At 46.1% G+C, this 40,381-nt stretch carries 30 protein-coding genes; 19 read left to right on the forward strand and 11 right to left on the reverse strand.

Features of this window, described 5'->3' with window-relative positions; translation table 11 throughout:
* Positions 1-244 precede the first annotated feature (244 nt).
* Positions 245-1,093, reverse strand: coding sequence for an AraC family transcriptional regulator (locus ED312_RS21530; protein WP_123218090.1), 849 nt, complete (start codon positions 1,091-1,093; stop codon positions 245-247).
* Positions 1,094-1,511: 418 nt separating this feature from the next.
* Here ED312_RS21530 and ED312_RS21535 point away from each other — a divergent pair, with 418 nt between their 5' ends.
* The 12 genes from ED312_RS21535 (at position 1,512) to ED312_RS21590 (ending at position 15,377) form a co-directional block, all read left to right on the forward strand.
* Positions 1,512-3,131, forward strand: a complete 1,620-nt coding sequence (locus ED312_RS21535; protein ID WP_123218091.1) for a UxaA family hydrolase — start codon at positions 1,512-1,514, stop codon at positions 3,129-3,131.
* Positions 3,132-3,230: 99 nt separating this feature from the next.
* Positions 3,231-3,986 (forward strand): SDR family NAD(P)-dependent oxidoreductase, encoded by a 756-nt coding sequence (locus ED312_RS21540; protein ID WP_123218092.1) that lies wholly within the window; start codon positions 3,231-3,233, stop codon positions 3,984-3,986.
* Positions 3,987-4,043: 57 nt separating this feature from the next.
* The gene (locus tag ED312_RS21545) at positions 4,044-4,904 is read left to right on the forward strand and encodes a fumarylacetoacetate hydrolase family protein (protein WP_123218093.1); all 861 of its coding nucleotides are present in this window, start codon (positions 4,044-4,046) and stop codon (positions 4,902-4,904) included.
* Positions 4,905-4,992: 88 nt separating this feature from the next.
* Complete coding sequence (locus ED312_RS21550; RefSeq protein ID WP_123218094.1) at positions 4,993-5,817, forward strand: amidohydrolase family protein; 825 nt, start codon at positions 4,993-4,995, stop codon at positions 5,815-5,817.
* A 32-nt stretch (positions 5,818-5,849) separates the two neighbouring features.
* The gene (locus tag ED312_RS21555) at positions 5,850-7,262 is read left to right on the forward strand and encodes an alpha-L-fucosidase (RefSeq protein ID WP_123218095.1); all 1,413 of its coding nucleotides are present in this window, start codon (positions 5,850-5,852) and stop codon (positions 7,260-7,262) included.
* 15 nt (positions 7,263-7,277) lie between these two features.
* Entirely contained in the window at positions 7,278-9,671 is a 2,394-nt protein-coding gene (locus tag ED312_RS21560) for a glycoside hydrolase family 95 protein (RefSeq protein ID WP_123218096.1), read from the forward strand.
* Positions 9,672-9,820: 149 nt separating this feature from the next.
* Complete coding sequence (locus ED312_RS21565) at positions 9,821-10,603, forward strand: L-fucose dehydrogenase (RefSeq protein ID WP_123218097.1); 783 nt, start codon at positions 9,821-9,823, stop codon at positions 10,601-10,603.
* A 62-nt stretch (positions 10,604-10,665) separates the two neighbouring features.
* On the forward strand, positions 10,666-11,970 hold the full coding sequence (gene fucP / locus ED312_RS21570) for an L-fucose:H+ symporter permease (RefSeq protein ID WP_123218098.1): 1,305 nt from the start codon (positions 10,666-10,668) through the stop codon (positions 11,968-11,970).
* Between the two features lie 286 nt (positions 11,971-12,256).
* Positions 12,257-12,598 carry an L-rhamnose mutarotase gene (locus tag ED312_RS21575; protein WP_123218099.1) on the forward strand — a complete coding sequence of 114 codons (342 nt, stop codon included), beginning with the start codon at positions 12,257-12,259 and terminating at the stop codon, positions 12,596-12,598.
* Positions 12,598-13,326: a (Fe-S)-binding protein gene (locus tag ED312_RS21580; RefSeq protein ID WP_123218100.1), complete on the forward strand. Its 729-nt coding sequence runs from the start codon at positions 12,598-12,600 to the stop codon at positions 13,324-13,326. Before ED312_RS21575 ends, ED312_RS21580 begins: the two co-directional genes overlap by 1 nt.
* A gap of 68 nt (positions 13,327-13,394) precedes the next feature.
* Positions 13,395-14,777 (forward strand): lactate utilization protein B, encoded by a 1,383-nt coding sequence (locus tag ED312_RS21585; RefSeq protein ID WP_123218101.1) that lies wholly within the window; start codon positions 13,395-13,397, stop codon positions 14,775-14,777.
* Positions 14,778-14,798: 21 nt separating this feature from the next.
* Complete coding sequence (locus tag ED312_RS21590) at positions 14,799-15,377, forward strand: LutC/YkgG family protein (RefSeq protein ID WP_123218102.1); 579 nt, start codon at positions 14,799-14,801, stop codon at positions 15,375-15,377.
* 85 nt (positions 15,378-15,462) lie between these two features.
* On the opposite strand, the gene ED312_RS21595 is transcribed toward ED312_RS21590, so the two are convergent.
* Positions 15,463-16,572 carry a TlpA disulfide reductase family protein gene (locus ED312_RS21595; RefSeq protein WP_123218103.1) on the reverse strand — a complete coding sequence of 370 codons (1,110 nt, stop codon included), beginning with the start codon at positions 16,570-16,572 and terminating at the stop codon, positions 15,463-15,465.
* Between the two features lie 127 nt (positions 16,573-16,699).
* Between ED312_RS21595 and ED312_RS21600 the strand changes: the two genes are divergently transcribed.
* The 4 genes from ED312_RS21600 to ED312_RS21615 all read left to right on the forward strand — a co-directional run bounded on the left by ED312_RS21600 (position 16,700) and on the right by ED312_RS21615 (position 22,203).
* Positions 16,700-17,665: a LysR family transcriptional regulator gene (locus tag ED312_RS21600; protein ID WP_317125699.1), complete on the forward strand. Its 966-nt coding sequence runs from the start codon at positions 16,700-16,702 to the stop codon at positions 17,663-17,665.
* Positions 17,666-17,757: 92 nt separating this feature from the next.
* Complete coding sequence (locus ED312_RS21605) at positions 17,758-18,726, forward strand: YeiH family protein (protein ID WP_123218116.1); 969 nt, start codon at positions 17,758-17,760, stop codon at positions 18,724-18,726.
* 261 nt (positions 18,727-18,987) lie between these two features.
* Positions 18,988-21,048, forward strand: coding sequence for a cellulase family glycosylhydrolase (locus ED312_RS21610; protein WP_123218104.1), 2,061 nt, complete (start codon positions 18,988-18,990; stop codon positions 21,046-21,048).
* A 303-nt stretch (positions 21,049-21,351) separates the two neighbouring features.
* Positions 21,352-22,203: an alpha/beta hydrolase gene (locus ED312_RS21615; RefSeq protein ID WP_123218105.1), complete on the forward strand. Its 852-nt coding sequence runs from the start codon at positions 21,352-21,354 to the stop codon at positions 22,201-22,203.
* A gap of 18 nt (positions 22,204-22,221) precedes the next feature.
* Here the strand turns inward: ED312_RS21615 and ED312_RS21620 are convergent, their stop codons facing one another.
* Positions 22,222-25,089: a helix-turn-helix and ligand-binding sensor domain-containing protein gene (locus tag ED312_RS21620; protein WP_170164591.1), complete on the reverse strand. Its 2,868-nt coding sequence runs from the start codon at positions 25,087-25,089 to the stop codon at positions 22,222-22,224.
* Positions 25,090-25,439: 350 nt separating this feature from the next.
* On the opposite strand from ED312_RS21620, the gene ED312_RS21625 reads away from it, so the two are divergent.
* From ED312_RS21625 to ED312_RS21635, 3 genes are all read left to right on the forward strand, one after another.
* Entirely contained in the window at positions 25,440-28,538 is a 3,099-nt protein-coding gene (locus ED312_RS21625) for a SusC/RagA family TonB-linked outer membrane protein (protein ID WP_123218107.1), read from the forward strand.
* A gap of 12 nt (positions 28,539-28,550) precedes the next feature.
* Positions 28,551-30,062 (forward strand): RagB/SusD family nutrient uptake outer membrane protein, encoded by a 1,512-nt coding sequence (locus ED312_RS21630; protein ID WP_123218108.1) that lies wholly within the window; start codon positions 28,551-28,553, stop codon positions 30,060-30,062.
* 108 nt (positions 30,063-30,170) lie between these two features.
* On the forward strand, positions 30,171-31,580 hold the full coding sequence (locus tag ED312_RS21635) for a glycoside hydrolase family 30 protein (protein ID WP_123218109.1): 1,410 nt from the start codon (positions 30,171-30,173) through the stop codon (positions 31,578-31,580).
* 146 nt (positions 31,581-31,726) lie between these two features.
* Here ED312_RS21635 and ED312_RS21640 read toward each other — a convergent pair whose 3' ends face one another.
* The 8 genes from ED312_RS21640 to ED312_RS21675 all read right to left on the reverse strand — a co-directional run bounded on the left by ED312_RS21640 (position 31,727) and on the right by ED312_RS21675 (position 40,166).
* Positions 31,727-31,969, reverse strand: coding sequence for a hypothetical protein (locus ED312_RS21640; RefSeq protein ID WP_123218110.1), 243 nt, complete (start codon positions 31,967-31,969; stop codon positions 31,727-31,729).
* A gap of 206 nt (positions 31,970-32,175) precedes the next feature.
* A complete protein-coding gene (locus ED312_RS21645; RefSeq protein WP_123218111.1) occupies positions 32,176-33,171 on the reverse strand; it encodes an aldo/keto reductase in 996 nt (331 codons plus the stop codon).
* An 88-nt stretch (positions 33,172-33,259) separates the two neighbouring features.
* Positions 33,260-33,646 (reverse strand): c-type cytochrome, encoded by a 387-nt coding sequence (locus tag ED312_RS21650; RefSeq protein WP_206363301.1) that lies wholly within the window; start codon positions 33,644-33,646, stop codon positions 33,260-33,262.
* 109 nt (positions 33,647-33,755) lie between these two features.
* Complete coding sequence (locus ED312_RS21655; RefSeq protein WP_123218112.1) at positions 33,756-35,072, reverse strand: PQQ-dependent sugar dehydrogenase; 1,317 nt, start codon at positions 35,070-35,072, stop codon at positions 33,756-33,758.
* A gap of 70 nt (positions 35,073-35,142) precedes the next feature.
* Complete coding sequence (locus ED312_RS21660; RefSeq protein WP_123218118.1) at positions 35,143-36,012, reverse strand: helix-turn-helix domain-containing protein; 870 nt, start codon at positions 36,010-36,012, stop codon at positions 35,143-35,145.
* Between the two features lie 258 nt (positions 36,013-36,270).
* Positions 36,271-37,365 carry a Gfo/Idh/MocA family protein gene (locus ED312_RS21665; RefSeq protein WP_123218113.1) on the reverse strand — a complete coding sequence of 365 codons (1,095 nt, stop codon included), beginning with the start codon at positions 37,363-37,365 and terminating at the stop codon, positions 36,271-36,273.
* Between the two features lie 154 nt (positions 37,366-37,519).
* Complete coding sequence (locus ED312_RS21670; protein ID WP_240643169.1) at positions 37,520-39,685, reverse strand: xanthine dehydrogenase family protein molybdopterin-binding subunit; 2,166 nt, start codon at positions 39,683-39,685, stop codon at positions 37,520-37,522.
* 19 nt (positions 39,686-39,704) lie between these two features.
* Complete coding sequence (locus ED312_RS21675; RefSeq protein WP_123218114.1) at positions 39,705-40,166, reverse strand: (2Fe-2S)-binding protein; 462 nt, start codon at positions 40,164-40,166, stop codon at positions 39,705-39,707.
* Positions 40,167-40,381 lie beyond the last annotated feature (215 nt).

A 40,381-nucleotide genomic window follows, 5' to 3' on the forward strand; every position in this document is an offset into this window, starting at 1 on the left:
AGGTCCCCTATGGGGGCTAGCCAAAGCCACCTTCTTAGAAGGTGTGATTTTTACTTACCGGATTTACGGATATTGCCTGAATAATTTAATAACCATCTACTAAGATCGATTTCCCAGTCCGCCTGGCGGACGGGATTGCTCATAAGGACCTATGGATTCGTAGTCCGTAATAATGGTTATCTTAAGGAGGTTTCTGCATTCTCATGCCCGGAGAGACTTTCGGTCAGTAGTTATTTTTTTGAACTTACCCTCCTCGATATTCGGAAGGTGCCACTCCCTTACTACGCTTAAAAATCCGGTGGAAATAAGAAAGGCTGTTAAAACCGGAAGCATAACATATGTCGGAAATAGACCGGGAGATATTTTTCTCCAATAATGTCTTACAGGCGAAGCTTACCCGGAGGTCGTTGAGAAATTCCACGAAGGATTTTCCGGTTTTCATCTTGAAATACCGGCAAAAAGCGGTTTTGTTCATTCCTGCATAAGAAGAAATTTCCGTAAGGGACAGTTCTTCCTGGAAGTGAAGCATGATATACTGGAGTACTTTATTAAGTTTTTTGTCACCCGAATTGAACTGATCGATCCAGGCGGGAGTAGCCAGTTGTATCTTCTTTTTTTGCTGCAGATAGTACAATATTCGCAAAAAGTGAAGCGTGTTTTCCTGTATATTACCGCTTGTGGTCTTTTGAAAGATTTTATACACCTTTTTCCCCGGAGAGGAAAAAGACAGTCCTGTAACCGATTCTTTTATCAGGGAGGTGATGTAGCCGAATTCAATGGAATTTTCATAAAATCCCCGGATGAACTTGTCCCCGAAATGCACTACGTAAGCTTCGGAAATTCCTTCGTCCCCGGAAGCAGGACCAACCGTTGATGTTTCGAACATATGCGGCAGATGCGATCCGATCAGAAATATATTTCCCGGCTGATAGGGCCCGATATAATCCCCCGTATAAACCGTGCCCCTGCCTTTCGAAATATATACCAGTTCGTATTCCGGGTGATAATGCCACAGTTTCAGGAACTCTCTTTCCCGGTGGAGTGAAACTTTGAAATTTGTTTCCAGGTTTTTATGCAGGAAATGTAAATCCATCTGTGATTTTTTGGCAAGACTGTATTAATGCAAATATTGTACAATTAAGAGCAAATATATAAGAACTTTTCGTTGCAAAAACCATTTACTTTTGAAATTCCCGGAATATTGTTGTTCCGGAGGGGATAAAAGGAGATAGAAAAAAATTATGGTCAGGTTAAAGCCGGGATTCTGCAATGACATGCAAACCAGTAGTTAAACCGGGGAGGCTTTAGTCTTTATGTATTTTAGCGAGGAAGGCATGACCTGTTTTAAAAACAACTATTTCCGCAGGTATGTATTTGTGATTAAACAGATTCTTTGACTAAATGGCATTTTACTCCGGGATCCGGTTTTGACTTTTTATGGACCGGGACAATAAATAGAGAAATTCTTTGAAGCACAGAACAGGTTTTGTAAATACTATTATTATATATCATTGGAACGATTTTTTAAAATACACCCTAAGGACAACGTAGTTGTGGCCCTTACAGATCTGAACAAAAATGACAAGGTAACCGTAGACGGTAAAGAACTGGAACTGGCAGCAGATGTCCCTGTGAAGCACAAATTTACACTGGTGCCGATGAAAGAAGGAGACACTGTATATATGTACGGCGTTCCTGTGGGGAAGGTGGTTGTTTCACTTTCTGCCGGAAGTATGCTTACTACGGAGAATACCCGGCATGTGGCGGCGCCTTATCAGATAGGCAGACAGGAGTATAAATATGAGCAGCCTGCCGTAGATAAGTTTGCCACCCGTACTTTTCAGGGATTTCACAGGAAAGACGGCCAGGTGGGTACCGGAAATTACTGGCTCTTTGTGCCATTGGTTTTTTGCCAGAACCGGAACCTGAAGGTCTTACAAGAGGCTTTGGAAACCGGATTGGGATTCCGCAAGGAAAATCCATACAAACTCCTGGTACGGGAGCTTGCGGGGAAGTTCAGGGGGACAGACAGGGAGGCGGAAAACATCATAGAAACACCCAAAATATTCCCGAATATAGACGGTATTAAATTCCTTGTCCATGAAGGGGGATGTGGAGGTACAAGACAAGATGCACAGTTATTGGTCAACCTGCTCGCAGGTTATATCCGGCATCCTAATGTGGCCGGGGCCACGGTATTAAGCCTGGGGTGCCAGCATGCCCAGATGTCCATGCTCGAAGAAGCCTTGGGACGGGGAGGAGAAGAGTTGGGTAAGCCATTGCTCTTTTTCGAACAGCAAAAATACCCGTCAGAGCACGTTATGTTAGAAGAAATCATTCAGGCGACCTTTGATGGCCTGAAAGAAGCAAATAAGAATTCCAGGCAACCCGCGTCACTGAGTAAACTTACCCTGGGACTGGAATGCGGTGGTTCTGACGGTTTTTCCGGTATTTCCGCCAATCCTTTGATAGGAGTAGTGACAGACCGCATTAATGCTTTGAAAGGAAAAAGTATCCTCTCCGAATTTCCGGAGTTGTGCGGGGTAGAGCAGGATCTCATAGACCGCTGTGTACGAAGGGAGGCCGCGGAAAAGTTTGTCCGCCTGATGGAAAATTATGAAGCGAGGGCCCATGAAGTGGGATCCGGCTTTGATATGAACCCTTCGCCGGGGAATATCCGGGACGGACTGATAACGGATGCCATAAAATCGGCCGGGGCGGCGACAAAAGGAGGGAGAAGCCCTGTAGCCGATGTGCTGGATTACGGCGAATATACTACAAAAGAAGGACTCAGCCTTCTATGCACACCGGGTAACGATGTGGAATCCACAACCGGACTTGCCGGTTCGGGAGCAAATATTATCCTTTTTTCCACCGGGCTCGGGACTCCTACCGGGAATCCGATATGTCCCGTGGTGAAAATTTCCTCCAACTCTATGCTTCCCCGGAAAATGAAAGATATTATTGACTTTGATGCGGGAAGGCTTTTTTCCGGAGGGTTGTCGCAGGAAGTACTGGCGGATGAATTGATAGAACTTATCATTGCCGTAGCAAGCGGGGAAAAACAAACCTGTGCCCAGAAGTTGCAACAAGACGATTTTATTCCATGGAAAAGAGGAATATCTTTGTAAACAGCCCTCCGGGTACACCGGGGGCGTTTTAGATCAAATATTAAAAAACGGCAGACTGCCCTGTAGTTTACCGAGGTATAAAAATAAAATAAGTATAAAATGTCAAAAAATGTAATCATCACCGGTGGGGGTTCTGGTATCGGGGCCGCGATCAGTCGCATATTTCTGGATAAAGGGCATATCGTTTTTATGCTCGAGAGGAACGTGGAAAGTACAAGGGAAGCCTTTTCAGAATACACAGAAGACAAATTGCACATCTTTCCCTGTGATGTCAGTGATCAGGCTAGGGTGGTACAAATTATCGATGATATAGCCGCTTCCGCTACCATTGATGTCCTCATAAATAATGCGGGAATATCCCATATAGGTACGGTGGAAACCACTTCCGAAGAAGATATGGACAAGCTTTTTGCAGTCAATGTAAAAGGGGTATATAATTGTATTCATGCCGCAATACCCCATATGAAAAAAAGTGGAGGAGGGGCCATCCTCAATATGGCATCCATAGCATCTCATGTGGGAATTGCCGATCGTTTTGCTTATTCCATGACCAAAGGGGCCGTACTGGCTATGACCTATTCGGTGGCCAAAGATTATGTGGCCGACGGTATCCGATGTAACAGTATTTCCCCGGCGAGAGTGCATACGCCGTTTGTAGATGGTTTTCTGGCTAAGAATTATCCCGGGCAGGAAAAGGAAATGTACGACAAACTGTCGAAGACCCAACCGATCGGGCGAATGGCCAGACCGGACGAAGTAGCGAAACTGGCCTATTTCCTTTGTTCGGACGATGCCGCTTTCACGACAGGGACCGATTATCCCCTGGACGGCGGGTTCATTAAGTTGAACAGTTAAAAAACTGTGCAATACGGGGAAATAAGTTAATCAAATAAATTTATAAATACACAACGAATGAAACTATTCAGATTTGGCCCTGAAGGCGAAGAAAAACCAGGAGTAGAATTGCCGGATGGCAAGCAACTGGATGTAACCGCTTTCGGAGAAGATTATAATGAAGATTTTTTTGAAGGAAATGGTATCGGACGCCTGAAAGCCTGGCTAAAGGAAAATCAGGAGAAATGTCACGAAGTACCGGCCGGATTCCGTTTCGGCCCGGCGGTGAAGCGGCCTTCCAAACTGATATGTATTGGTCTGAATTATGCAAAACACGCAGCGGAGAGCGGCATGGATGTCCCGAAAGAACCTGTGGTGTTTTTTAAGGCGACTTCCTCTATTGTAGGCCCTAATGACCCTGTCGTGATTCCACGGGGCTCTGAAAAGACCGATTGGGAAGTGGAACTGGCAGTAGTAATCGGTAAAAAAGCCTCTTATGTAACCAAAGAAGAGGCCATGGACCATGTAGCAGGCTATGTGCTGCACAACGATTATAGCGAACGTGCCTATCAGCTGGAACGTGGCGGACAATGGGTCAAAGGAAAAAGCTGCGATACTTTTGCTCCCCTGGGGCCATACCTGGTAACTACAGATGAAAAACTTGACCCGCATAACCTGAACCTGTGGCTGAAGGTCAACGGAGAAATGCTGCAAAATTCCAATACTTCCGATTTTATTTTTGACATCCCTACGGTAATAAGTTACCTGAGCGAGTTTATGACACTGCTCCCCGGCGATGTGATTTCCACGGGGACTCCGGCCGGAGTGGGGCTCGGATTTCAACCGCCACGTTATTTAAAACCGGGCGATGTGGTAGAACTGGGTATAGAGGGTCTGGGATCTTCGAAACAGGAAGCTGTGGCCTACAAGGTGCAATAATATAGTGGAGAACTAAAGGAAGACCGGGAGTTTTCCCGGTTTTCCGTCTAAGAGATAAAACCGGCTCTTAAACAGAAAAACACGTCGTATGAATATAGATGCCCATCAACATTTCTGGCAATACGATCCTGAAAAAGATGCATGGATAGATGAGACTATGCAGACCATAAGACGGGATTTTATGCCTTCGGACCTGCAAACCGTTCTGGAAAATAACGGAATGGATGGCTGTGTAGCCGTACAGGCAAGCCAGTCAGAAGAAGAGACACTCTTCCTGCTGGAATGTGCAAGGCAAAACCCGTTTATAAAAGCCGTGGTGGGCTGGGCAGACCTGCAGGCCGAAAATATAAAAGAGGTGCTTGCCCGGTTTTCCGAAGATCCCGGTTTCCGGGGAGTACGGCACGTTGTTCAGGGAGAACCGGACGATTTTATGTTCCGTCCCGCTTTCCGCAGGGGAATTGCCGAGCTGGAACCACAGGGCCTTACCTACGATATTCTTGTGTATGCCCGTCAGTTACCGGCCGCCATAGACCTTGTACGTGAATTTCCCGCACAGCGTTTTGTACTGGACCATATAGCCAAGCCCGTAATTTCTGCAGGTCCGGATAAAGAATGGACCGAAAACATGCGTCTTCTTGCTCAATGTGACAACGTGTACTGTAAACTATCCGGTATGGTCACCGAAACAAGAAACTGGAAGTGGCAACAGGATGATTTTACACCTTTTCTGGAAATCGTTACGGAAACTTTCGGAACGGACAGGCTCATGTACGGATCGGATTGGCCGGTATGCCTGCTTGCTGCGGAATATGAGAAAGTGCTGAAGATTGTACGTGATTTTTACAGCGAAAGCGAACTACCAAAGGTCATGGGGCAAAATGCCATACGGTTTTATGGTATTCCTGAAGAATAAAACACTGTTAACACAACTAAAACCCAATACTTATGAAAACCTTACAATTCGCAGTATTAACCGCTTTACTGGTTACAAGCTGCAAGCAAAAACCGAAAGCAGAAGAGAAGAAAGCCGAACCAAAGGAAACGGTAAATTATCTGGAAGAACCGAAAGAAGCTTTTGACGAACGCATGGCCTGGTGGCGTGATGCCAGGTTCGGGATGTTTATACATTGGGGAGCATATGCCGTACCGGCAGGCAGATACGAAGGAAAGGAAGTCAATGGTATTGGGGAATGGATCATGCATAATGTCAAAATCCCCATAGATATATATGAAGGCTATGCAAAGGAATTTAATCCTACAGCTTTTAATGCGGAAGAATGGGTGACCCGGATGAAAAACGCGGGTATGAAATATATGGTGATCACCTCCAAGCATCATGACGGATTTTGTCTGTGGGATTCCGGGGTTACAGATTACGATATTATTGATTTTTCACCCTACGATAAAGATATCCTTAAAGCACTTTCCGATGCCTGTAAAGCACAGGGGGTGAAATTCGGTTTGTACCATTCTATTATGGACTGGCATCATCCCGATGCTCAGGCCGATACATATGCGGGAGGGGAACCTTCTGAGAATAATGAGGAACGTTTCGCGGATTATCTGGAGAGCTACCTGAAACCGCAGTTGAAAGAGCTGGTCGGGAATTACGACCCGGCGATCCTTTGGTTTGACGGGGAATGGGAAAAAGAATTTACCCACGAACAGGGGCAGGAACTTTATCAGTACGTACGCGAACTTAAACCCGGTATTATCATTAATAATCGTGTGGATAAAGGAAGAAAAGGAATGCAGGGGATGAACAAGGACGATAGTGATTATGCAGGCGATTTCGGCACTCCCGAACAGGAAATTCTTGATGGTATTTCCGACCTGGACTGGGAATCGTGTATGACCATGAACGATACCTGGGGATATAAAACCGACGACCGGAACTGGAAGTCTTCCGCGGAACTGGTCCGTAACCTCGTGGATGCAGCGGCCAAAGGTGGGAATTACCTACTGAATATAGGACCGGATGCCAGCGGGAACATCCCGGAAGCAAGTATGAAAAGACTTGAAGATATCGGGGAATGGATGAAAGTTAACGGAGAAGCCGTGTATGGTACGGAAAGCCCCAAGTCCGGATATAAAGAAGGCGATAATATACGTTTCACCAGGAAAAAGGGTACGCCTTTTTATTACGCCGTTACTTTTGAAAAACCCGGAAAAACTTTTCAAGTGGAAAAACTGAAACCGGAAGAAGGTTCGGAAGTGGTTCTGCTCGGTTATGAACAACCTTTGGAATGGAACTATAGTGAAGAATCGGGGTTAACAATCTCAGTTCCGGAGGAAGCGTTACGGGCAACCGGGAATACACTGGCCTGGACATTCAAAATAAAAATGGTAACGGATTAACTCCCTGTTTTACACATGAAAAAAAATAAGTACATAAAAGTATGGGTATATACTATTTTGGGTATTGCTCTTCTTTCCTGTAACCGGAAAGCGGATACAAAAGACATTGCAGACGCAAAAGTGCAAAAGACGGGTGAATTCTGGTACCGCCAGCCTGCAAAAGAATGGATGGAAGCCCTCCCTGTGGGAAACGGACGTTTCGGGGCTATGGTTTTCGGCGATCCGTCACACGAAAGAATTCAGTTAAATGAAGATTCTATGTGGCCGGGTGGCCCTGACCTTGGGGACTCGAAAGGTACCGTTGAAGATCTGGAGTATCTCCGTGAACTTTTAAAAGAAGGGAAAACTCACGAAGCGGATAAGGAGATCGTAGAGCGTTTTTCTTATAAAACAATTACCAAATCACACCAAACAATGGGCGATTTGTATATAGATTTCGAAGGAGATAAAAACATAAAGGATTACAGGCGTTCCCTGAACCTGGACAATGCCGTGGTTTCGGTGGAATACACGGCAGACGGAAATACCTATACGGAAAAAGTATTTGCTTCCGCTGTGGACGATGTACTGGTTATAGAACTTACGACCACGGCAGAAAAAGGAATGGACCTTAGCCTGAAACTGGATCGTCCCGAAGATCACGGACATCCTACCGTATCCGTTTCTGCTTTGCCATCCGGAGAACTCAGTATGAAAGGAACCGTAACACAATACGGGGGTGCAGTGGGTTCCGAACCGCATTCTATGGATTACGGCGTTGATTTTGAAACAAGGCTGCGGGTAAAACATGAATCAGGTACTGTAGAAGCAGATAAAGGGGTATTGCGCCTGGCAAATGTAAAAAGGGCTACCTTGCTCCTTGCCGGGGCCACGTCCTTTTACCATGACAATTACGAAGAACAAAATACCAAGACACTTGATGCGGTTCGGAACAAGACTTTTGAAGAACTGCTGGAATCACATATAGCCGATTACAGGAAATTTTACGACCGCGTGACCCTGGACCTGGGAGGGAAGGAATTGGATTCTTTGCCTACGGACGAAAGGCTGGCCAGGATCAAAGAAGGTAACGATGATCCCGGCCTTATGGCAAAACTGTTCCAGTACGGGCGATACCTACTTATTTCTTCTTCCCGTCCGGGGACCAATCCGGCTAACCTGCAAGGTATATGGAATGAGCACATCGAGGCCCCGTGGAATGCGGACTATCATCTCAACATAAACCTCCAGATGAATTATTGGCCTGCCGAGGTCACTAATTTAAGCGAACTGCACCAACCGTTATTTGATTTTGGCGACAGGTTGATCGAGCGTGGTAAAATTACCGCTAAAGAACAGTACGGCATAAACAGGGGAGCAGTAGTACATCATACGACGGATTTATGGGCACCTGCATGGATGCGTGCGGAAAAACCGTACTGGGGCTCCTGGATACACGGGGGAGGATGGCTTGCACAGCATTATTGGGAACATTACCAGTTTACAGGAGACACCGCTTTTCTGCGCAACCGGGCTTACCCGGCCTTAAAGGCCTTTGCAGGATTTTACCTGGACTGGCTGGTGCAGGATAAAAACGGTAAATGGATATCGGTGCCGGAAACCTCCCCGGAAAACTCTTATATAGCAGAAGACGGAAAAGCTGCTGCCGTATCTGCCGGATCGGCGATGGGGCACCAGATCATCGCGGAAGTCCTGGAAAATACACTTAGTGCGGCAAAAGATCTGGGGATAGAAAATGAATTTACCGAAGAAGTAAAGCAAAAGAGAAAGGACCTGTTTCCGGGCGTTGTTGTAGGGGAGGACGGGAGGATACTGGAATGGAACCATCCGTATGAAGAAGCGGAAAAAGGACACAGGCATATGTCACACCTCTATGCATTGCACCCGGGAAGCAAGATCACTTCTGCCGATAAAGAGGCGTTTGAAGCAGCGAAAAAGACCATCGGATATCGCCTGGAACACGGCGGAGCGGGGACCGGCTGGAGCAGGGCGTGGATGATCAATTTTAATGCCCGCCTGTTCGATAAGGTTTCGGCAGAAGAAAACATCAGGAAATTTTTACAGATATCCATAGCGGATAACATGTTCGATATGCATCCGCCCTTTCAGATAGACGGTAATTTCGGGTATACCGCCGGTGTTGCCGAGTTGCTGATGCAGTCGCACGAAGGTTTTATCCGTCTGTTACCTGCTCTTCCGGCAAACTGGCCTGACGGCAAAGTAGAAGGACTTGTGGCGCGGGGGAACATTATTGTGGATATAATTTGGGAAGACGGTAAACTTACGGCCTTGGCCCTGTATTCTGAACAGGCCAGGACATGTAAACTATGGTATGACGGAACCGAGAAAGAGGTACAACTTCCGGAAGGGGAAAAAGTATGGTTTGGGCCGGATCTGAAAAAGGAGTAAGTAATAGCCGTTACTTTCCGAAATCCGTTTCGGATAACGGAATAAAACAATATAAAACACAAATGTTAAATCGTTAATATTAGGGCACAGAAATTTTTTTTAAGCTAATTTTAGCCCTTAAATTGTGCCGGAAACAGGAAAATGAAGGTATGAACTTACATTTAGAGCAAAAAGTGATTATAGTAACCGGGGGAGCCAAAGGCATCGGTTACGGAATATGTGAAGTATTGGCAGAAGAAGGGGCATTCCCGGTAATTGTGGGGAGAAATGAAGAGGACAATACCAGAGCAGTAAACTCCATTAACGAAAAAGGAGGAAAAGCCTATTCCCTCATAGGGGAATTGACGGAACCACAGGCATGTAAAGATGCCATCGAGAATGTACTGGAAAAATTCGGAAGGATAGACGGCCTTGTCAATAATGCGGGAGTCAATGATGGGGTTAGTCTGGAAAACGGTTCGTATGAAAGTTTTATAGCATCTATCAACAAAAACCTTACCCATTATTATCTCATGGCTCACTATGCATTGCCGGAGTTGAAAAAAACAAAAGGAGCTATTGTAAATATAGGTTCAAAAACCTCCCTCACAGGACAGGGCGGTACTTCGGGTTATGCCGCAGCCAACGGGGGACGGAATGCACTTACCAGGGAATGGGCGGTGGAATTGCTTCCTTATGGTATAAGGGTCAATGCCGTGATTGTATCCGAATGTTATACGCCGTTATATGAAAAATGGATAAAGACATTCCCGGACCCGGAGGGGAAACTAAGTGCCATTACAGAGAAAATCCCCCTGGAAAACCGTATGACCACGGCTGAGGAAATAGCCAATGCCGTAGCATTTTTGTTATCGGAGAAATCCAGTCATACCACCGGACAGCTCGTATTCGTAGACGGAGGATACGTGCACCTGGACAGGGCTTTAACCTGAGAAACGATCAACCCATAGCTATACCCAGAATCAATCAGTTTTAATTTAAAATCCATACTATAGTGAAGAAAGACACATTACCCCCTGTGGTTTCCAGGAAAAACCTTATTCCGTTTATTTTAGTTACTTCCTTATTTGCCCTCTGGGGTTTTGCCAATGCAGTTACGGACCCTATGGTACAGGCATTTAAAAAGGTCCTGGAACTCAGTAATTCCCAGGCGGCATGGGTACAGATGGCATTTTACGGCGGTTATTTTTGTATGGCGCTGCCCGCGGCGCTGTTTGTGAGAAAGTATTCTTATAAGACCGGAGTGCTTATAGGGCTTGCCCTGTATGCCGGAGGGGCCTTACTGTTCTACCCGGCAGCAATTACGGAAAAATTCTGGTTCTTTTGTCTCGGCCTGTATATTCTCACTTTCGGCCTGGCATTCCTGGAAACAACGGCAAACCCTTACATCCTTGCCATGGGCGACGCCAGGACTGCAACGCAAAGGCTGAACCTGGCCCAGGCATTCAATCCCCTCGGCCTGGTATTGGGGCTACTGGTAGCCCAGCAATTTGTATTGCGAAAACTGCAATCGGTAGATGTGGAGGATTTCGGCGCGCTTGACGAAGCTACTAAAATAATGATACGTACTTCCGATCTTATGGTGATACGGGACCCTTACGTGGGGCTCGGGCTGGTGATTATTGCGGTGTTTGTACTTATCATAGTGAGCAAAATGCCACAGGTGAGGGACGAAGGCGGCATTCCGGGACTTGCAGAGACGTTCTCCGGGCTTTTCAAAAATAAGAAATATACCTTAGGAGTACTTGCCCAGGTGCTCTATGTAGGCGCGCAGATCATGTGCTGGACATATATTTACCAATATGCCGAGGCTATTGGTGTAAGCAGTGACGATGCCGCCTATTACCAGTTCATAGCCTTTATCCTCTTCCTGATAGGCAGGGCCATAGGTACCTATATGCTACGGTTTATGAGTTCCGGAAAACTGCTGATGCTGTTCGCTTTTCTGGGGATTGCTTTTTCTCTGGGTACGATCTGGATAGAAGGTATTTCAGGCCTTTACTGCATCGTGGGGATTTCTTTTGCCATGTCTCTCATGTTCCCTACAATCTATGGTATCGCACTGGAAGGCCTTAGCGAAGAAGAGTCTAAAATAGGGGCTGCCGGCCTGGTAATGGCCATTGTAGGAGGAGCTTTAATGCCCCAGTTACAGGCACTTATTATAGATATAGGAGGTGCCGGTGTAGCAGATGTTACCATAGCCGGGGTACCCGAAGTGAATTTTTCATTCATATTACCCCTCCTGTGTTTTGTCTATATCAGTGGTTATGGTAAATGGGTGCATAATAAAGTGTATTAAGTCCCCGGTTTAATAAAGTTGAGGACGGACAAATAAATGACGATTGTAACGTACCTTTTTACGGTTGAATCCCGGGGGGAGTGTGAAAAATTGACAGACAGAAGACCATAGGATAAGGTATAAAATCCCTGGAGTATCAGGGAGAGAGTGCCGGTAAAAATAGAAAAGAAGAATCTGGCCTGTATGTTTACGGGTAGATGTACCGATAGTGCGGTAACAGGTAACGACCGGATATCGTGAGTATAGAAACTGAAATATAAATCATGATGAACCCCGAACTGTAAAAATGAAACGGTATTGTTTAGCTTTAGATTTGAAAGAGGATGAAGGCCTTATAGCGGAATATGAAGCCCATCACGAGAAAGTTTGGCCGGAAGTGCTGAAAAATATATGTGAAAGCGGTGTGATAGATATGGAAATATACCGTATAGAAAACCGGCTGTTCATGATCATGGAGACGGATGATGATTTCAGTTTCAAACAGAAAGAATACCTGGATGCTTCCAGTGAAAAGGTTCAGCAATGGGAAAAGCTCATGTGGAATTATCAGCAGGGGCTTCCCGGGAGCAGGCCGGGGGAAAAATGGCGTTTGATGGACAAAATATTCGATTTTAAAACAGCATTATAATGACCGTAGGACTATTTGTACCGTGTTATATAGACCAGTTATACCCGAAAGTGGGGAAGGATACCCTGGAAATCCTGGAAAAGACCGGCTGCAATGTCGTTTTTTTACAGGACCCTCTTTGTTGCGGGCAGCCTATGGCCAATAGCGGGTATGAAAAAATGACCAGCGGTTTCGAAAAGCCTTTCCTAAAGGCACTTCCCGAAGTAGATTACCTGGTAACCCCTTCAGCCAGTTGTTCTTATCACCTGTCGCACCACCTGTTAAAACCCCTGGTAAGTGCAGAGGAACTGGCGAAAGTGAAGGAGCTTACCGAATTTCTTCACGATGTAGCGGGAATAGATAAGCTGAAAGCATCGTTCCCGCATAAAGTAGGCTTACACCTGTCGTGCCATGGGCTAAGAGGATTAGACCTGGGGACGCCTTCGGAACTGAAAGTGCCCTATTATTCCAAGATAGAAAAAGTACTTTCCGCCGTGGAAGGGCTGGACCTTGTAGTTCCGCCCAAGGCCGACGAATGCTGTGGGTTCGGGGGAAGTTTTGCCGTATTCGAATCTGCGGTTTCCGTAAAAATGGGAAGTGATAAAATGTGCGGAATGGCGGAAGCAGAAGTGGAATATGTCGCAGCGACCGATATGTCCTGTCTCATGCACCTGGAAGGGGTTTTCCGTGCGGGAGACAGCCCTATGCGGGTTATGCACATAGCCGAACTGCTCAATTCGGAGGAATAAAGACAAACCCGGATCATACGGTTTCCGGAAAACGGGAACTGCAGGGCCAACCGATTAAATGACGAATTATGAAAGGAACACATGCAAACCTGAGCAAAGATTTTATTACTGGGTCCGATAAAACGGATTGGCATAATAATGCCCTGTGGTTTTTGCGTGCCAAACGGGATATTCAACGGGATACTATTGAAGACTGGGAGAAATTGCGTTCTACGGCTGCGGCCATTAAAGACCATACTTTGTCCCGGTTGCCGGAATACCTTCAGACCTTCGAGGAAAATGCAGTGAAGAACGGTATGCAGGTACACTGGGCCTGGGATGATAAGGAACTTCGCGAAATAACAGCAAAAATACTTAAAGATAATAACGCCAGATCGGTAGTAAAGAGCAAGTCGATGCTCACAGAAGAGTGCGGGCTCAACCCTTATCTGGAACAAGAAGGTTTTGAAGTAGTAGATACGGACCTGGGAGAGAGGATAGTGCAACTTCGTAAAGAACACCCCAGTCATATCGTGGTCCCCGCCATCCATCTGAAAAAAGAGGAGGTGAGTGATACCTTTCACGAAAAAATGAATACGGAGAAAGGTAATGCAAGTCCGGATTACCTGGCTTCTGTGGCACGTGAGGCACTACGGAAAGATTTTATGAAAGCCGATGCAGCTATTACAGGGGTTAATTTCGGGGTTGCTGAAGCGGGGGCGGTAGTTGTCTGCACCAACGAAGGCAATGCGGATATGGGGGTACACAGCAAAAAAACGGTGATACATTGTATGGGGATGGAAAAACTGGTCCCCGGATATGACGAACTGGCCGTTTTTACTCGTCTGCTTGCCCGTTCCGCAACAGGACAGCCGGTTACCGTGTTTACTTCACATTACAGGAAACCACGTCCGGAAACTACGGAGCATATAATTATTGTTAATAACAAACGCACCGATATCTTTGCCGATCCGGAATTCCGGCAGGCCATGCGGTGTATCCGCTGCGGGGCCTGTATGAATACCTGTCCGGTATACAGGCGCTCAGGGGGACATTCTTATCACCATACCGTTCCCGGACCCATTGGTAGTGTACTCGCTCCTTTCTACGGAAAAGAAAAGAACAAGGACCTGCCCTTTGCATCAACACTTTGCGGGTCCTGTAATAATGTGTGCCCCGTTAAAATAGATCTGGCAGGGCTTCTATACCGATGGCGGCAGAAACTCACGGACGAAACCTCTTCGGACATGTCCAAAAAAATAGGAATGGAAGTAGGAAGCAAGATACTGAAGAGCCGGAAAAAATATGATCTGGCCGGAAGTGTTTTCCGCTGGGTACCGAAAGGACTTTTACAATCGGGCCTTAATCCCTGGAATGTGCATTTGCCGGATGGCAGGAAAGGGAGAGTGTTCCCGGAAGTTCCCAAAGAGAGTTTCCGGCAGTGGTACAAGAAAAATCAGGAGGATTCGTAAAACCGGGTAATGTGAAATCAGATGGACAGTAAAGAACGAATATTAAGCAGTTTGAAGAATGTTGTGGGGGAGCCGCTTCCCAGACCGGAAATAAACCTTCAATATAAAACAGAAGCACTTACAGAAATATTTATAGGCGTAGCAGAAGCTTCGGGTACGGAAGTATTTCTCGCTACCGGCGATACCGTGGCAGAAACCATAGAAACCTGGAGTAAGGGAGGCAATATACAATCTTCTGTTCCCGCATTGCAGAAAAAATACCCTCTGGTGTTCGACGAGCAGGTCCCTTTTGAAAAAGATAAGATGCCCGGAATATTTGTCACTGAAGCGTCATTTGGCGTTGCGGAGAATGCCGCTTTGTGGCTAACGGATCATGAACTCAGTTCCCGGTTGCTGGCCTTTATACCGGAAAGGATAATAGTTCTCCTCAAAGCCGATACCCTGGTACCTACCATGCACGAGGCCTATGAGAATATAGGGGCCGAACCTCCTTTTGGTTTCGGTCTTTTTATGGCAGGGGCTTCGAAAACAGCGGATATAGAACAGACGCTCGTAAAGGGTGCACAGGGAGCTAAAGAACTGGCTGTTATACTGTATTGACCGCAATAGGGTATTATTATAAAAATCAAAGGCTGTCCGGTAAAGACAGCCTGTAATTTTTTAGTTCTTTTAATAGGATCTGGATCTACATCTCGAAAAGCTCGGCCAGTTTGGTGTCCAGGGCTTCTCCACGAAGGTCTTTAGCTATTATTTTTCCTTCTTCATCCAGTATAAAGGTTGCAGGTATGGCTTTTACATTATAAAGCTGTGCAATGGGGTCCTGCCAGAATTTAAGATTGGAAACATGGTGCCATGGAAGCTGGTCCTCGGCGATGGCCTTTTCCCAGTCTTCTTTCTTTCTGTCTAGGGAAACCCCGATGATACTCAGGCCCTGGTCCTTGTATTTTTCATAGAGTTTAACCACGTGAGGGTTTTCAGCCCTGCAGGGCTTGCACCAGGCCGCCCAGAAATCGATAATGGTAATTTTCCCCTGGGCATCTTTAAGCGCAAGCATCTCTCCTTCGGGAGTCGGTGCGGAAAATTCAGGAGCTACGGAACCTATTGAGACTTTGGTGAGGCTTTCTATCTGGGTAGCTACCTTTTGTGCAACCGCGGTTTTTTGTATGTCTTCAGACAGGGAAGAAAGTAATTCCTTGATCTCTTCGGGAGTCTGAGAACGGGACATCAGCATCTTTTCCAGTACAAGTGCAGAGATGTAGGAATTGGAATGTTCTTCAACGAATTTTACTTCGTATTCTTTTGCTTCCTCCTGTATATCAGCATAGGTATCCTGAAGGGTTGCAATGGTCACGGTATCCCTTTCCTGGGAGGCTTTCATCATTTGCTGGCGGAGAGCATTGATTCTTTCACCTATACCGCGCGTGCCGGAAATAAACTCATAGAAATCATCGTTAGACGGAGACCCTCCCATTTTTGAAAAGTTAATACTGTCTTTGTACGCTTCTATTTCAATATCTCCGTTTTCTACGATAACAGGAATGTTTCCTACCTGGTCTATAAGAATAAAATGTATCTCCGGAGTATCTGCTTTTCCGGAAAAGGTAAATTCCCCGCTTTGTACTTTTGTGGAATCCACATCCACCGGCTGATTGTTTTCATCTGCTTTTTTCATGAACACCTGTTTGCCGTCTTCCACACCGTCTATTTTAACGGTAATCGTGTAGCTGTCCTTGTTCTGTTTTCCACAGGAAGCAACAATAAGCGCCATAAAAAATAATACGCCGATCTTTTTCATTAATCTGTAATTTTAAAAGGTTTATGTGCAAAGTTAAACTTTCCGGTCACAAAACGGTGATGTTTAGGATAAAATTAAGTAAACAGCGGGAAGATTAGTAATTAAAACGGAAGGGATACTTTTGCTTATGACAGTATATTCACGGGCCCGGACCGAAAAGCTCAGGGAAACGGATTTTAATTTATACTTTTACATTATGCTCGATTTTCGCTTAAAAGTTTTTCATGCGGTCGCCAAAAGACTCAATTTTACCCGGGCTGCCGGTGAACTGTACATTTCGCAACCGGCGGTTACAAAACACATAAAGGCATTGGAAAGGGAATACGGCATTCAGTTGTTCGACCGGAACGGTACCAGGATACAACTGACCTATGCGGGGGAATTGCTGTTACGGAGCACAGAGCAGATCTTTGAAATCTACCGTAAGCTGGAGACCGACCTGCACGCTTTGTCCGGGAAACATGCCGGTAAATTGCGTATCGGTGCCAGCACTACTATAGCCAATTATATCCTGCCGCGGGTATTGCCGGGGTTCCGGTCGGCATATCCGGATGTGGATATCGAACTTCTCACGGGCAATACGGAACAGGTTGAAAAATTTTTGAGGAATAAAGAAGCAGACCTGGGAATAACAGAAGGCTTTTCCAAACTTCCCGTATTGAAATACATCCCTTTTATCAAAGATGAAATTGTACTGGCAGGTTCTGCGGGTCATCCGGTTACCGGCAAAGGGACAATCGACCTGGAAGAGCTGAAAGAATTGCCATTGCTGCTGCGTGAGCCGGGATCGGGAACCCTCGAGGTCATAGCCCATGCCCTCGGGGAAGCCCGGGTAAAAATTTCCGATCTCAACCTGGTGATGCAGCTGAGCAGTAGCGAAAGCATCAAGGAATACCTGCTGCATTCCGATTGCCTCGCATTTCTCTCCGTATATATTATTCTACATGAACTGCGGAACAATACCTGTAGTATCATCGATGTAAAAGGATTGGAAATAGAACGGTACTTTTACTTTGTCCGGCTGCAGGGACAAACCGATGTCCTTTCCGGTCTTTTTATGGATTTTGCCTTACGTTATAACTACAGGTTATAGAAGATAGCCATTAGTGATTTCCGGAACTTCTGTATTATGAGCAATTTTGCAGGGTAAAATTATTCGTTATGTACAGGAAATCAAGAAATGGGATGGCTTACTTTGGTGACCATGCAAAGAAGGTTTTGGACAGGAACGTGAGCCTTCGTGAAATTATTTTCATTACGTTGGTTATACTTTGTCTGTCTTCCGTAATCTCTCCTCTTGTTGCTCTTCTCCTTGGGATCATGACAGCCTGGTTTACGGGACATCCGTATATGCATTTGAACAGCAAAGCCTCCCATTTTTTATTACAGGTATCCGTTGTGGGGCTCGGTTTTGGGATGCAGGCAAACAGTGCTTTAAAAGCGGGGAAAGAAGGGCTACTGCTTACCATATTATCTATTTCCGGAACACTGGTGCTCGGTTTTGTATTATGCCGGTTACTGAAAATCGAAAGGAAAACAGCATATCTCGTGGCGATAGGTACTGCCATATGCGGGGGAAGTGCTATAGCAGCCGTAGCCCCGGTAATACAGGCTGGGGAAAAACAAATATCCGTGGCACTCGGGGTGGTGTTTATTCTGAATTCCGTGGCCTTGTTCGCTTTTCCGGCCATGGGGCATTTGCTGGGGTTGTCACAGGATTCATTTGGTCTCTGGAGTGCCGTTGCCATTCACGATACCAGTTCTGTGGTAGGTGCGGCTGCGAAATACGGAGCCCCGGCACTTGAAGTGGCCACTACCGTAAAACTGGCCAGGGCCTTATGGATAGTTCCGGTCGCCCTGCTTTCGTCCGTAGCCTTCGGGACGGGTAAAAGAAAAATCCGGATACCTTATTTTATAGGATTGTTTGTACTGGCCATGCTGCTGAACACTTACATCCCGTTTGTACAACATATAAGTCCCTATATCGTAAATATTTCCAGATCCGTGCTGACCCTTACCTTATTTCTGGTCGGATGCGGACTTAGCAGAAAAGTAGTGGGTACCGTAGGTGTTAAACTGTTTGTTATGGGATGCATACTCTGGCTTGTCATTTCGGCCTGTGCCCTTTTCGGCATTACTTCGTTTGGAAATTAGCCCGACAGGTTTCATAACGGGTTTATACCTGCCTTAGGTAGAAAGATCAAGAGACGGAAGGGACCGGGGAGTATGACGTATGAATGACGTAGTGAAAACTACGGAGAGAAGTAAACAAGACGTGCATGGAAGTATGTTAATAATAAAGCATTGATTGTATTTTTGGTAGAATAAATACTTTAAAAATGATGTATCGGTATTAAAATGGTCTTTTTGATGCGATATTTCGTTTTAATTATTAACCTCGTAAAATAATATGTTATGTTCCCGATTTTATCTCTCCGAATATGCAGACCCGTATTTAAACTGCTGTTTTTTGTAGTGTGCCTGGCCTGGAATATGCCTTTAACACACGCACAATCCTGCTGGCTTGAAGTAAACGGCAAACAGATTGTCAATACAACTACCGGGCAGAACGTGATATTACGTTCTGTAGGCCTGGGAAACTGGGCTTTACAGGAAGGTTATATGCTACACCCGCAAAATTGCCAGGGTTGTCCGCCCGGGCCACAATGGCAGATGAAAAAGATATATTACGACGAAGGTCAGACCCCCGGGCAGGTAGAGGACTTTTACCGGCAATGGCGGGATAATTTCATAACCAAAGCCGATATAGATTACATTGCATCCCTGGGCTTTAACAGTGTACGTCTTCCCATGCATTACGAACTGTTTCTCAGTTCCGCACAGCGAGCTATCCGGAACAATGTGATAAATAATATCAATTTTGGTCACGATATATACAAGGATTCCCTCCGGTCGTGGTACGACAATAATCAGCTTTTTAACGATCCGGGGCTGGAAGGGTTCCGTATGATAGACAACCTCCTGAGCTGGTGCAAGGACAACGGGATGTACATTATACTCGATTTGCATGCTGCTCCCGGCGGACAGGGAGCGGACAAGAATATCGCAGATATATTTCATGACAATAATCTTTGGTTATATCCCGTATTTCAGGATGTAACAGACCGTCTCTGGGACCGGATATCGCAACGGTATCTTAACGAACCGGCCATTGCTTTTTACGATCTTATCAATGAGCCTAACCAGGTTCCCGGTGGAGGGCAGGCCATACATGCGTTGCTGCAGCGCCTTATCACTACGGTGCGGAATAATGGTGACAACCATATGATTATGGTAGAAGGGAACGGCTGGGGAAATAACTACGATTACCTGGAACCTTTTACGTTTTCTCCCAACTGGGGATTGGTATACAATGCCCACAGGTATTGGATAGATGAGGCAGACGACTGGGTGGCCGATCCTAATCCTAATCAGATCAACCGTATGGCAAACCTGGTAAACTTCAGGAATACCCACAATGTCCCGGTATGGGTGGGGGAGACAGGAGAGAATAATAACCAGTGGTTACGGCAGAATATAGAAAAACTCGATGCGGAAGGAATAGGCTGGTGCCACTGGACGTATAAACGATTTGACGTTGCCGAAAACGCGGCTCTTATGCGGATAGGGGGGAATTATCCGACTGACGGGGCATCGGTTATGGCCGGTGTGCTGGAAAGTATAAAGTTCGAAAACTGTATTCCCAATACCAATACCATTGCTGCCGTGACACAGGACCTGCCCGCTCCGGGCACAAGTATCTGCGGTCCCGGGAATTCCCCGGAACTACCTGTCGGACAAGTCGTATGGTTAAGGGGCAATAACGGCAAATATGTGAGTTCGGAGAACGGCCAGTCCGCCATGATGTGCAACCGCGATTCGGCCGGGGATTGGGAAGTATTTACCCTGGTAGGGACTGCCGATGGTAAAGTAGCCCTTAGGGGGAGCAATAACCAGTATGTGAGCTCGGAGAACGGGGAATCGCCTATGTTATGCAATCGCACGTCCATAGGGGGATGGGAGGCTTTCGAATGGCTCCCCCAACCGGACGGTACTGTAGCCTTACGCGGTTTTAACGGGATGTATGTGAGTTCGGAGAATGGTGAAGATCCGATGTTATGCAACCGCCCTTCGGTTGGCGCGTGGGAAAAGTTTGAATTCGGCCTTGTCTCATCCGGTACGGAAGGCATGGGAATACTTATCGAGGCCAATCCTGAAAATACCCGTGAGTTGCTGCTGAAAGTTTACCCCAATCCGGTGGCGGACGGAAGCCTGTTTATCGGTATGGAAAAAGAGCACGAAGATATTACCGCAAGCCTCTTCACCATAGAAGGCCGGCAGGTAATGACCCGGAAACTCCGCGGGGACACTTCAGATATGAAATTGCAGTTGCCGGGTACAGTCCGGAAAGGGATATACATACTAAAACTGAATACTGCCAGCGGAAATTTTTCCAGAAAAATAATGGTACAGTGATCAAGTGACAGGATACACTCTATAAAAAGGGGACATCGGAATGGTTACGAAGGATAATTTCCCCGTCATAATGATCTTCTTCACTCGATTACGTAAAGAAGGTCCGACAGGTTGTTAGAAGATGCTTCGGGCAACCATTCGGAGATATCCCGGATGATATCCGAAAGCCATTCCGAAAATTTACAGGTAAGTTTGTCTTGAAATGCTCTCTTTTTATACCTTCGTTTGCAGGAGATGGATTATATTAGCCATTGTTCGCGGGCCATTCCGGGAACAGTGAAACCAGATCAAAATAATAAAATTATGAAAAATATCCTGCCGGGTCGTTTGTTCCTGAATACCTGTTTTATCTTACTGTCCGTTTTGGCCGGATTTTCGGCGATTGGCCAGACAACATATAAGACGGAACCCGACGTACATTATTATCAGGATTCCCCCATAGCTGAAGATGCCTATGTCCGGGAGATGTGCAAACTGGATGTGTATTATCCTGAAAACGAGAAGAATTTCCCAACGGTGATATGGTTTCATGGTGGCGGGCTTACAGGGGGAAGCAAAGAGATCCCGGAAGACCTGAAAAATAATGGTTTTGCTGTTATCGGTGCTGGATACAGGCTCTCGCCTAAAGTAAAGTCCGTACAATGTATCGAAGATGCCGCTGCTGCAATTGCCTGGGTTTTTAAACATATAGAAACATATGGAGGTGATCCGGGCCTTATTTTTGTTTCCGGGCATTCCGCCGGGGGATATCTGGCCATGATGACCGCCCTGGATAAACAGTATCTGGAGGTTCATGGCGTAAATGCCGACAGTATTGCGGGGATTATCCCTTTCAGCGGGCATGCCATTACACATTTCAATATCCGTAAGGAAAACGGTATTAAAGATGTGCAGGCCGTAGTAGACCGTTTTGCCCCGTTATGGCATGTACGTCCCGAGGCCCCTCCCATGCTCCTGATCACCGGGGACCGGGAAATGGAAATGCTGGGAAGATATGAAGAGAATGCCTATCTGCTTCGGATGATGAAACTTGCGGGGCATAAGGAAACAGAACTTTATGAACTGGAAGGCTACGGACATAATATGGTAAAACCCGCCCTGCCTTTGCTGATCCGCGAAGTATCCGAACGAACGGCCGAAATAAAAAGGGAATAGGAAAACATATGTCCCCGGTTATAAGCTGTTGAGGAATTCCTGGAAGTTATATTCATGTTGAATTCCCAGTTTTTTCCGTATCCTGTATCTTGCGGTTTCCACGCCCCGGACAGAAATGTTCAGTAATGGTGATATTTCCTTGTTGGTAAGGTCCATTTTTATAAATGCACAGAGCCTTAATTCCCTTTTGGTCAGTTTCGGGTGAAGTTCCTTTAGTTTTTCAAAGAAATTATGATGCACCTTTTCAAAGTTCACATCAAATACTTCCATGTATTCTTCCCCTATTTTATGCTGGTGTATCTTTTGAAATATTTCCAGTAATTTTTGTCTGGAAACCTGAGTCTTGACGAGGCCCTTCAATTCCTTGAGATCTTCCTGTATCTCGTTGAAAATGTCCTTTTTGTTTACCAGTTGCATGGTGTAATTGGCGAGTTCCTTGCTCTTTTCCAGAATATCTTCTTCCAGGATACTTTTGGCCTGTTGTATTTTCTCCTTGTCCTGGGTAAGTTTCAGTCTTTCTATTTCCAGTTCCAGCAGCTTTTTCGATTTCCGGGCGGCATTACGTGCTTTTTGTCTTTCGTGTTTTATTTTTTGCTGAATGAGCACATAGGCCAGCCATAAAAGACCGATGGCGATAAGGATATAAAATATACGTGCCGCTCTGGTCTGATACCATTTGGGAGTTATCGTAAAAGGGTATGAAGCGATGCTGCCCGAGTTTCCCGCGCTGTCCCTGCTCCTGACCTTAAAAATGTACTCTCCCGGTTGTAAATGGGTATATTCTTTAAAAGCGACGGGGTTCCAAACGGACCATTCGCTGTCTATGTTTTCGAGAATATAACTATACTGTATGTCTCCCGAGTTACCGAGTTCTGGTGAAGCATATTCAAAGCGCAGTAAATCTATTTCCGTGGGAAGTTCCATGCCATCCCTGTAACCCGTAACCGGTAATGCTTTTTGCTCTTTTGCCCGGTATTGGGATACCCGGGTTAGCAGGGTGGGTACCGTCTCTTTGGAGTCCTGTCCGAGGCGATAGAGATAGAGCCCGGTGGTAGAACCTATAAGTACTTTTCGTCCGTCCAGGGGAAGAATACTCTCCATTCCCCGGTTGAGACTGCCTTTTAGGTTTAAAAACAGTTCGTTATTTAATGAAGGATCTTCGTCCTTATAATTAAAATAGGCTACTTCATCATCCTGTACCACCCATGCCGTATCATTTGTTTGCAGGATCTTACGTGTGTTCAGCGAAGGGTTGAGTATATTGTTCAATGGGGCGTAAGGCTCAAATATCCCTTTCCGGCGGTTGAAAGTATATATCCCTGTGTTCGTGGTAAAAACAATCTGAGAATCCCAGTGGAAAAGGTTGATATTGAAGGGAGAATCAAAACCGTTCTGATCCGTATAATGATCTATGGCATGGACACGGGTATAATCGTCATTGATCCTGATGCGGAATACACCTTTGTAGCCGTGACAGACCCAGAAAGTATTATCCTCTCCCGTGGGAAGGATATCGCGCGAAGACTCGTCAAATCCTTTTATTTTGTGATGCATGACATAAGAGCCTTTTTTTCCCGTTACCAGAAAGATACCATTGTAACTGCATGCCAGGAAAGTATCTGTTTTATAAGGAACAGGGATGATTTTCCAGATGCCGCTTTCTTCCCCGATTTTCCGGGCTTCCTCGCCCCGTATGATAAAAAGCCCTTTATCATGCCCGGCAAAAAGTTGCCCTTCAATGACGTTCAGAGACCATGCCTGTCCCTGAAGTTCCGGGATTTTGCGGAAATGAAAACGTTTTTTCGGTTCTGTGGTATCACAAAAATAAACACCTTTGTTCGTAGCGAGGTATATTCCGGAATTGTGAAGGCGTATATCATATATGGAAGATTCGTCAAAAATACGGGTTACCGGGGTCTTGAAGCTCATAAAATCCAGGCCGTTGTTCAGGGTCACCCAAATACCTTTTTCTGTTTGAAGGAAGCTGAGTATACTGGAATTCTGGGTTTCCTGGTATACCGGGGAAGTTTCCATGGGCATACTGTTTTCGTTTAGCATGCGTATCCCGGAGCCCAGAGTACCTAATAAATATTCGTTGCCTTGTTTTATGGCGCAGATCACCTGGTCCGTGTGCCCCGGCAAAAAAGCACTGCCCGCGGTAATGACAGCCCCGGTTTTGGTATTTCCCCTGTAGACCTGTCCGTTTTTGGAGATGAGCAGGAGTATATTTTCCTTTTCCGAGGGAAGAATGGCCACGATGCTTTCACCTGCGTAGGATTCGGGATGGAATACCAGATCGAGACTCGATTTTTCCGGCGAATAAGCCATGATCCCCGATTCATTGTCCTGTACGTAACAGGTTTCCCCTATAACATTGGAATAGGTAAACGAGCGAAATGCAGGAACATGAGTTACGCGGTTGTCCGTAACGGAAATGAGTTCTTTGAAAGAACGAAAGATGACGGTACCGTTCAGTTCATGCGATTGCCAGATATTCTCAAAATTCCTGCCCTTGAGGTCCAGTTGATCTATTAAAGAATTATAACGGTAGGTCCCGGAGGAATCCTTACTGATAATCCCTAATTCATTATACGCCCCGGCATATACCGTTCCGTTGCCTGTGTACAGCAGACTCCGGACGGAAGAATTGTTTGGCAGAGTGACTTTCTCCCAGCGCTCGCCGTCATAGACCAGCACACCGTCATTATTGCCGAAATAGGTAATGCCGCTGCTGTCGCGGCATGCTGTCCAGAATTGCGGATCGGCCTGGAAATCTGATCTGGAATAGTGTATGGTCCGTGGTTGATTATCCCAGATGTCCGTACCCGGGACCTGGCTGTATACTTGTGTGGTAAAGACTAAAAATAAAAAAAATAAGATCTTCATATTTTGTCTGTCGATAAAAATGCTAATTAACATTTTTTTATTGAAAAAACGTAGAAAAACCTAAAAACTTTAATGAATACAAGTGTTTGTAAATCAAAATTTTGCAGATAGTGGCGTACTATATGCGTAACCTTCTATTGATTTGATGTAATTCAAGTGTATGTATAAAATATCCCTTGGTTTTATCAAATTATAAATTTACTCCTGCTAAAAATAATAATAAGTCAAAAACATATCGGGATTCCGGGGTTCCGGCCTGTCCTGGTGTGTAAACGACAGGAATGTGCCGGAATAAAATGCCGGAATCAACAATTTCACAATTTCTTAACCAAACCAATTTTGTAACATCTATGAAAATAAAGATCTATTTGTGGTTGTGTTTTTCATGTATCGCAACATTCGCATCTGCGCAAAACCAGATCACCGGAACGGTGATAGACGAACAGGGATTGCCGTTGCCGGGCGCCAATGTAATCATCCGGAACACTACGCAGGGAACAGTGACTGATTTTGACGGTAAATTCAGCCTGGAAGCTTCTCCGGAAGACGTGCTGTTGATCTCCTATATCGGATATATACAGAAGGAAGTGACCGTAGGTGACCGGACCGAGATAAATGTAACTTTATCTCCGGATACCGAGTCCCTGGACGAAGTAGTAGTAGTGGGGTACGGTACGCAGAAGAAGAGCGTGGTTACCGGGGCTATCTCCAGTATAAAGGAATCGGATCTTGAAAACCTGCCTATAACAAGGGTAGAACAATCGTTACAGGGAAGGACTTCCGGTCTCACCATTGCGGCCAATTCCGGGCAGCCCGGTTCGGCTTCGACCATCCGCGTCAGGGGTATAACTACCTTCGGTAATAACAATCCGCTCTGGGTTGTGGACGGGGTAGTGGTAGATGCAGGAGGTATAGGATATCTTAACCAGTCGGATATCGCCTCTATCGAAGTCCTGAAAGATGCCGCATCCCAGGCCATTTACGGCGCGAGGGCCGCGGCCGGGGTTATTCTCGTTACCACCAAGCAGGGACGTTCCGGTAAGCTCACGGTAAATTATAATGGCTATACCGGTATTTCCGGCCCTGCCAAGAAGTTAAACCTGTTAAATGCCTCCGAATATGCCACATTGCTTAATGAAGCAGCCGTAAATGGCGGAGGAAACCCGCCATTCGATGATCCCGTATCACTGGGTAAAGGAACGGATTGGCAGTCGGTAATTTTCAATAACAGTGCACAGCGCACAGGGCAGGAAGTCAGTCTTAGCGGTGGAAATGAATTTTCCACGTTCTTTGCTTCTTTCGGTTTTCTGGACCAGGAAGGTATCGTAATGCCGGATATCTCCCGGTATACCCGGAAAAATATCCGCCTGAACTCTACCCATAAAATAACCAAATCCATTACTTTCGGACAAACGGCCGGCTATTCGAGGGAAAAGACACTCGGTATAGGGAATACCAACAGTGAGTTCGGAGGACCATTGAGTTCCGCGATAAATCTTGATCCTGTCACTCCCGTAGTAGAAACCGATCCCGACGTCATAAATAATTCCCCCTATACCAATCGCGGGGTAATAAGAGATGCCAATGGCAATCCTTATGGTATTTCCGGACTGGTAGGACAGGAAATGGCCAATCCGCTTGCTTATCAGCAAACCCGTCTGGGAAATTATGGCTGGTCCGATAATTTTGTAGGTAATGCTTATGTGGAAGTGGAATTTATTCCTGGTTTAAAGGCCAGGAGTACTTTCGGAGGTAAACTTTCCTATTGGGGAGACGAGAGTTTTACCCCTGTGCTCTATCTCAATTCTTCCACTACCGAAAGCCAGAACAATATTTCCAGGAATACAAGCAAGGGATTTGGCTGGAATATAGAAAATATCCTGTCGTATACCCGCAGTCTCGGAGATCACAACTTTAGTGTTCTGCTCGGACAGGGAGTTTATGTAGACAATATCAGCAGCGGGGAAGGAGTGACGTACTACAATATCCCTGTCAATAATTATAAAGATGCTTCCTTTAATTTTGATGTACCCGTAGACCAGATAGATGCATATGCGTATGAGAACCCGGAGCACCGGGTAACCTCTTTGTTTTCCAGGGTCAATTATGACTATATGGAAAAATACATTTTTACCGGGATTATCCGTAGGGACGGTTCTTCCCGTTTCGGTTCCAACAATAAATATGGGGTATTTCCATCCTTCTCCCTAGGGTGGATGCTTACCAAAGAGGATTTCTGGAAAGAAAGCGATGTGATCAACCAGTTTAAACTGAGAGGTGGCTACGGTGTTACCGGGAATGATGCTATTGGTGACTTCCGTTACCTGGCAACTATTGGTGACGGTCGCAATTATACCATTGGGACTTCGGGTTCCGTAACTGTAGGGAACAGTCCGGATGCGCCACCGAATCCCGATCTTAAATGGGAGGAGACCAACCAGACCAACATAGGTTTTGATGCTTACCTGTTTCACGATTTCAGCCTTGTATTCGATCTCTACCGAAAGAAAACCATTGGTATCCTTCAGGATGTTCGGATCCCCGGATATATAGGGGCCAACGGCAGTCCTGTCGGTAACGTTGCCGATATGGTAAACCGTGGTTTTGATGTGGAAGTCGGGTATAACAAGACCATCAATGATTTTGGTATTTCGGTTAATGCAAACTTATCTTATCTTGAAAACGAAGTAACCTATCTCGGAAATGATATCGAATATTTATCGGGAGGTGCTACCATTCAGTCCGGGACCTATCCGATTACAAGGACACAGGTAGGACAGCCTTACGGTTCGTTTTTCGGGTTCCGTACCGATGGCATATTCCAGAGTCGGGAAGAGATAGAAGCATATACGAACAGTGAAGGCGGACTTATACAACCCAATGCTGTTCCTGGTGATTTCCGGTGGAAAGACCTCAATGGAGACGGCACTATTACTGATGAGGATCGGGATTTTCTGGGGAGTTCCATTCCCAGGTATAACTTTGGGTTTACTGTTAACCTCAACTATAAAAACTTTGACCTCCTCATATTTGCCCAGGGCGCTGCCGGAAATAAGATTTTCCAGGGATTGCGCCGGCTTGATATAGCCAATGCCAATTATCAGGAAGATGCCTTAGGACGGTGGACGGGACCGGGAACGTCCGACAGCTTTCCGAGATTAACTACAAACGATTCCAATAAGAACTTCAGTAACCCGTCCGATTTCCACCTGGAAAAAGGAGATTATCTGCGATTCAAAACGGTGCAACTGGGATATTCCCTACCTACAGATGTCATAAAGCGTATAGGCCTGCAAAGATTAAGACTATATATAACAGGAGAAAACCTGCTCACCTTTACGGGCTATAGCGGTTTCGACCCCGAAATAGGAGGTGGAATATTCGGGATAGACCGCGGATTTTACCCGCAGGCCATTACGGGGATGGTAGGAGTTAATGTACAATTTTAAAAAAACAGGATCATGAAATATAAGATAAAATACACATTGGCCATTCTCGTTCCACTGGTGTTTACAATGTCCTGTAGCAAGGACTTTCTTGAAGTGGACCCAAAAGGGACAGCGCTGGAAGAAACATATTATGCCAATGAAGAACAGGCTTATTCCGGATTGGTGGCCGTCTACGATATTGTGGGTAAACAGGCACGTGGATTTGAAAATATGGTCACCATGATGAATGCCGGGTCGGATGACCATTATGCCGGGGGAGGAAGCGCTACCGACGGTATAGGAATACAGTCTTTTTCCAATTATTCCATAGATGCATCCACCATTCCTATTAGTTTCTGGAGCAATTTTTACCAGGGGATATTCCGGGCAAATGTGCTTCTGGAAAAACTCCCCGAAGTACCTATGGATGAAGACGTAAAGAAAAGGTTTATAGCAGAGACCAAAGCACTTCGCGGGTATTATTACTTTGAACTCGTCCGGTTATTTGGTAATATTCCGCTCATTACGGAACGCGTGGAAGCCAGCGAGACCTTTAATATCCCCCAGTCTTCACCGGAAGAAGTGTATGCACAGATAGAAACCGATCTCAATGAAGCCATTCCGGACCTTCCTGTCAGAATCACTGATTTAGGTACCGAAGCCGGCCGTTTCTCTCAGGGGACCGTACTCGCCATACTGGGGAAGGTTTACCTGTACCAGGGCAAAAACACGGAAGCTGCCACAACATTGCAAAAAATAAATGGCACACCGGGAGAAACCAGCGATTACGGGTATAAACTCCTGGATGATTATGCAGATTTGTGGGTGATAGAAAACAAATTCAATACCGAATCCATACTCGAAACCTCCCATACGGATAAAAGCAATGCGGAATGGGGAAACTGGGGGTCCGGGGCAGACGAAGGGAATTCTATAAATATAATGGTGAGCCCGAGAGGTTATAACCGGCCGGAAAACTCTTCCGCACCGGATTATATTTCCGGGTGGGGATTCAATATAATTACCAGGAGTTTATACGATGCACTTTCCGGCGATCCGAGGTTCGACACTACGATTGCCGAAGTGGGAGTATTAAAAGAACAAGGCGAGGCTAATTACGTTGCCAGTTATCAGGATACAGGTTACTTCCTGAAAAAATTCATGCCGCTTAATTCCGATGCCTCTACCGGGGGCGGGAACACGGAATTGAACTATAAGCAAAATGTATATGCGATCCGCCTGGCAGATACTTATCTCATGGAAGCCGAAGCACTTGGCGGTACCGGTGCAAGGGCACAGGCCTTACTCGATGCCGTAAGGGGCAGGGTCGGGCTTACACCGGTACCTGTTTCCATGGAGGCGATCATGCAGGAAAGGAGGCTGGAACTTGCCGGTGAAGGGCACCGTTGGTTTGATCTCGTACGTACCGGAAGAGCACCGTCCGTACTGGCCGGAAGAGGCTTTACCGCCGGAAAGAACGAAGTATTGCCCATACCGTTGCAGGAACTGGAAAATACGCTTATAGTGCAAAATCCGGGATATTAGATAAATTTGAATTGACCTAAGTGTCAGGCCGGAGAACCGGAAAATCGGGATAAATGATTTTCCGGTATCCCACCTGTAATTTCTAAATGAATAAAAATAAATTTAAAAATGCGCACCCTCCATCATGCTTTCCGTTTGCTGGTCTTAATGTTATTCCTGGCCTGTACTCCAGAAAAAAAGGCAGATTACAAAGCAGAATTATGGCTTACCACGACAGATAAAAGAGCACTGCCGGAACAAACCTCGGTAGATATTTCCCGCGATAGCGCTGTGGATATTGTTATTACCGTTGATCCTGCCAAAACATATCAGACTATGGATGGGTTCGGGTATACACTTACCGGGGGCAGCGCCCTGCATATCCATAATATGTCGGCAACTGCCAGAAGAAACCTTTTACGGGAATTATTCGGAACCGGTAAAGACGGTATAGGGGTGAGTTATCTTCGTGTGAGTATAGGAGCTTCCGACCTGGACGAGCGTCTCTGGTCCTATAACGATACTGCCGAAGGGGAAACAGACGAAGAGTTGAAGAACTTTTCTATGGCTTACGACACCTTACACCTTATCCCCGTACTGAAGGAAATACTGGAGATCTCTCCGGAAATTAAGATCATGGGATCGCCCTGGTCTCCCCCGAAATGGATGAAAGACAATAAGGACACCCGGGGAGGGAGCCTTTTACCGGAATATTACGACAGTTATGCCCGGTATTTTGTGAAGTACGTAGAAGGCATGCGCGACTATGGTATCCGTATCGATGCCGTAACCGTTCAGAATGAACCGCTGCATCCGGGAAACAATCCCAGTTTATTGATGCTTCCGGAACAGCAGGGAGAATTTATAAAGGATCATCTGGGACCTGTTTTCGAAGGTGCCGGAATAGATACGAAAATCATTATTTACGATCATAATGCGGACAGGCCGGATTATCCCATATCCATTCTCGATGATCCTGAGGCTGCAAAATATATAGACGGATCTGCCTTTCACCTTTACGGGGGAGAGGTCGGGGCGCTTTCGCGGGTGCATGAAGCTCATCCGGACAAGAACCTGTATTTTACCGAACAGTGGGTAGGGGCGCCGGGAGATTTTGCCAAGGAAATGGCATGGCATACCGAAAACCTCATTATAGGGGCTACCAGGAACTGGTGCAAAACGGTATTGGAATGGAACCTTGCCGCCGATGAAAACCAGGACCCGCATACCGACAGGGGGGGCTGCGACCGTTGCCTCGGAGCAGTGACCATTACAGGCGATCAGGTAACCCGTGAGCCCGCTTATTATATTATAGCACAGGCATCAAGGTTCGTACCGCCCGGCTCTGTAAGAATAGATTCGGATATTCAGGGAGCTATTGCCAATGTGGCGTTTAAGACCCCGGAAGGAAAATATGTTTGTATACTACAGAATACCGGGACGGAAGAACAAAAAGTTGCAGTGAAACTGGAACATCGTGCAGTTCCTGTAAAACTTGGTGCGGGGAATATAGGTACGCTGGTGATTAGCGTACCATAGGATAAAGCCGGACAGCCCGGGTTATGGCATAGGGCTTTTTATCCGGAAAGTATTGAGAACAGCAGGGATGTCCGGAAAGGATTCGGGGGAGGAAAAGGATTTACCTCATTTTAACCGGTTATATAAATTAATGAACCGGGAAATTATTATAACGACAGCTTGTTGATCCGCATCTGGTATTCATCAATAGCCTCGCGAACCATATCTACATTGTCGGATGCTCTTTGATGTGCTTCTTCCATCACTTTTTCCAGTTTACTGTCGGGAAACTGGAACAGATCTGTGATGACATGGTTTATTTTGTCGATGCTGCTTTCCTGGGTATTCTTTATATCTTCCAGTTTGGAAAGAATTTTTCGCATCTGCTCTAATTTATTCTCATCAGCCATAACAATTTGATTTAGAGTTAAAATATACTATTTTTCTTATAATTATACAAATGATTTTCTTTGCAGTACGATATGACTGACGGTGAATGGGGGATAAAACCCGGTAGGTTTTGTCGAAGGAAGAAGGACATCACAAAGCAGAATATCCCCGAAAAGACATTTCATAAATACTTTTCGGGGATATTTTTTATTTCCGGAAGAGAAATTTAAAGGTCCAGTTTCAATTGGTTCAGTTTCTCCGTAATTTCCGTAATTTCGTCTTCGGAAAGCGTTTTTTCCGTAGCCTTAGCATTCTGTACTGCCTGGGCCTCATTCCTGGCACCTACAAGGGCAATGGTAATAGCCGGTTGCTCCAGGGTCCAGAGAACGGTAAGCTGCCCGAGTGTCAGGCCCTTGGCATCTGCTATCGGTTTTATGCTTTCAAGGAAGGCATTGGTACGCCTCAGGTTTTCGTCTTTAAAATAGGGGTTGGAAGCCCGGTGGTCGCCCGGGGCAAACTGATGTCCCGGTTTTAATTTTCCGGTCAGCAATCCACGTTGCATGGGGCTGTAGGCCAGGATACCTTTTTGATGTTCCAGGCAATACGGAACCACGTCTGTCTCTATGTCTCTCTGTACCATGCTGTATGGAACCTGGTTGGAAGCCAGGGACACATATTTTTCTGCTTCGGCCATTTGTTCGGCATTATAATTACATACCCCGGCATAGCGTACTTTTCCCTGCTCTATGAGTTTCGCAACCGCTTCCATAGTTTCCTGTATAGGCGTCGTGGAGTCGGGCCAGTGTATCTGGTAGAGGTCAATATAGTCCGTGCCCAGCCTTTTCAGGCTGTCCTCACATTCTTTAATGATGCTTTCTTTTCCTGCATATTTATAAATATCAATATCACGACCGGCATTATCTTTACTGCTAAAGCCGAAATCCCCTTTTACCAGGTCCCAGCGCATACCGTATTTGGTAAGGATCTGTACTTTATCCCGCGGAATGTCTTTAATGGCCTCACCCACGATCTCTTCGCTGGTGCCCTGGCCGTAAATAGGAGCGGTATCAATAGAAGTAACTCCCAGTTCGTACGATGCCCGGATGGCACGTACCGCATCTTTACGTTCGGTACCGCCCCACATCCATCCCCCGGCGGCCCAGGCACCAAAGGTAACAACGGATACATTGAGATCGGTATTTCCTAATTTTCTGTACTTCATAACTTTTTTTAATGTATTTATTAGTGATTTGTGTATGTATATAAAATATCAGTCCGGTTTTTCTTCGGGCATATAATCTCCCTTTGTACTATTTGCTGTCCCGCACTGCCCTGACTTCTTCTTTCGCAACCGGCCCGGCAGTATTGCCAAAGCTGGTCCTGATATAAGAAAGCACCTGTGCCACCTGCCGGTCATCTAAAAAACCGTGAGGGGGCATGACGTTGGCATAGGTCTGTCCGTTGACTTCCAGGCCGGAATCCGAGCCATTGAGGACAATGGCTATGAGCCGGGTTTTATCTCCGGTTACATAATCTGTTTTATGTAGCGGAGGGTTCAGGTTGGGTACTCCGCTGCCGTTGGCCTGGTGACAGGTGGCGCAATATTGCCTGTATATTTTTTCACCTTCCGGGTAGGATGTCGATTCTTGCTTTCTCTCCCCCGGTTTTGTGCCGTCTTCTCCTGTTGTTACGGACATTTTAGTATCCTTTTTCTCAGCACTGTTTTTGCATGCCGTAACCATACCGCAAAATATGGTAATACAGCTTAATGTATAAATAAGATGTTTCATATATGGAACAGGCAAACTATTTTCCGCTGTATATTATCCTGTAAATGGTTCCGTTGGCATCGTCGGAAACATACAGCGAACCGTCGGGGCCCTGGGCCAGTCCGCACGGGCGGTGTTTTGCATCTCCGGGAGACATTACCGGGCCGGTTCCCGCAAAGCCGTTGGCAAAAACTTCCCATTCGCCCGAAGGTTTACCCGCTTGGAAAGGAACAAAGGCCACCATAAAGCCTTCCTGTTCTTCCGGGGCCCTGTTCCAGGAACCATGGAACGCCACAAAAGCCCCGTTCTTGTATTTTTCCGGGAACATACTCCCTGTGTAAAACAGCAGGTCATTCGGTGCCATATGAGCGGGGAAAGCCACAAGGGGATCTATAGCATCCTTTCCTTTTCCTTCTTCAGCCTCCTTTTTGCCATCTCCCCCGTATTCCGGGCTGAGGATCTTTTTGCCCTGCTTCTGATCATAATACACATAGGGCCATCCGGCATCGTCACCTTCCTTTACCTTATACAGGGTTTCCGCCGGGAGTTCTGCGGAAGCCTCCGTATCATACAGTTCCGGGAACAGGTCGTGCAGATTATCCCTTCCGTGTTGCATGACATAGAGGGAATTGTCCTGCTTGTTCCAGTCCAGTCCAACCACATTCCGCAGTCCCGTGGCATAACGGGTCCCTTCGCCGTAAGACTGTTTCATGGCGTTGGCCTTGAACTTCCAGATACCTCCGGCAGAATCCAGTATGGTACACGGGTACATTCCGGGCGAATCCTTGGTCCGGTCCCTTTCCTGGCAGGCATTGGAATAAGCCCCTATATTTACATATATATTCTCGTTCTCATCCAGGACAATAGATTTGGAATTGTGCTGACGGCGGTCAATTAGTCCGTGGACTATGGTATCGGGGACGTTTGTATTTTCCGGGAGTTCATCGGCATTAAGGGTATACCGGAAAACCGATGTATTGGAAGAGGCATAAAGGTAATTCCCCTTGAGAGTGATCCCCGTTCCGCCATAATCCCCGAAGCCGGTTTGGCTGTCGGCCCTGCCGTCCTGGTCTTTATCAGAGAGGATAACAATTCCTTTTCCGTCTTTGGGCCGGTTCAGCTTTACGAGGACATCCCCGTTTTTATTGACAACCAGATGCCTTGCGGTTCCGATACTGTCCGCTACTTTCAATGCCCCGAACCCGTCGGGGAGTTTTAGTTCCGCATTATCTTCGTCCGGCAGGACGGCCCCGTCCTTTTTGTCCTCTTTGGTAGAGCAGGAAAGGGTTCCCAGGGCAAAAGAAGTTACTAATGGAATATACCACCAGGGGGAAGCGGAAAAATGTGTTCTCATAGAATAAGTTTTTAAGTTTTTATTATGTAGTTCTATTAAAATTTACTGCAATAAGTTATTAAAAAATTATTTATCGTTCCTGCGACGGACGGCAACCGTAGACAGACTTGTACAACCTGGAAAAATGGGAGATATTTTCGTATCCCGTCTGATAGCAGATCTCCGAAACGGACAGGGTAGTGGACTTCAGTAATTCTTTGGCTTTGGCCATTCTCTTTTCCCGTATCCATGCAGCCGGATTGGTCCGGTATATGGCATGAAAGTCCCTACGGAAACTGGATAAACTCCTTCCGGAAAGGTAAGCGAGATCCGAGAGGGACACAGGGTTCAGATAGTTTTCTTCCATGATCCTGGTAATGTCCGTCCGTACCTGTTGTTTGAGCTGTATAAGCTGTAATAGCAGGTTCTTGTCCGCATTGGCTATACCGTAGAGGAGTTCCAGCATTTTTATGCGGATCAGCCCTTTGTTTATTTGAGCAGGACTACGGAAAAAAGGTTTTACGGACTCTAAAAATCTTAAAAGTCTTTCGCCAAAGGGGCGGACCGAAACCTGTGCCATCTCCGCGGTTTTAAGTGATTTTACCGAAGCCATCCGTATGAAATCGACAATGAATTCGTCCTTCAGGAAGAACATCATGCTTTCGTATGCAAAATCCTTTTCCGGGTTCCCCTGTTTACGGGATTCGATAGCAATGGCTTTCTTCAGGAGTATCATCTCGTTTTTGTTGACGGTATAATCCGTATTTCCGAAACGTATATGGTGCGTTCCTTCCAGGACAAAAAGCAGGAAGTGATTTTCCAGGAACATGGTGTTTTTTTTGTCATGTGCTTTTGTACACGATTCGACGATAGTAACACCGTTGAGTTGCAACGTGCTCTGGTAATACGGGGCTTTTTCCAGCTCTACCGGGACCTTTACGGCTTTCTTAGGTTCTATCATAACAAATTCATATCTGTTCTGTTGTGTTACCGGAAACAAGAAGCCTGGATGTTTTTCTAAATGGCAATTACTACCGGAACATCCGTAAAATAATACGGGGTCCCGGTAACGATACTGTTCTTGTCGGGGACAACACGAAGACAAAAGTAACTAACAAACGACAGACCGGACAGACTTTTAAATTCAAAAAATATGACTATACGTGTCTTTAATATAGACGATATTTTTCCCCGGAAGGATTAAAAGTAAAGCAGTTTTTTATAAGACAATACGTTTACCACTGCGTGCAGATTGCCTGGCCGCTTCCAGTATTTCCACTACAATAAGATTGTTTTCCAGCGAAGAAAGGTCATTTTTGGTAGTGATCTTACCAGACAAAGCCGCTTCCAGGTAAGCTATCTGGTCTTTGAAATAGTCGCCCGGCAACGGAACGTTTTCAGTGTTCTGAACACTGTTTCCCGCAAGGAGTGTATCTCCGTCCACCGCATGCAGGGACGAATTTTTGCCGTAGACCTGCAGGTCTTTAATGCCGTAAGACCAGTTCCAGGAAGCCTGTATGATACCGGTAGCCCCGTTTTTGTATTCTACCAGTACAGTGGCATCGTCATCGACATCAGGATAGATATCCGGTTTTAGTTGACGGGTTATTGCAGTTACGGCAATGGGTTTCTCCCCGTTCATCAGCCAGGTCATCAGGTTGGCGCCATAGCACCCGAAGTCCATCAATGCCCCTGCACCGTTCTTTTCCGGGTCGGTAAGCCAGTTCAGAAAATCTTTACTACAGCCTATTTCTTTAGGCCCCTGGTGCCCATCTTTGGCAATCATTCTTTTTACCGGGCCGAAACCTTTCCGTTCTGCCTGTTGTTTCAGCATCTGGTTGCTACCGTACCAGGTGGTCTCGTAATTGGTAAATACTGGAGTGTTGTTTTCCCTGGAAAGAAAGGCAATCCGTCGGGCCTGTTTGTTATTTATAGCAAGGGGTTTTTCTACCATGAGCGGAATTTTTCTTGGCAAACATCTTTCCGCCACATCTATGTGTTCTGAAATGGGATTATAGGCGAGCACCACATCCGGCTGTGTGTTTTGCAGCATTTCTTCTACGGTATCATAAAAGAGGGCATCCGGCAGATCGTAATTTTTTTGCAGCCGTTTTATAAGGCCTTTATCGGGCTCGGCAATGCCCGTGATATTTACCCGGTGCTGCCTGTATTGGTTTAAAAGGACATGAATGTGGTCGTGGTTCATTCCGGCTACGGCTACATTCAGGAGTTTATCCTGTCCTGCCGCATGTTGAAGGGAGAGTGCAAAAAATAATAGGCACCATGAGATTACCGGTTTTAATTGTCGTTTCATTAAAATATGTTTTTGTATACGATCTGTTCTGTTCCTTACGGTCGAAGGAAAAACAGAGGCTGTATAATTTTGGTTTTAAAACAGAAAGGGGACGACTTTGCATGTCGTCCCTTCTGCAACTTTATAACTGAGAAACTGATATACCATATTTACCTTACCCGATGACTTTTTCGGAAGTCCCGAGATATTTTGTAAAAGGCTGTGCCAGCAGTCTCTTCCCGGTTGCTTTTTTAATGGCATTGGCCAGGGCCCCGCCTGCAGGTGGCAGCGCGGGCTCTCCAAGTCCCGTGGGAGAGAGTTCATTTTCTATGAAATGCACTTCTACTTCAGGGGCTTCCTGCATCCGGATAAGCCGGTACTTCTGAAAATTGTTTACCTGTGGCGCTCCGTTGTCAAAGGGAAGGTCACCGTACATGGCATGTCCGATACCGTCTATAATACCGCCTTCCACCTGGTTCCTGGCACCGGTGGGATTGACCACAATACCACAATCTACAACACAGGTCACTTTTTTAACCGAAGGCATTCCCGAATTTTCATCCATACGAATGTCCACAACTTCGGCTACATGGCTGTTATGGCAATAGTAGGCGGAAAAGCCGCGGTGTATACCCGGAGGGGCAGGTTTGTCCCAGCCCGATTTTGCAACTGCAGTACGAATGACCTCCTGCATACGTTCCGGGGAATACTGTATTCTCTCGTCGGTAGTGCCCTTTACTTTCTCGAGCAGGTCCAGCCGGATCTGAATAGGATCGGCTCCGATGATCTCAAACAGTTCGTCCAGGAAACTCTGCTCGGCAAAAGCCAGAAAATTGGTATAAGGTGCGCGCCATGGAGCCGTGGTGATATGGCTTTTGTAGTTGGCCACGTCTACCTGGTAATTTTCAATAGCCCCGGCAGGGAAGAAGTTTGGAATCAGGCCATACATATTACTGTTGATAGCAGCTTCCTTGAGGTGATAACCGGTAATTTTTCCGTCTTTTACGGATGCTGCGATCCTGTATTTGATCGCCGGGCGGTACTGTCCGCAGGTCATATCGTCCTCACGGGTGTAAAATACTTGTATGGGTTTACGGATGGCATCGGAGATCTTGGCAGCTTCCATAACAAAATCGCCTATCAGTCTCCTGCCGAAGCCCCCACCCATACGGGTCATGTTCACACTTACTTTTTCTATGTCAACGCCCAGTTCTTCCGCCACAGCTTTTTGGCTTCCTTCCGGGGTTTGTACGGGACCTGTCAATTCCACTTTATCGTCCGTAACATTGGCAAAAAAGTTCATGGGTTCCATACAGGAATGCGGGAGGAAGGGCGATTCGTAGGTACGTTCAATAACCTGGTCGGCCTCCGCAAAGACTTTTTTTATGTTTCCGTCAGACCGCAGGGTCTCAAAATTATTTCCGTCCAGGAGCCCCAGTAAAATACGGTCGTGATCTTCCGTACTTTCCAGTTTTTCACTGTCCCATTCGGCCTGTAGCTTTTCTTTTCCTTTTTTAGCTGCCCATGTGTTGGTAGCTACAACTGCGATCTTGTCGCCGAACCGGAATACATCGGTGACACCACTGACCTTTTTGGTTTCCGAATCATCGAACGACACCAGTTTACGGCCAAATGCCGGCGGACGCATGACACAGGCATAGTGCATTCCTTCCTGCCGGTAATCCAGTCCGAATAAAGGTTTGCCACTGATTATTTTATCGATATCCACATTAATGGCATCGTGTCCTATGATCTTATATTCCGCAGGTTTTTTAAGCGGTGCATTTTCTTCTATTTCCAGGGTAGCTGCTGTTTTTACCACATCCCCGTAGCCAAGCTTGTCGCCACTGGCATTGGTAATTACTCCGTTTGAAGCTTTACATTCTCCCGGAGATACATTCCATTGTCTTGCTGCAGCGTGGATAAGCATTTGCCTGGCATTGGCCCCGGTTTGCCGGAGGATGTCCCATCCGTACCGTATGGACTGGCTTCCCCCGGCAACCTGGCGGGTAAAGTTTTTGGTATCCAATGGCGCCTGTTCCACATAAACATCATTCCAGGGGATATCCAGTTCTTCCGCAACGATCATTGGCATGGAGGTTTTTACACCCTGACCTATTTCCGGATTGGGGGAGAAAATGGTAACTTTTCCGTTATCGGCTATTCTTATATATGCATTGAAGTCATTAAAGTTCAGTTCGGAAATATCCTGTGGCATTTTGGTTTCCGGCTTGCAGGAGTTCAGGAAGTTGACCCCTATAAGTATACCTCCGCCGGCCAGTGCAGTCGTACGCATAAAGGAACGTCTGCTGAACGTGGTTTTCGTTAAAGTTTCTGTCATAATGGAAAATGTTTTGGGGTTAACTCATTTTTTCGGAGGCAAGCGCTACCGCTTTTTCAATACGTACATAGGTAGCACAACGGCATATATTTCCCTGCATGGCTCCACGGATATCTTCACGGGAAGGATTGGGATTGTGGCTTAAAAAAGCGGAGGCCGTCATAATTTGTCCGGCCTGGCAGTATCCGCATTGCGGTACATCGGCTTCTTTCCAGGCCTGTTGTACCGGGTGGGAATTGTCTTCCGAAAGCCCTTCGATAGTGGTGATATGGCGGTCTTCAACCTGACCGACCGTAAGCAGGCAGCTTCTTGTGGCATCTCCGTCGAGATGAACGGTACAGGCACCGCATTGTCCTATACCACAACCAAACTTGGTACCTACCAGTTGCAATTCGTCCCGTAAGACCCATAACAGCGGAGTGTCGCCTTCGACATTTACCGTATGGGGTTTACCATTTACAGTAATTTTAAAAGCTGGCATAATGAAGTTAGTTTAGTAGTTAATAAGTCAGTGTATTTTTATTTGCCCCAATAAGGTAAGGATAATTTGGTTTTAACCTTATTTTGTTAAGGGTTGTTTAACACTTTTAACACCCGGCGGGGTACTTTGACTTTTATAAGACAATGATTTTGGATTTTTAGTTAACCTTAAAAACCCACCTGCTTTGCAGGTGGTCATGTTCTGATGGCTATGCC

This window comes from Sinomicrobium pectinilyticum, assembly GCF_003725735.1.
Taxonomy (GTDB): Bacteria; Bacteroidota; Bacteroidia; order Flavobacteriales; family Flavobacteriaceae; genus Sinomicrobium; species Sinomicrobium pectinilyticum.

What these genes read in the sequence shown, in the direction of transcription:
- ED312_RS21650 (WP_206363301.1), bottom strand. Translation starts at nt 33,646, where the DNA reads ATGTCCGTAACAACAGGAGAAGACGGCACAAAACCGGGGGAGAGAAAG.
- ED312_RS21575 (WP_123218099.1), top strand. Translation starts at nt 12,257, where the DNA reads ATGAAACGGTATTGTTTAGCTTTAGATTTGAAAGAGGATGAAGGCCTT.
- ED312_RS21665 (WP_123218113.1), bottom strand. Translation starts at nt 37,365, where the DNA reads ATGAAACGACAATTAAAACCGGTAATCTCATGGTGCCTATTATTTTTT.
- ED312_RS21600 (WP_317125699.1), top strand. Translation starts at nt 16,700, where the DNA reads ATGACAGTATATTCACGGGCCCGGACCGAAAAGCTCAGGGAAACGGAT.
- ED312_RS21540 (WP_123218092.1), top strand. Translation starts at nt 3,231, where the DNA reads ATGTCAAAAAATGTAATCATCACCGGTGGGGGTTCTGGTATCGGGGCC.
- ED312_RS21670 (WP_240643169.1), bottom strand. Translation starts at nt 39,685, where the DNA reads ATGACAGAAACTTTAACGAAAACCACGTTCAGCAGACGTTCCTTTATG.
- ED312_RS21580 (WP_123218100.1), top strand. Translation starts at nt 12,598, where the DNA reads ATGACCGTAGGACTATTTGTACCGTGTTATATAGACCAGTTATACCCG.
- ED312_RS21645 (WP_123218111.1), bottom strand. Translation starts at nt 33,171, where the DNA reads ATGAAGTACAGAAAATTAGGAAATACCGATCTCAATGTATCCGTTGTT.
- ED312_RS21630 (WP_123218108.1), top strand. Translation starts at nt 28,551, where the DNA reads ATGAAATATAAGATAAAATACACATTGGCCATTCTCGTTCCACTGGTG.
- ED312_RS21545 (WP_123218093.1), top strand. Translation starts at nt 4,044, where the DNA reads ATGAAACTATTCAGATTTGGCCCTGAAGGCGAAGAAAAACCAGGAGTA.
- ED312_RS21640 (WP_123218110.1), bottom strand. Translation starts at nt 31,969, where the DNA reads ATGGCTGATGAGAATAAATTAGAGCAGATGCGAAAAATTCTTTCCAAA.
- ED312_RS21590 (WP_123218102.1), top strand. Translation starts at nt 14,799, where the DNA reads ATGGACAGTAAAGAACGAATATTAAGCAGTTTGAAGAATGTTGTGGGG.
- ED312_RS21530 (WP_123218090.1), bottom strand. Translation starts at nt 1,093, where the DNA reads ATGGATTTACATTTCCTGCATAAAAACCTGGAAACAAATTTCAAAGTT.
- ED312_RS21585 (WP_123218101.1), top strand. Translation starts at nt 13,395, where the DNA reads ATGAAAGGAACACATGCAAACCTGAGCAAAGATTTTATTACTGGGTCC.
- ED312_RS21565 (WP_123218097.1), top strand. Translation starts at nt 9,821, where the DNA reads ATGAACTTACATTTAGAGCAAAAAGTGATTATAGTAACCGGGGGAGCC.
- ED312_RS21615 (WP_123218105.1), top strand. Translation starts at nt 21,352, where the DNA reads ATGAAAAATATCCTGCCGGGTCGTTTGTTCCTGAATACCTGTTTTATC.
- ED312_RS21595 (WP_123218103.1), bottom strand. Translation starts at nt 16,572, where the DNA reads ATGAAAAAGATCGGCGTATTATTTTTTATGGCGCTTATTGTTGCTTCC.
- ED312_RS21625 (WP_123218107.1), top strand. Translation starts at nt 25,440, where the DNA reads ATGAAAATAAAGATCTATTTGTGGTTGTGTTTTTCATGTATCGCAACA.
- ED312_RS21675 (WP_123218114.1), bottom strand. Translation starts at nt 40,166, where the DNA reads ATGCCAGCTTTTAAAATTACTGTAAATGGTAAACCCCATACGGTAAAT.
- ED312_RS21605 (WP_123218116.1), top strand. Translation starts at nt 17,758, where the DNA reads ATGGCTTACTTTGGTGACCATGCAAAGAAGGTTTTGGACAGGAACGTG.
- ED312_RS21560 (WP_123218096.1), top strand. Translation starts at nt 7,278, where the DNA reads ATGAAAAAAAATAAGTACATAAAAGTATGGGTATATACTATTTTGGGT.
- ED312_RS21620 (WP_170164591.1), bottom strand. Translation starts at nt 25,089, where the DNA reads ATGAAGATCTTATTTTTTTTATTTTTAGTCTTTACCACACAAGTATAC.
- ED312_RS21610 (WP_123218104.1), top strand. Translation starts at nt 18,988, where the DNA reads ATGTTCCCGATTTTATCTCTCCGAATATGCAGACCCGTATTTAAACTG.
- ED312_RS21655 (WP_123218112.1), bottom strand. Translation starts at nt 35,072, where the DNA reads ATGAGAACACATTTTTCCGCTTCCCCCTGGTGGTATATTCCATTAGTA.
- ED312_RS21550 (WP_123218094.1), top strand. Translation starts at nt 4,993, where the DNA reads ATGAATATAGATGCCCATCAACATTTCTGGCAATACGATCCTGAAAAA.
- ED312_RS21555 (WP_123218095.1), top strand. Translation starts at nt 5,850, where the DNA reads ATGAAAACCTTACAATTCGCAGTATTAACCGCTTTACTGGTTACAAGC.
- ED312_RS21660 (WP_123218118.1), bottom strand. Translation starts at nt 36,012, where the DNA reads ATGATAGAACCTAAGAAAGCCGTAAAGGTCCCGGTAGAGCTGGAAAAA.
- ED312_RS21635 (WP_123218109.1), top strand. Translation starts at nt 30,171, where the DNA reads ATGCGCACCCTCCATCATGCTTTCCGTTTGCTGGTCTTAATGTTATTC.